This window comes from Rhodoblastus acidophilus (assembly GCF_025961575.1).
Taxonomy (GTDB): Bacteria; Pseudomonadota; Alphaproteobacteria; order Rhizobiales; family Beijerinckiaceae; genus Rhodoblastus; species Rhodoblastus acidophilus_C.
The window spans coordinates 1-57671 of sequence record NZ_JAOQNX010000014.1 but is presented as its reverse complement, the minus strand read 5'-3'; the positions used below and the strand labels follow the sequence as shown (position 1 = coordinate 57671).

The 57671-nt window shown below is 63.1% G+C and carries 49 protein-coding genes and 1 pseudogene (1 of these 50 running past the window's edge); 35 read left to right on the top strand and 15 right to left on the bottom strand.

The annotated features are described in order from the left end of the window. Together M2320_RS11605 and M2320_RS11600 are read left to right on the top strand one after the other, a co-directional pair. Nucleotides 1-2403 carry the 3' portion of an arylsulfatase gene (locus M2320_RS11605; protein WP_264597409.1) on the top strand. Its footprint begins 306 nt before the window's first position, so the window shows 2403 of its 2709 coding nt (coding positions 307-2709); the start codon falls outside the window, past its left edge; the stop codon is at nt 2401-2403. A gap of 90 nt (nt 2404-2493) precedes the next feature. Beyond that, on the top strand, nt 2494-3744 hold the full coding sequence (locus tag M2320_RS11600; protein ID WP_264597408.1) for an anaerobic sulfatase maturase: 1251 nt from the start codon (nt 2494-2496) through the stop codon (nt 3742-3744). A 42-nt stretch (nt 3745-3786) separates the two neighbouring features. On the opposite strand, the gene M2320_RS11595 is transcribed toward M2320_RS11600, so the two are convergent. The 3 genes from M2320_RS11595 to M2320_RS11585 all read right to left on the bottom strand — a co-directional run bounded on the left by M2320_RS11595 (nt 3787) and on the right by M2320_RS11585 (nt 5929). Further along, the gene (locus tag M2320_RS11595; RefSeq protein ID WP_264597407.1) at nt 3787-4140 is read right to left on the bottom strand and encodes an HdeA/HdeB family chaperone; all 354 of its coding nucleotides are present in this window, start codon (nt 4138-4140) and stop codon (nt 3787-3789) included. A gap of 31 nt (nt 4141-4171) precedes the next feature. Further along, on the bottom strand, nt 4172-5596 hold the full coding sequence (locus tag M2320_RS11590; protein ID WP_264597406.1) for a DUF1254 domain-containing protein: 1425 nt from the start codon (nt 5594-5596) through the stop codon (nt 4172-4174). 138 nt (nt 5597-5734) lie between these two features. Next, complete coding sequence (locus M2320_RS11585; RefSeq protein WP_264597405.1) at nt 5735-5929, bottom strand: hypothetical protein; 195 nt, start codon at nt 5927-5929, stop codon at nt 5735-5737. 278 nt (nt 5930-6207) lie between these two features. Between M2320_RS11585 and M2320_RS11580 the strand changes: the two genes are divergently transcribed. The 3 genes from M2320_RS11580 to M2320_RS11570 all read left to right on the top strand — a co-directional run bounded on the left by M2320_RS11580 (nt 6208) and on the right by M2320_RS11570 (nt 9815). Then, complete coding sequence (locus M2320_RS11580) at nt 6208-7257, top strand: helix-turn-helix transcriptional regulator (RefSeq protein WP_264597404.1); 1050 nt, start codon at nt 6208-6210, stop codon at nt 7255-7257. Nucleotides 7258-7680: 423 nt separating this feature from the next. Further along, a complete protein-coding gene (locus M2320_RS11575; protein ID WP_264597403.1) occupies nt 7681-8772 on the top strand; it encodes an acyltransferase family protein in 1092 nt (363 codons plus the stop codon). Nucleotides 8773-8804: 32 nt separating this feature from the next. Then, a complete protein-coding gene (locus tag M2320_RS11570) occupies nt 8805-9815 on the top strand; it encodes a glycoside hydrolase family 5 protein (protein WP_264597402.1) in 1011 nt (336 codons plus the stop codon). A gap of 261 nt (nt 9816-10076) precedes the next feature. Here the strand turns inward: M2320_RS11570 and phnE are convergent, their stop codons facing one another. Genes phnE through M2320_RS11555 form a run of 3 tightly spaced genes read right to left on the bottom strand, consistent with a single transcriptional unit; the run spans nt 10077 to nt 12584 of the window. Then, nucleotides 10077-10886: a phosphonate ABC transporter, permease protein PhnE gene (phnE, locus tag M2320_RS11565; protein WP_264597401.1), complete on the bottom strand. Its 810-nt coding sequence runs from the start codon at nt 10884-10886 to the stop codon at nt 10077-10079. After that, entirely contained in the window at nt 10883-11785 is a 903-nt protein-coding gene (gene phnD, locus M2320_RS11560; RefSeq protein ID WP_264597400.1) for a phosphate/phosphite/phosphonate ABC transporter substrate-binding protein, read from the bottom strand. The genes phnE and phnD overlap by 4 nt, the downstream gene beginning before the upstream one ends. Before the next feature lies 1 nt (nt 11786). Beyond that, on the bottom strand, nt 11787-12584 hold the full coding sequence (locus tag M2320_RS11555) for a phosphonate ABC transporter ATP-binding protein (RefSeq protein ID WP_264597399.1): 798 nt from the start codon (nt 12582-12584) through the stop codon (nt 11787-11789). 525 nt (nt 12585-13109) lie between these two features. Here M2320_RS11555 and M2320_RS11550 point away from each other — a divergent pair. From M2320_RS11550 to M2320_RS11525, 6 genes are all read left to right on the top strand, one after another. Continuing rightward, nucleotides 13110-14351 carry a Rossmann-like domain-containing protein gene (locus tag M2320_RS11550; RefSeq protein ID WP_264597398.1) on the top strand — a complete coding sequence of 414 codons (1242 nt, stop codon included), beginning with the start codon at nt 13110-13112 and terminating at the stop codon, nt 14349-14351. Nucleotides 14352-14617: 266 nt separating this feature from the next. After that, nucleotides 14618-15643, top strand: coding sequence for a hypothetical protein (locus M2320_RS11545; protein ID WP_264597397.1), 1026 nt, complete (start codon nt 14618-14620; stop codon nt 15641-15643). Then, complete coding sequence (locus M2320_RS11540; RefSeq protein ID WP_264597396.1) at nt 15631-16713, top strand: ABC transporter substrate-binding protein; 1083 nt, start codon at nt 15631-15633, stop codon at nt 16711-16713. Before M2320_RS11545 ends, M2320_RS11540 begins: the two co-directional genes overlap by 13 nt. After that, a complete protein-coding gene (locus M2320_RS11535) occupies nt 16704-17402 on the top strand; it encodes a GTP-binding protein (protein WP_264597395.1) in 699 nt (232 codons plus the stop codon). The genes M2320_RS11540 and M2320_RS11535 overlap by 10 nt, the downstream gene beginning before the upstream one ends. Beyond that, nucleotides 17399-18418 carry an ATP-binding cassette domain-containing protein gene (locus tag M2320_RS11530; RefSeq protein ID WP_264597394.1) on the top strand — a complete coding sequence of 340 codons (1020 nt, stop codon included), beginning with the start codon at nt 17399-17401 and terminating at the stop codon, nt 18416-18418. Before M2320_RS11535 ends, M2320_RS11530 begins: the two co-directional genes overlap by 4 nt. Continuing rightward, entirely contained in the window at nt 18415-18963 is a 549-nt protein-coding gene (locus tag M2320_RS11525) for an NAD(P)H nitroreductase (RefSeq protein WP_184427650.1), read from the top strand. The genes M2320_RS11530 and M2320_RS11525 overlap by 4 nt, the downstream gene beginning before the upstream one ends. Before the next feature lie 5 nt (nt 18964-18968). Here M2320_RS11525 and M2320_RS11520 read toward each other — a convergent pair whose 3' ends face one another. The 6 genes from M2320_RS11520 to vnfD all read right to left on the bottom strand — a co-directional run bounded on the left by M2320_RS11520 (nt 18969) and on the right by vnfD (nt 24465). Beyond that, nucleotides 18969-19460, bottom strand: a complete 492-nt coding sequence (locus tag M2320_RS11520; RefSeq protein ID WP_264597393.1) for a hypothetical protein — start codon at nt 19458-19460, stop codon at nt 18969-18971. A 59-nt stretch (nt 19461-19519) separates the two neighbouring features. Beyond that, entirely contained in the window at nt 19520-20002 is a 483-nt protein-coding gene (locus M2320_RS11515; protein ID WP_264597392.1) for a NifB/NifX family molybdenum-iron cluster-binding protein, read from the bottom strand. A gap of 120 nt (nt 20003-20122) precedes the next feature. After that, nucleotides 20123-21019, bottom strand: a complete 897-nt coding sequence (locus M2320_RS11510) for a hypothetical protein (protein ID WP_264597391.1) — start codon at nt 21017-21019, stop codon at nt 20123-20125. Nucleotides 21020-21173: 154 nt separating this feature from the next. Next, entirely contained in the window at nt 21174-22562 is a 1389-nt protein-coding gene (locus M2320_RS11505; RefSeq protein WP_264597390.1) for a nitrogenase component 1, read from the bottom strand. A gap of 149 nt (nt 22563-22711) precedes the next feature. Continuing rightward, a complete protein-coding gene (vnfG, locus tag M2320_RS11500; RefSeq protein ID WP_184427655.1) occupies nt 22712-23053 on the bottom strand; it encodes a V-containing nitrogenase subunit delta in 342 nt (113 codons plus the stop codon). Next, on the bottom strand, nt 23050-24465 hold the full coding sequence (vnfD, locus tag M2320_RS11495) for a nitrogenase vanadium-iron protein, alpha chain (protein ID WP_184427656.1): 1416 nt from the start codon (nt 24463-24465) through the stop codon (nt 23050-23052). The genes vnfG and vnfD overlap by 4 nt, the downstream gene beginning before the upstream one ends. Before the next feature lie 428 nt (nt 24466-24893). Between vnfD and gloA the strand changes: the two genes are divergently transcribed. The 3 genes from gloA to M2320_RS11480 all read left to right on the top strand — a co-directional run bounded on the left by gloA (nt 24894) and on the right by M2320_RS11480 (nt 27013). Then, nucleotides 24894-25748: a lactoylglutathione lyase gene (gloA, locus tag M2320_RS11490; protein ID WP_264597389.1), complete on the top strand. Its 855-nt coding sequence runs from the start codon at nt 24894-24896 to the stop codon at nt 25746-25748. Nucleotides 25749-25889: 141 nt separating this feature from the next. After that, nucleotides 25890-26762: a nitrogenase iron protein gene (gene nifH / locus M2320_RS11485; RefSeq protein WP_184427658.1), complete on the top strand. Its 873-nt coding sequence runs from the start codon at nt 25890-25892 to the stop codon at nt 26760-26762. Between the two features lie 53 nt (nt 26763-26815). Next, nucleotides 26816-27013 (top strand): Nif11-like leader peptide family natural product precursor, encoded by a 198-nt coding sequence (locus M2320_RS11480; protein WP_184427659.1) that lies wholly within the window; start codon nt 26816-26818, stop codon nt 27011-27013. A gap of 116 nt (nt 27014-27129) precedes the next feature. Here the strand turns inward: M2320_RS11480 and M2320_RS11475 are convergent, their stop codons facing one another. Next, the gene (locus M2320_RS11475) at nt 27130-27465 is read right to left on the bottom strand and encodes a hypothetical protein (protein WP_184427660.1); all 336 of its coding nucleotides are present in this window, start codon (nt 27463-27465) and stop codon (nt 27130-27132) included. A gap of 1 nt (nt 27466) precedes the next feature. After that, the gene (locus tag M2320_RS11470; protein WP_319801432.1) at nt 27467-29086 is read right to left on the bottom strand and encodes a sigma 54-interacting transcriptional regulator; all 1620 of its coding nucleotides are present in this window, start codon (nt 29084-29086) and stop codon (nt 27467-27469) included. Between the two features lie 394 nt (nt 29087-29480). Between M2320_RS11470 and nifE the strand changes: the two genes are divergently transcribed. The 15 genes from nifE (at nt 29481) to M2320_RS11395 (ending at nt 48012) form a co-directional block, all read left to right on the top strand. Next, complete coding sequence (nifE, locus tag M2320_RS11465) at nt 29481-30884, top strand: nitrogenase iron-molybdenum cofactor biosynthesis protein NifE (protein WP_264597388.1); 1404 nt, start codon at nt 29481-29483, stop codon at nt 30882-30884. A gap of 9 nt (nt 30885-30893) precedes the next feature. Further along, entirely contained in the window at nt 30894-32249 is a 1356-nt protein-coding gene (gene nifN, locus M2320_RS11460; RefSeq protein WP_264597387.1) for a nitrogenase iron-molybdenum cofactor biosynthesis protein NifN, read from the top strand. After that, nucleotides 32243-32719 (top strand): NifB/NifX family molybdenum-iron cluster-binding protein, encoded by a 477-nt coding sequence (locus tag M2320_RS11455; protein WP_264597386.1) that lies wholly within the window; start codon nt 32243-32245, stop codon nt 32717-32719. The genes nifN and M2320_RS11455 overlap by 7 nt, the downstream gene beginning before the upstream one ends. Before the next feature lie 4 nt (nt 32720-32723). After that, the gene (locus tag M2320_RS11450) at nt 32724-33569 is read left to right on the top strand and encodes a sugar phosphate isomerase/epimerase family protein (RefSeq protein WP_264597385.1); all 846 of its coding nucleotides are present in this window, start codon (nt 32724-32726) and stop codon (nt 33567-33569) included. Beyond that, a complete protein-coding gene (locus M2320_RS11445) occupies nt 33562-33798 on the top strand; it encodes a NifU family protein (RefSeq protein WP_184427666.1) in 237 nt (78 codons plus the stop codon). Before M2320_RS11450 ends, M2320_RS11445 begins: the two co-directional genes overlap by 8 nt. 4 nt (nt 33799-33802) lie before the next feature. Beyond that, complete coding sequence (locus M2320_RS11440; protein WP_264597384.1) at nt 33803-35077, top strand: sigma-54 interaction domain-containing protein; 1275 nt, start codon at nt 33803-33805, stop codon at nt 35075-35077. Between the two features lie 10 nt (nt 35078-35087). After that, a complete protein-coding gene (gene nifB / locus M2320_RS11435; RefSeq protein ID WP_264597383.1) occupies nt 35088-36509 on the top strand; it encodes a nitrogenase cofactor biosynthesis protein NifB in 1422 nt (473 codons plus the stop codon). Nucleotides 36510-36533: 24 nt separating this feature from the next. Beyond that, complete coding sequence (locus M2320_RS11430) at nt 36534-36722, top strand: 4Fe-4S dicluster domain-containing protein (protein WP_184427669.1); 189 nt, start codon at nt 36534-36536, stop codon at nt 36720-36722. Nucleotides 36723-36851: 129 nt separating this feature from the next. Next, complete coding sequence (locus tag M2320_RS11425; protein ID WP_264597382.1) at nt 36852-37202, top strand: HesB/IscA family protein; 351 nt, start codon at nt 36852-36854, stop codon at nt 37200-37202. A gap of 295 nt (nt 37203-37497) precedes the next feature. Further along, on the top strand, nt 37498-39780 hold the full coding sequence (locus M2320_RS11420) for a DUF3141 domain-containing protein (RefSeq protein ID WP_264597381.1): 2283 nt from the start codon (nt 37498-37500) through the stop codon (nt 39778-39780). A gap of 34 nt (nt 39781-39814) precedes the next feature. Beyond that, complete coding sequence (locus M2320_RS11415) at nt 39815-42409, top strand: plasma-membrane proton-efflux P-type ATPase (protein ID WP_264597380.1); 2595 nt, start codon at nt 39815-39817, stop codon at nt 42407-42409. A 12-nt stretch (nt 42410-42421) separates the two neighbouring features. Next, nucleotides 42422-43402, top strand: a complete 981-nt coding sequence (locus M2320_RS11410; RefSeq protein ID WP_264597379.1) for a bifunctional enoyl-CoA hydratase/phosphate acetyltransferase — start codon at nt 42422-42424, stop codon at nt 43400-43402. Between the two features lies 1 nt (nt 43403). After that, nucleotides 43404-44618 carry an acetate/propionate family kinase gene (locus tag M2320_RS11405; protein ID WP_264597378.1) on the top strand — a complete coding sequence of 405 codons (1215 nt, stop codon included), beginning with the start codon at nt 43404-43406 and terminating at the stop codon, nt 44616-44618. 107 nt (nt 44619-44725) lie between these two features. After that, nucleotides 44726-45589 carry a polyphosphate kinase 2 family protein gene (locus M2320_RS11400; RefSeq protein ID WP_264597377.1) on the top strand — a complete coding sequence of 288 codons (864 nt, stop codon included), beginning with the start codon at nt 44726-44728 and terminating at the stop codon, nt 45587-45589. Nucleotides 45590-45687: 98 nt separating this feature from the next. After that, nucleotides 45688-48012, top strand: a complete 2325-nt coding sequence (locus M2320_RS11395) for a fatty acid cis/trans isomerase (RefSeq protein WP_264597376.1) — start codon at nt 45688-45690, stop codon at nt 48010-48012. Nucleotides 48013-48286: 274 nt separating this feature from the next. On the opposite strand, the gene M2320_RS11390 is transcribed toward M2320_RS11395, so the two are convergent. Further along, the gene (locus M2320_RS11390) at nt 48287-48871 is read right to left on the bottom strand and encodes a hypothetical protein (RefSeq protein ID WP_264597375.1); all 585 of its coding nucleotides are present in this window, start codon (nt 48869-48871) and stop codon (nt 48287-48289) included. 101 nt (nt 48872-48972) lie between these two features. Here M2320_RS11390 and M2320_RS11385 point away from each other — a divergent pair, with 101 nt between their 5' ends. The 6 genes and pseudogenes from M2320_RS11385 to M2320_RS11360 all read left to right on the top strand — a co-directional run. Further along, a complete protein-coding gene (locus M2320_RS11385; RefSeq protein WP_264597374.1) occupies nt 48973-49236 on the top strand; it encodes a hypothetical protein in 264 nt (87 codons plus the stop codon). A 343-nt stretch (nt 49237-49579) separates the two neighbouring features. Beyond that, nucleotides 49580-53095 (top strand): glycosyltransferase, encoded by a 3516-nt coding sequence (locus M2320_RS11380; RefSeq protein WP_264597373.1) that lies wholly within the window; start codon nt 49580-49582, stop codon nt 53093-53095. A 60-nt stretch (nt 53096-53155) separates the two neighbouring features. Beyond that, nucleotides 53156-55372, top strand: coding sequence for a glycosyltransferase (locus M2320_RS11375; protein WP_264597372.1), 2217 nt, complete (start codon nt 53156-53158; stop codon nt 55370-55372). A 4-nt stretch (nt 55373-55376) separates the two neighbouring features. After that, nucleotides 55377-55922, top strand: coding sequence for an acyltransferase (locus M2320_RS23250; protein WP_319801431.1), 546 nt, complete (start codon nt 55377-55379; stop codon nt 55920-55922). 257 nt (nt 55923-56179) lie between these two features. Continuing rightward, nucleotides 56180-57031, top strand: coding sequence for a class I SAM-dependent methyltransferase (locus M2320_RS11365; RefSeq protein ID WP_264597371.1), 852 nt, complete (start codon nt 56180-56182; stop codon nt 57029-57031). Between the two features lie 72 nt (nt 57032-57103). Further along, nucleotides 57104-57462: pseudogene (locus tag M2320_RS11360) on the top strand (hypothetical protein); the annotation flags it as partial. Nucleotides 57463-57671: the final 209 nt, after the last annotated feature.

Here is a 57671-nt window from a genome sequence, read left to right as displayed (position 1 = left end):
CTGCTGGTCATCACGGACGACGCCGGTTTCGGCGTGCCCAGCACGTTCGGCGGCGTCATTCCGGCGCCGACCATGGACAAGGTCGCGCAGGAGGGCCTGCGCTACACCCGCATGTTCTCGACCGCGCTGTCCTCGCCGACCCGCGCGGCGCTGATCACCGGGCGCAACCACCATTCCGCCGGTTTCGGCGTCATTTCCGAACAGTCGACCGGCTTCCCCGGCTACAACAGCATTATCGGCAAGGATAAGGCGACGATCGGGCGCGTCCTGCTCGACAACGGCTATCACACCTCCTGGTTCGGCAAGGACCACAACACGCCCGCCTTTTCCGCGAGCGAAGCCGGTCCGTTCGACCAGTGGCCGACCGGGATGGGTTTTGAATATTTCTACGGTTTCGTCGGCGGCGACGCCAACCAGTGGCAACCCAATCTGTTCCGCAACACCACGCAAATCTACCCATTCCTGGGAAAACCGCCGGGAAGCTGGAACCTGATCACGGCGATGGCCGATGACGCCATCGACTGGATGACGCGGATGCGTCAGACCGATCCCGCCAAACCGCTGTTCGTCAAATATGCGCCGGGCGCGACCCATGCGCCGCATCATCCGACCCAGGAATGGGTCGACAAGATCCACGCCCTGCATCTGTTCGACGACGGCTATGAAAAGCTGCGCGAACGGATTTTTGCAAACCAGAAGAAGCTCGGCATCGTGCCCCAGGACGCCACGCTGACGCCCTGGCCGGCCGACAAGATCAAACCCTGGGACCAGCTGACGGATGTCGAGAAAAAACTGTTCATCCGGCAGGTCGAGGTGTTCGCAGCCTATGCCGCCTATAACGATTATGAGGTCGGCCGCGTCGTCGAGGCGATGAAGTCTTTCGATCCCGACAACACTTTGGTCATCTATATCAACGGCGACAATGGAACGAGCGCCGAAGGCGGGCCGCTGGGCACGCCCAACGAGGTCGCCTTCTTCAACGGCCTCAACGAAATCCCCGCTGAAGTGCAGATGAAATTCTATGACGTCTGGGGCACCGAGCAGACCTACAATCATATGTCGGCCGGCTGGTCCTGGGCCTTCGACACGCCGTTCGACTGGTTCAAGCAGAACGCCTCGCGGCTCGGCGGCATCAACCAGAACATGGTGGTGTCCTGGCCGACGCGGATCAAGGACAGGGGCGCGGTGCGCGAGCAATTCGCCCATGTCATCGATGTCATGCCGACCATCCTCGAAGTCGCGGGCGTCAAGGCGCCCGATTCCGTCGACGGCATCAAGCAGGCCCCCATCGAGGGGACGAGTTTCGCCTATACGTTCGACGCCGAGAACGCCAAGGCGCCCTCGCGCCACAAGCGCCAATATTTTGAAATGATGGGCCAGTGGGCGCTCTACAATGACGGCTGGCTGCTCAGCACCAAGGTCAATCGCGCCCCCTGGGAGGCGTTCGGACCCGCCAATCCCGATCCGCTCAACAATCAGGTGTTCCAGCTCTACGATTTGCGGAAGAACTGGAACCAGACCGACGATGTCGCCGCCCAGCACCCCGCCAGGGTCGCCGAGCTGCGCGAGCTGTTCGTCGAGGAGGCGAAGAAATATCAGGTGTTCCCGCTCGACGCCTCGGTCGCCTCCCGTCTGGTGCAGCCGCGCCCGAACATCACGGCGGGGCGGACGGACTTCGTCTACACGCGGCCGATGACCGGCCTGCCGCAAGGCGACTCGCCCTCGCTGTTGAACACCTCCTATACGATCACCGCCGAACTCGACGTGCCGCAGCAGGGCGCCGAAGGCATGATCCTCACCTCGGGCGGGCGCTTCGGCGGCTATGGCTTTTATCTGCTCAAGGGCAAGCCGGTGTTCCTGTGGAACCTCGTCGATCTCAAGCGCATCAAATGGGAGGGCGCGGACGCGCTGACGCCGGGCAAGCATACGGTCGCGTTCGATTTCAAATATGACGGGCTCGGCGCCGGCACGCTCGCCTTCAACAATTTCTCCGGCATTGGCCGTTCCGGCGTCGGCGAGCTGAAGGTCGACGGCCAGGTCGTGGCGACCGAAAAAATGGAGCGCACCCTTCCGCTGATCCTGCAATGGGACGAGAGTTTTGACATCGGCTCCGACACGCTGACCGGCGTCAACGACGCCGATTACCAGCCGCCGTTCCCGCTGACGGCGAAACTGGAAAAGCTGACGATCAAACTGGATCGGCCGCAATTGACCCCGGAGGACATCAAGAAACTCGAGGGCGCCAAGTCGGCCGCCGCCGACGGCCCGGTTTCGGATGAGCTGGACACGGTGCAGCGGCTGGAGCTGAAGGTGGACAAAATCAAGGAATGCCGCGAGAAGGCGATTGCCGAAAAGCTCGATGTCGTTGACCGCATCAAGTTCGTGCGCGACTGTGTGAAATAATCTCTGGTTCAGGCGGGCGAACCGCCCGTGACAGCGGGGGCTTGCGAGCCCCCGCATGCGTTAAAACCGTGTGCGCCGACCGAGCCTGCGATGATCGACAAATACAGCATTCCGCAACAGCTAGGCGCGGCGGGGCATCGCGCCTTTCACATCGTGGCGAAGCCCGCGGGCTCCACCTGCAATCTCGATTGCGCCTATTGTTTTTATCTCAGCAAGGAGCGCCTGGCCGGGGGACCCGGCGCGGGAGAGATGAGCGACGAGACGCTCGACCTCTTCGTCCGGCAGTACATCGAAGGGGTCACCGGTCCCGAGGTGGTGTTCACCTGGCAGGGTGGCGAGCCGACCTTGCGCGGCCTCGATTTCTTCCGCCGCGTCGTCGCCTTGCAGAAGAAATACGCCCGGCCCGGCCAGAGGATCGAGAACGACCTGCAAACCAATGGCGTGCTGATCGATGAGGACTGGGCGAAGTTCCTGCGCGAAAATCGTTTCCTCGTCGGCCTGAGCATCGATGGGCCGCGCGAGTTGCACGACCTTTATCGCGTCAACAAGGGCGGCGCCCCGACTTTTGACAAGGTGATGGCGGCGGTCGAAGTTTTGCGCGCGCAAAACGTGCGCTTCACCACGCTCACCTGCGTGCATCGCGGCAACGCCAAGCGCCCGCTCGACGTCTACCGTTTCCTGCGAAAGGACGTGGGGTCGACGACCATCCAGTTCATTCCCGTCGTCGAGCCGAAAAATTTTGAGGTCGCGGCGCCCCAGTCGCGCCGTCAGGCGGAATTGCCGATCCTCGGCACTCCGCAGGCGCGACCGGGTCACGAAAACTCCATCGTCACCGATTGGTCGGTCGATCCCGAGGACTACGGCTATTTCCTGTCGCGCGCCTTCGACGAATGGCTGCGCAAAGACGTGGGAAAAGTGCTGGTCACGCATTTCGAAACGCTGGTCGCGCAGCATCTCGAAATGCCCTCGCAAATGTGCGTTTACAGCGAGTACTGCGGCAAGAGTCTCGCACTGGAGCACGATGGCGGGCTCTACGCCTGCGACCATTACGTCTATCCGGAATATCGGCTGGGATCGCTGCGCGAGACGCCGCTCGACAAAATGGTGTTCTCGCCGGATCAGGTCAAATTCGGCTTCGCCAAATCGGAGACTTTGCCGCTTTATTGCCGCGAATGCCCGTTCAAGATCGACTGCTGGGGCGAGTGCCCGCGTAACCGCCTGATCCGCGCGCCGGACGGCGAGCCCGGCTTGAACTATCTGTGTTCGGGTCTGCGAAAATTCTTCAAGCACGCGCTGCCGGCGGTGGAGCGCCTCGCCGCCGAGATCCGGCGTTCAAAATGACGGAAATCCCGGCGGCGGCGACCGCCGCCGGGATCGAAAACCTTACTCGCGGATGCCGTTCTTCTCGCGCCATTCCTTGAAGACCACTTCCAGGCCCTGGATGATCTTCTTGTCCTGGTTCGCCTTGCAATACATGATCAGATTGTGTTCGAGCGCCTTGGCGCGGTCCGGCTTCATGAAATGCTTGTGGGCCAGGCCATTGTACCAGCCGCTGTACCAGACGGTCAGATAATCGGCGTCTTCCTGAAAGGTGTTGGCCAGTTGCGCGCAGGTCAGCTCCTGCACGTCGATCCATCCCTTGGCGTCGGTATAGGCCGTGAGTTCGACCGGATCGGCCTTGGCCGCGCCCATTGACGCAACTGCGGCGAAAATTCCGAGAGCCAGCGCATGTTTCATGAAAATCCCCCGCATTATGAAAAACCGGTTTTTAGCGCGCGCGCTTCACCGCCGGCGGCTCCCAGGAGCCGTTGAGAATCGATGGATCGTTCTCGCTGGGCCAGTAAAGACGCAGCATCAGGTGGAATTTGCCTTTTGGCGCGGGCAGCCAGTTGGCTTCCTTCTCCGCGCCGGGGCTTTCGTTCTGGATGTAGATCACCAGAGACCCGTCCGGCTCGTATTTCGGATTGGTGCGCACGCTCATGGAATAGCGGTTGATCGGATTGGCGACGAAGAACATCTCCTCGTCGTACATGGTCAGCGACCAGAACCCCTTGACCGGCGGAAGCTCGCCCTTTGCGAACCGAAGTTCGTAATTGTGCGCGCCCTCGTAGGCGTGGAGCAGCGAGGCGCGCTGCGACATCGGATAGACGGCGTCCTGCGGCAGGTTGGCGCCGAGGCCGATCGCCGTGATGAAGGCGCGTTGCAGATAGTCGGTCCCGTAGGAGCCGGTCTTGGTGGTGAACAGCCAGCCGTGCTCCCGCTTGAGCGAGGTCAGTTGCAGGAGGATGCGATCGTAGGCCAGCCGCGGCAGGCGCTCGTCATAGCGGTGGTCGAGGGCCTCCGAATTAAAACTCTTTCCGGCCTCCAATCCGATCTCTTTAAATCGCTCCAGCGCGGGAGCGTCCGCGGCGGCGGGTGGGTTCCGCTTCAGCAGCTCGGCGAGCAGAGTGAAATAGTCGCGTGCGGACAGCTTGTTGACCTGGTCGCGGACCGGCGTCTTCATGTCGACCGAGGGATCGACGGTTCCCGCCGGCGGCTTGTAATCCTTGCCCCACGTGCTGAGCGGCTGCACCTTGAACGCGTCCTGAAGCGCATGCACCGCCGCGTAATCCTCGGGCGTGCCGGTGCAATAGATGCGGCCGAGCATCCAGACGATCGCAGTGGGCGACTTGAGCTGGGTTGCGCCGGCGGGCACGGCCCCGCTCCAGCCTGGACCAGTGATGACAAAAGTTTGTGCGTCAGTTCCGGTCGTGCGGCTGCCGGGAGCGGCGAAGACATTGGTCCATCCGTCGAGGAACGGCAGCAGGAAGTAGCGGCCCTTCATGTCGGGAATGCTGACCACCCAGGGCTCGGCGCCGACGTCGAAGAATGACATGGTGTAGAGCGTGTCGGCATTGGGTGCGGTGACGTCGCGAAATTTGGCGGTCGGATATTCGCGCGCCTTGATCAGCTGTCCCATCGGCGCGCGGGTCCCGGCGGGCTCGGCCACATTGGTCATCACGCGCCGGGTCATCTCCATGGTGACCAGCGGATAGCCGAAAACATAGGCGTCGGAGGCGATATGAAAATCCTCGGCGCCTTCGACGAGGTCGGCGAGCGGATGGTCGAAGGCGAGCGCCGCGCGCGGCGCGACCGCGGCGCCAGTGAGCAGTCCGATGCCGCCGATCATGGCGGCGCGTCTGTCAAAATCCACGTAAGCCTCATAGGTTTGACGAGTGAAGTCACGGATCAGATAGGCCCCGGCCCCGGGAGGCGGCCGCGCCGTCGCGCGCAGAAAGGCAAGCCGCCCCCGCATTTCAGGCGGAGGCGGCCGCGCGCTGGTTGTTGCGGATCAATAGGCGTGGCGTCGATTGACCCGGCGGGCCGTGCGGCGCGACGAGCGATGCGCGACGCCGGCGCGGGTCACCGTCTGTTCCGGCTGGACGCCGACCACGGCGTCGGCCGGATTGGCGAGGATCACACCGGCGGCGGAAGCCGGTTCGACGAGGAGCGCGACCACGCCGAAAGCAAACAGAAATTTCTTCATTGCCCATCCCTCTGCTGCGACCGCCGTTTGGCGGCGGACCCGGTGAAAATCGTTGCGGCAGCCCCTGCGGAACGGCGCGCGCGCCCACGTCACGCGCCGGGATTGTTCACCCCGCGGCTCCCCGTTCATTTCAAAATGTCGCGAAAACAGCCCAAATTGCGTCCCGGTCCTTTCCGCTGCATGATGCGGATCGGGGCCGGTCAGTGACGCTTCGATCAAACGCTAAGGAAACCTGGGACGGGGGCCAAGGACAGATGCCGCCAGAAAAGGGGACAGTTTTGGCCGGAAAGTCGGAGCGCGGTCCGTTCGCCTCGGCGCATGACCGGGTGGTGCCGCTGCATGTCCTGTCGCCGCTGATCGCCCATGCCGTCGAGCGCGGCTGGAACGCGCGCGAGATCTTTCCTTTCCTCGAGTTCGAGGGGACGCATCCCGCCGACGACGGCCGGCGCTTCAGCTATATGGAGGCGCGGCAGGCTTACGTTCGCGCCCGGCGCATGCTCGGCCAGGAACTCGCCGTCGAACATGCGTTTCGCAAATCCATCGCCAATTACGGCATCGTCGGGCTCGGCGCCATGGTGCAAGCCTCCGCCGAAGCCGCGCTGCGCTTCGCGCTCGCCTATCAGACGCTCGCCGGCTCGGTGTTGCGGCTGGAGATGGAGACCTGCGGCGAGGAGACGGCGGTCGTCGCCCGCGACCTCTACGCAGACGACGAACTCGGGCAATTCTGGCGCCTCGATCACCTGCTCTCCGTCGTCCACCTGCTGCGCCAGCTGCCCGGCGCAACGCCCGAGCCCATCCGCTTCGAAATCGAGGGACGCCTGGAACGTGGTCTCAAGGCGATTTTGGCGCGGCGGCTCTCGGCGCGCATCCTCGATGACGCCGACCGCTCCTGCATCGTCTATCGCAGCCGCGACCTGTGCGCGCCCTTGCGTTTTCCCGATCCCGCCGCCGCGCACATGCTGCGCCGCACGGCCGACCGGGAGCTGGCCGCCCTCGGCCGGATCGACGCGCGCGGCCTGGTCGAGCGCATCGTCGCCCGGGATGGGACGCTGCGCGGACGACGGGAGGTTTCCGCAGAACTGGGCATTAGCGAGCGCTCGCTCGACAGGCTCTTGGCGCGCGAGGGCGTGCGCTTCTCCGAAATGGTCGCGCTGCAGCGCATCCGCAAGGCGAAAAGTTTTTTGCGTGACGGCGAAACCGTGGAGCGGACCGCGGAATTTTTGGGCTATTCCGACGCGCGCAGCTTTCGTCGGGCGTTTCAGAAGGCGACAGGATTGAGCCCTGTCGAATTCAAGTCGGGGTGGAAGGCGACGGAGGGCGGCGCCTGAGGTGGCGCTCAGCCTGGAGGGAACGTCAAGCCGCCGAAATCTCCGCTGGCCGCTCGCAAATTCCAGTCTGGGAGCGCCGTAGCGACAGGCGCCTGCGGATTTCATTTGTTCTTGAACGCAAGCGCCCTGCGGCCGAACCAATTTCCGAACATCGTTTATCGGCTGATGTGCAATCTCCTGGCGCTGCGCGCGCGGGCGCGATCTGCTTTGTCATGGGCGTGCGCCCTTGGCTTCGACGAGAGCCCGATGAAGTTTACCACTTTCCACGAACGCGCGCGCACGTCTCTTGCTGGCGGCAACCATCGGAGAGATAGTCTTCGGGCGTTCAAATTTGAATGTTTGAGATCCGAGGGGAAACCGCGCAATGGCGCGGCCGGGTTTTCTTTTCTGCGATATTTGCCGGTCTCGACGAGGATTATGCTCATGACCCGTGTTGATCCAGACGAGTCCGGGACGGCCCGGCCGCGCGCGGCCGATCACCGTCGCGGCGCGGCAAACAATTTCGAGGCGCTTCGCTGGATCGCTGCATCGGCCGTCATCGTTGCGCATGCCTGGGGCCTGCGCGGATTGGACGGGCTCTATGGCCGCGCAACCGGCCTCGATCTTGGTTGGTCGGCCGTCGTCATATTCTTCACGCTCAGCGGCTATCTGATCTGCGGGTCCGCGCAGCGCCGCAGCGCAGCCGATTTCTGGAAAGCGCGCGCGCTGCGCATTCTCCCTGGCCTGCTGGTTTGCACGACGCTGACAGCGCTGATCGTTTTTCCTTTTTCGGACGTCGATCTCAGGACCTATCTGTCGAGCGGTCAGACGCTGAAATTTGTGTTCGGCACGGGAACGCTTCTGGGGACTGAATATGCGCTGCCCGGCGTGTTTCAGCACAATGTCTCGACCCAGGTGAACGGTTCGTTGTGGACGTTGCGCTACGAGGTCGCCTGCTATCTGGCGGTCTTCCTGATCTATGTGGCGACGCGCGCGAGCCGGCTGAATTTCGCTCACGCGATACTGACGGCCGGCCTGGCCTGCGCAACGGCGCATGCGCTCATTGTGTTCAGCGGTCGCGCCACGCCGGTGCAGATCACCAACATTCTCTCGCTGTTTTTTCCGTTCGCGATCGGAGCCTGGTTCCAGGCGCGCGCCAAATCGACTCCGACACTCTTTGCATGCCTTGGCGCGGTGGCGCTGGCGGCCTGCTTTTCGGGAACCGCGCTTTACACCGTGCTGGCGGCGGCCACCATTTCGCTGTTCACGCTCTGGGTCGCCTTCCGCCGAAACAGGGCTTTGGCGGCGATCAGCTCCTTGCCCGACTATTCCTACGGCATCTACATCTATGCCTATCCCATTCAACAGATGATCATCTCGGCGACGCCGGGATGGCATCCGCTGCAGCAAGCGATCGCCGCCTTTGTTCTGACGCTCGTTCCCGCGAGTTTCTCGTGGCACTTCATCGAAAAACCCGCGATGGCGCTGAAATCACTTTCGCTCCTTCGTCGGCGGCCGAGCAGCGCGCTGACGTGAACGCCTCCTTTCGAAAAGGCCGCAGAAGCATCGTGGCGTTTGTCTTGCCGATCGCCTCGCTGGCGATGCTTGCGGTCGCTCCGGCCCTCGCCGAAGACCCCCGATCTCTAAACCGCTGGAAGACCGGCGTAAATTTGTCTGGCGCCGAGCTCAACCCAGGCCGCGATCGCATCAACTTCGACTACGTCGTTCCTACGATCGCAGAAATCCGGCATTTTCGCCGCCAAGGCCTTCGCGTCTTCCGCATTCCCGTGCTGATGGAGCGTCTGTTCGTCATCTCCGCCGATGGCGGACAGGCCATGCCGTCCGACGACTGGCGCGCGCTCGTGGCGCTCATCGACGATGCGGCCACGGCCGACGCCGAGATCATCGTCGACTTCCACCAATTCGGACGAACCAGGGAGGGCCTGATTGGGCGCGACGCCGCCGCGACCCGCAGCTTCGTCCTAGCCTGGGCGAGCGCCGCAATGGCCTTGCGCGACAAACCCAATGTCATCTTCGGCTTGATGAACGAACCGCACGAGCAGACCGCGGCCGAATGGCTTGGCGCGGCCAATGCGGCGATCGCCGCCATCCGAAAAGCCGGCGCGAAACAGCTTGTTCTTGCGCCCGGCTCCTACTGGAGCGGCGCCCATTCCTGGACCGTCACGGACAATGCCGCGGTGATGAAGAAGCTCGAGGATCCCGCCGACAATTTCGCTTACGAGGTCCATCAATATCTCGACGGCGACAGTTCTGGCGGCTCGCCGAATGTCACGCCCGGCGCTGGCGCCACCCGCCTTGCCGCCTTCACCGAATGGGCCCGGCGCGAGAAGGCGCGCGGCTTTCTCGGTGAGTTCGGGTTTTCCTCTTCGCCGCAGGCGCTCGCCGAAGCCCGCGCTCTGGTCGGCTATATGGCGCGTAACCGCGACGTTTGGCTCGGCTGGACCTATTGGGCTGCCGGCCCTTGGTGGGGCGACTATATGTTTTCGATTGAGCCGAAAGATGGGCGAGACAAGCCCCAACTCAATATTCTGCTGCGCTATGCGACCGCGCCGAACTGAAGACTGTCTTGGTTTTTGGCGCAGCGCCCGGACTATTTCGGCTGTGTCGCTCTCAGCCGCGCGCCGGCCTATCGATTGTTCGGGGTGGATGCGCGATGCCGAGGCGGCGGTGTCCCCGCTCAGCCATTAGAGCATTTTCGAGCGCGTGAAGAAAATGCGGTCAAACAAGAATTTAGAGCCCGTTCGGTGAACGAGATTTCACCGAACGGGCTCTAGCGGATGTCGCGATCAAACTTCTACGAAGGCGAGGTTTAGCCGGCGTCAATGCCCGCGCAACATGATCCGCCGCAAACGCGCGCCAAAAAAATTCACCGTGGTGATCAGGCCCAGCAGCACCAGGATCAGCGCCGAGGCCTCGCGATATTCGAACAGGTGGAAGGCGGTGACGATCTCCAGACCAAAGCCGCCTGCGCCGACAATGCCCAGCGTCGTCGCGGCGCGCAGATTGTGCTCCAACCGGTAGATCAGCGCGTCGGTCAGGCGCGGCAGCGCCTGCGGCAGCAGGGCGAAACGGAACACCCCGAGTCGTGACGCGCCTTGAGCCCGTAAAGCTGCGCCGGGGCCGGGCTCGACATGCTCAAGTGCTTCAAAAAACAGTTTTCCCAGCATCCCCGTGGAATGCACGCCGAGCGCCAGCACGCCCGGCAGCGGCCCAAACCCGACCGCCGCAACAAAAATCACGCCCCAGATCAGGCCGGGCAGCGAGCGCACCGCGCCAAGACCGAAACGCACGATCTCGTTGAGCCAGACCGGCGCCCCGGCGTTGCGGGCGGCGAGCGAGGCCAGCGGCAGCGCCAGAACCGCGCCCAGCGCCGTGCCGGCGACGCCGGTCGCCAGGGTTTCCAGCAGCGGCCGTCCCCATTCGCGCCAGCGCGAAAAATCCGGCGGAAAAGATTCGTTCGCCAATTGCGCGATGGTGGGCAGAGCGTCGGCATAGCGCGACAGATCGAGCGCGCCGGCATAGGCGAAGGCGGCGAGGATCGCCGCCGCCGCCAGAGCCAAGGCCGCTTGCCGGCGCGTCTGCCGGCGCCGCCATTCACCGGCGAGCGCGGCGTAAGCGGCTTCGGTCATTGCGCGGCCGGGGCTTCGCCGGGCTTCCACGCGGTCTGCGCGCTCACCGCCTGGATCGCGGCGATCCACTGGCGCACCCGGTCGACGTCGGCGTCCACGGCGGGAATAAAAGCTTCGGCGCGGAACACGGCCAGGGCGGCGGGGTCCTTGACCTCGATGAAAGCCTTGCGCACCTCTTCCTTGAAGGCGGGGTCGAGCCCGTCTCTAAACGTCCACATATATTCGGGGATCGGCGGGGAATCCTGCAGGATGCGCACTTTCGCCGCGTCGATCTTGCCTTCCTTGATCAGCCGATTGAACACCGGTTTCGACAGACCGCCGGCGGCGACTTTTCCGTTGGCGACGGCCAGCGCCACGGCGTCATGGGCGCCGAGCACGCGCAGCTTGTAATCCCGCTCGGAAATCAGCCCCTCGTGAAGCAGTTGCCAGCGCGGAACCCAGGTGCCCGAGGTCGAGGCGGGGTCGCCGAAGGCGATTTCGCCGCCCTTGAGATCGGTGAGCTTTTGCGCCTTGCTGTCGGCGGGGACGATGATGGTCGCCTGGAAGGTCGGGCCGACGCCGGGATGGCTCGGCCGCGCGAAGGGCTGCAAGCCCGCATGTTTGGATTGCAGGATATAGGTGACCGGGCCGAGATAGGCGATGTCGATGCGCCCGAAGCGCAGCGCCTCCGAAGTGGCGGCGTAATTGGCGCCGACCACCACTTCCACCGGCAGGTGCAGCGTCTCCTGGAGATAGGCGCGCAGCGGCTCGTTGAGCCGCATCACCGTCGGCGCGGATTCCGTCGGCAACAGGCCGATGACCAGCTTTTTCGGACGCGCGGGCGTGTCCTGCGCGAGCGCCGGTCCGGCGAGCGCAAAACCCAGCGCCGCGAGCGCCAGGCGACGGGACCATCTCATCATGTCAGCATCCTTTTCTATGGCTGGGGGAAAGCGTGAAAACCATCTGTTCCGCGGCCTCGTCGAACGTTTCGGCGGGACCGTCGAACACCACGCGGCCATCGTTGAGGGCGACGATGCGGTCGGCGAGCGCCCGGGCGAGCGCGATCTGGTGCAGGACCAGCACCAGCGTGACGCCCTTTCGCACGGCCAGCGTGCGGAGCTCGGCGCCGAGGCGGCGCGCCAGCGGCTGATCGAGCGAGGAAAACGGTTCGTCGCCGAGCAGCAGGCGCGGCCCCCGCGCCAGGGCGCGGGCGATGCCGATGCGCTGGCGCTCGCCGCCGGAAAAATTCTCGACCCGCTCGAAGGCGCGGTCGAGCAGGCCGACCTCCTCCAGCGCCTTGGCCGCCGCCTCCCGCGCGAAACGGGGCCAGGGCAACAGCGACAGCGGATGGCGGGATTCGGCGAAGGCGAGCAGCACATTTTCGAAAGCGCTCAGCCGGCCGATCAGGGCGTGATCCTGAAAAATGGTCGCGGTATGGGCGCGCAAAGCCGCCCAGGCGTCGGCGCCGCGCAGCGGCCCGAGTTCGGTCGCGAACAGCTCGCCGCTGCTGGGCTCGACCAGTCCGTTGAGCACATTGAGCAGCGTGGTCTTGCCGGCGCCGGAGGGGCCGACCACCACGGTCACCGCACCGGCGGCGAAAGAGGTGGAGACATTGCGCAGGATCGCTCGGCCGCCGCGCGCCACGCACAGGTCGTCCACGCTCAGCGCTGGCGCTGCGGGCGGGAAGGCGGGCGTCGGGACGAGATGCAGCATCGACATGAGGTCTCCACGACGAACCACCCCAAATTTTTCGGGGGGAATTCGCCAATTCGAGGACGGCTCATGCCGGGATCGGTCGCGCGATTTTTTGCACCCGCGACGGCGCTTCGGCCGGGGGGCCGAGCGTTTCGATGTTAGCAGGATCGGCGCCAGAACCGCCAGCCCCGGCGCGATCCCCGGAGGGGGTGAAATCCCTGGAGGAGGAAATGCCTGGACCGCCCTCGTCCCTAGACGCTTCGGCAAGCTCAGCGCTGCTGACGCAGGCTCCTCAGATGAGGGCTATTGAATCGTCGATAGAGAGATCCCCCTCATGGTGAGGAGGCGGCGCAGCCGCCGTCTCGAACCATGGCCATCACAACGGCCCGGGCGCTCCAAAACGTACATTTCCGTGAAACAGACGTTCGCGTGCGAACGCGTCGCCCCGGCGCCGACGCGCCGCCAACCCAACGCTTTCCGGCTTTTATTCAAGGCTCTCGACTCTGGCCCGGCTATTGCTGTAGTCAAATTACATATTCTGGATCGCCCATGCCCGAAAGCTCTCATCGCCCCCAAACGCCGCGAACGCCCCAAACGCCGCCAACGCCCCAAGCGGCCCCCGCCCAGGCGCCCAGCTGGCTGCGCCCCGGCGTCGTCGTTCACGACCCCTCCGTCACCGTCGATCGGCTGATCGTCGATTTCGCCGCCGAACTTTCCGCGCGAGGTTTTGGCGTCGGCGGCTATGCGCGAAAAGGCGCGGTGGTGATCGGCGAGGCGCCGCTCTCCATCGATCTCTCCACCGGCAAGACGTTTGTCGAAACCCCGCAATCCGCCGAAATCCATCTCGCCCGCGCAATCCGCGACGGCGCCGACCTGTTCGCCATCGGCCGCTTCCCCGGCTGCACCGATGCGGCGCGCGCGTCGAAACTGCCGGTCGGCGCCGGGGCGGGGCGCGGCCTGCCTTTGCTCACCACCATAGCCGGCGGCGCCATCCATCATTGGCACCAGTTCGTGCGCCATGAGGGCTCGATGATCGCGCCCAACCGCCGCGCGCTCTGGGAATGGTGGGGCGCCGAGCGGCTCTACGACGATCTCGCGCTCGGCGTCGACGAGGTCGAAGCCCGTCGCATCGTCTGCGGCCCGCGCTGGCTGATGGTCGAGGGGCCGCATGGGGCCGGCCTCGCCTATCTGCCGCGCCACCCGCGCGACCTGCTGCCGCGCTTGCCCGAGCTGTCGAAACTGTCGCTGCGGGCGCTGGCGCAATTGTCGCAATCATGGAACCCGCTCGAAGCGGCGCTGGGCGTCGCCGCGCTCAACGCCTTTTACAACCGCGCCGATCTCGAGGGCGCCAGCGGCAACGGGGTTCGTGGATTTCGCGGCGCGCCGGGGCCTGTGGTCGTGGTCGGCGCCTTTCCCGGCGTCGATTCGATCCTGCAGAATTGCGCCATTATCGAGACCGATCCGCGCCCCGGCGAATATCCGGTGGCGGCGATGGAATCGCTGCTGCCCGGCTGCGGCGGCGCCATCGTCAATTCTTCGGCGCTCATCAACCGCGGCCTCACGCGCATCCTGCGTCTCGCGCGCCATCGCCCCGTGGCGCTGATCGGCCCGTCGACGCCGCTGACGCCGCGCCTGCACGATTACGGCCTCGCCGTGCTCGGCGGCTTTGTCGCGCGCGACATCGACGGTCTGGCGCAGGCGGTGCGCGCCGGCGCCGCGCCAAAGGATTTTTCCAAATTCGGCCGTTATATTCATCTCAGCGACAAGGCTTCGGCGCTGTCAAAGCGCTGAGGCGACACCCCCCGACGCGAAACAAGCGTCCGACGCGGCATGAGCCGTTTCCCGCAACGCCGCCGGCGCCCTTCCGGCGGGAGGAGACCGACATGCGCCCAAAAATGCTCGTCAACACAAGTGTCGCCGCCATGCGCGCGCGCGCCTGATCCGATGCGAACGCCTTTTCGGCGTTTCGCACGTTTGGGTGCACAATCGCGCGGTTTTCGCGGCAAAATCGCTGGCCCGGCGCTTGCTCCCGTAAAGGCGCGCGGAAGGACATTCCGATGAACGATCTGAAGCAAAAAATCTTGCGGCCCGTGAACGCCCAGGCGACGCGCATTTTCTTTCTCGCGCGCTCGGCGCCGCTCGCGCCCGATTACGCCGTGGCCAGCTATCCGGGCGACGGCGGCTATCCCGCCTATTACCACCGCATCTATCACGCCCTGCGCGACATCGGCTATCGCGTCGCCACCTCGAACCAGTGCCGCGCGCTCTATACGGAAGCCCACGAGATCGATCTGGTGTTCTCGCTTTACAACCGCATGGCGATCGACAATCCGGAAGTCTTCGTCGCCGCGACCTGCGAGTTCCTGCATCTGCCGATGATCGGGGCCAAGCCGAACATCAGGGCGCTGGCCGAGGATAAGTGGATGACGAAGAATTTTGTGAAGTCCCTCGGCCTGCCGGTCAGCGAGGGCGCGATCTATTCGCGTCCCGAGGATTTGGCGCCGCCTCCCTTCGCCGGTCCCTATTTTGTAAAAAACCGCTTTGGCGCGGCCTCCGAAGGCATTTCGGAGGACTCGATCCAGGACGATTGGGAGGGCGCGAAAAAGGCGGCGGAAAAGCTCTTTTCACGCGGCATGGCGGTGCTGGTCGAGCGTTATGCGCCGGGCGTCGACGTCACCCTGCCGGTGATCGGCGCCGACGAGCCCATCATCCTCGATCTCGTTCAGCCGCGCTCCGACCGCGCCGGCGAGATCATCACCGAGGATCTGAAGCGCGACGATCCACTGGGCTATGCTTTGTTCGACGCCGGCCCGGCTTACGGCGCCTTCGCGGAGGACGCGAAAAAACTTTGGGCCGGGGCGGGGCCGATCGACTATCTGCGGCTCGATTATCGCTTCGACGAGAAGACGGGCCAGCGGGTCTTTCTCGAATTCAACATCTGCTGCCACATCGGCCGCAGCGGCGCCATCTGCCTCGCCGCGTCGCAAAAAGGTCTGAGCCAGGCCGACTTGCTCGGCCATATCGTCGAATATGCCTTGCGCCGGCACTGGCGCGCCGTGGAGACGCGCAAATGGGTGCGGTGACCTCGCTCCAGCTGGCGGTCGAGCCGCCGCCGCGCGCCTTCGGCGCCGCGCATGCGCCGCGCGCGACGGCGCGAGGCTGGGACTTTTTGGGGTCCTGTCCCGCGCCGCTTCGCATGCGCATGCGCGACGAACTCGCCGACCTCTTGCGCGACATCCATCGCCAGCGCGGTGAAAAGCTGAAGGGCTGCATGCCCATGGGCCAGGGCGGCCGCACCCCGTTCGAGCGGCTGCGCCACATCCGCGACTTGGACGATTTTCCCAAACTGCTTGTTTCCGCCGACCACGGCAACGCCTTCAACCGCGCCTTCCACGCCCGCCATGTCGAGACCGGCGCCTTTGCCGCGCCGCAGCCTTCGGGCGCCTCGCCCGCCTTTGCAGAGGCCGGGCTGATCGATCCGCGCGGCTGGATCGGCGTCTATGCCGTCGCCCCCTTCGTCATGCTGGTGGACCGCGCCCGATTGGGCGGGCGCAAAATCCCGCAAAACTGGGCCGATCTCGCCGACCCCGCCTATCGCGGCGAAATCGCGCTGTCCGGCTGGCGGCCGGAGGGCGCGCAGCAATGGCGGGCCTTCAACCAGTTCTTCCTCGTCGCCGTCGCGCGCCTGCTCGGCGACAAGATATTGCGCGAGGTGCTGGCCAATCTCGCGGGGCTCGCCCATTCCGCGCAAATGCCGCGCCTCGCCGGTACGCCGAATTCGCTCGCCGCCATCTACATCTTGCCCTGGGCGCTTGCCGACATGTGCCCGCGCCGCGATCGCACCGAAATCGTCTGGCCGGGCGAGGGCGCCTTGGCTTTTCCGCTGTGGATGACGGCGCAATCCGCGCATCGCGACCGCGTCGCCCCGCTCGCCGATTATTTCTTCGCGCCACGGACTGCGCGCTGGCTCGACCACAACCGCTATCCCTCGCTGGCGCCGACCGGCGCCGGATTGCCCGAAGGCGCAGGGTTGGCGTGGCCCGGCTGGGATTTTTTCCGCGCGCGCGCCACCGCCTCCGAGATCAAGCGGATCACGCGCCTGTTCCATGCCGCCACGGAAAAACTCGACAGGGGGGAAAGCCTATGCGCGTGATCACCGTCGCCGGCCCGCCCTCCGTGGGAAAAACCTCGCTGATCCTGAAGCTCGCAAAAACCCTGCGCGAGGAGGGTCAGAAACTCGCGGTGGTCAAATTCGACTGTCTCTCCACCGACGACGATCTGCTTTACCGCCGCGAAAAGATTCCGGTGGCGGCGGGGCTCGCCGGCTCGGTCTGCCCCGACCATTTTTTCGTCTCCAACATCGACGATTGCCTGCAATGGGCCCAAGACATCGGCGCGGACCTGTTGATCGCGGAAAGCGCCGGCCTGTGCAACCGCTGTTCGCCGCATGTGCAGGGCGCGCTCGCCGTCTGCGTGGTTGACAATCTGTCCGGCGTACACACGCCGAAGAAAATCGGCCCCATGCTGAAAATGGCCGATGTCGTCGCGATCACCAAGGGGGACATCGTCTCGCAGGCCGAGCGCGAAGTGTTTGCCCACAATGTCTGGCGCGCCAATCCGCAGGCGCAGATCGTCGCCTTCAACGGGCTGACGGGGCAGGGGGCCGGCGAACTCGCCTTTCACATGCGCGGCGCGCCCGACATCGAGACGCTGGAAGGGCGCCGGCTGCGCTTTCCCATGCCCTCGGCGATCTGCTCCTATTGCATCGGCGAAACCTGCATCGGCGAAAACCACCAGCGCGGCAATGTGCGCAAAATGCGTTTTCCCGAGGTCTTGGCATGAGCGCGCATATGAGCCCCGCCAATCTGTCCCTGCGTCTCGACGAGGCGCAAAGGCTCAACCCCGCCTTCGCCACGCTGATCGGCCCGACGCCGAAACCCGATCTGTCGCTGGCCGACTGGCTGGCGTCGCTCGATTCCGGCGATCTCGATCGCCTCAAATTTTCGCGCGTGGAGCTGGAGGCGCATCTGCTGGCGCTGATCCAGGACGCCCAAGGATTTCGAAATCCGGTCACGCGCATCAAATCGCTGCGCATTCTTGGCGGGCGCGACAAGACCGGGGCCGCCGAAAATCTCGATCTGGACCTGCGCCCCGGCGCGATCGTCAGCGTCGTCGGCCCGACCGGCTCCGGCAAAAGCCGGCTGCTCGGCGACATCGAATGCCTGGCGCAGGGGGATACGCCGTCGGGCCGGCGCATCCTCATCGACGGCGAGATTCCCGATCCGGCGCGGCGCTGGGCGGCGAGCGGCAAGCTGGTGGCGCAGCTGTCGCAGAACATGAATTTCGTCGTCGATCTCACCGTCGGCGATTTCGTCGAAATGCACGCGGAATGCCGCGCGGTGGACAATCCGGAACAGGCGGCCGCGGAAGTGATCGCCTGCGCCAACCAACTCGCGGGGGAAAAATTTTCCGCCGCCACCTCGCTCACCCAGCTCAGCGGCGGCCAAAGCCGCGCGCTGATGATCGCCGATGTGGCGCTGCTCTCGACCTCGCCCATCGTGCTGATCGACGAGATCGAGAACGCCGGCATCAACCGCCGCCAGGCGCTCGACCTGCTGGTCGCCAGCGACAAGATCGTCCTGATGTCCACGCATGATCCGATCCTGGCGCTGCACGCGCACAAGCGCATCGTCATTGCCGCCGGCGCCGTTCTGGAGGTGATCGAAACCAGCGACACCGAGCGCGCGCATCTCGCCACGCTGGAGCATTACGATCGGCTGATGAGCGAGTTGCGCGAAAATCTGCGCCATGGCGCGCGGCTCGAAACACTGCCCTTGCCCTTTGGAAGTCTGGAATGAACGCCCTCGATCTCTTGCTCACCCGTCAATCCGCGCATGCGCTCCAGGAGCCCGGTCCTGACGCCGCCCAACTGGACGTGATCTTGCGCGCGGCGTTGCGCGTGCCGGATTTCCAGAATTTGAAACCGTTCGAATTCCTGGTGGCCGAAGGCGAGGGCCGCGAGCGTCTCGGCGCGCTGATGCAGCGCGCGGCCATCGCCTCAAACCGCCCCGAGGAAAATATTTCGCGCGCGCCCAAAATGCCGCTGCGGGCGCCGCTGGTGATCGTGGTGGTGGCGCGCGCGAGGGAGAGCAAGGTCGTGCCGTTGTTCGACCAGCGGCTCGCCGCGGGCTGCGCGGTCATGGCCATGCAGATGGCCGCTTTTGCGCAAGGTTTCGCCGGCGTGTGGCGCTCGGGCTGGCCGATGCATGACGAGAATCTGGGCCGGCTGCTCGGCCTGCAGAAACACGACCGCATCGTCGGCTTTCTCTATCTCGGCAGCGCGACAAAACCCTATCCGCCGCTGCCCGCGCCCGATCCCGCTGGTTTCACCCGCTATTTGTGAGCCGCTCAGCGCGTCGAGGGCAGGATGACGATCGCGACCGACGCGTCCCGGGCGTTGGAAAGCTGAACAATGGTCGGTTTGGCGTCCAGCTCATATTTCAGGATTTTTCGAATGCCGGCGCAATCGCGGACGCCGCTGAACGCCGCCGGTTTGATGGGCGCCCCGTCTTGGAGCACGTCGATCCATCCCGGCGCCGATAGCGCGATCGTATAGACGCCGGCCGCCGGTTTGAGTTTGAGAATCGCGCCGAAGGAGTCTTCAGCCGGCGCGCGTTCGGGCGGGTTGTCGAAACGGATCGCGCCGACCGAAGCGAGATGGGCGACAACAGGCGTTCCCACTTCGACAGCGCCGCCCGTCTCAACCATTGCCCGCGCCTGCGCGAGCGCGGTCCGTTCGCGATCGACCGGCCATTTGAACTGACCGCAGCCGGAGGCCTCCTGCGCCAACGCCAGACCGGGCGTGAATCCAAAAATCGCCAGCCAGATGTTGCGTTTCATCGCCGCCTCTCATTCCGGCGAAAATTCTAACGCGCCTTCACCAGGGCGGCAAACGCGCGCTACGCATATTGCTCCGCCAATTCCTCGCCGGTGCGGCGTGCGATGGCGCGGCGCATCCATAGAGGTTGCACGCCCGCCATCATCGCCTGCACCTGGGCGATGACATCGTCGATCGCCCGATGCCGCGCCGATTTCACCGGAAACACTTTTAGGGCCTGCACCCGCACGGCGGCGAGGTCGGATAGCCCCATGGTGAACAGGATCGACACGCCCGCAAGCGAATCCACCCGCTCGGTCAGCGGATCGACGCCCGTGCCGTCGTCATTCTCCATGTCGTCCATCACGCAACGCCCGCCATTGGCCTCACGGCCGCCACCGGCCGCCTTGCCCTTGCCGCGCCGGGAAAATTGCAGGGCGTCGATGAATTCGGACTCGTCGGCCGAGACGTCATAGACGACGAAGTTTTTGGCCGCGACGAATTGCGCGTCGAGATCGGTCAAACTGTCGGTGGTGATGGCGATGCGCAGATGTGGGCCTTCCATGATGGGCTCCTTGATGCTGGTAAGGCGACCACCGTCATTGCGAGCGAAGCGAAGCAATCCACCCTGCGGCTTGCACGAAACGTGGATGGCTTCGTCGCCTTCGGCTCCTCGCAATGACGGTTAGGTCATCGGCTGGTTGATGTTGGGCTTCAGCCGCCCGAATTTTTGCTGGAACGCCGCCGGCAGAGACATTGGATCTTTTTTCGTACGCGCCTCCCATTCCGGCAGTTTTTCGCGGGCGATCTTGCCGTCCTTCAGCGCCTCAACCGGGATGATGTGCAGCACATCATGCAGCACGGCGTAGAAATCGATGGCGTAGCGCGCGCTGTCGCGATAGGGCGCGGGAATGTCGATCTCGACGAAATCGCCGGCGAACGTCGCTTTCGGATTGTCGCAGTCGAAGCGGAAATGGCGGTTGAACGGACCCTTGCGCTGGAACTGGTAGAGCGTGCGGCCCTCGTCCGAATAGCGCCGGATTTCGCCGCCGAGATCAAAAAACATTTCCGAAAACACCCAGGCGACGTAAGCTTGCGGATAGACGCTGTCGCGGGCGGAAAACCAGTAGGCGACCATGGTCTCGATCAGGTCGAGGCCAGCGCTGGTGATGTCGAAATAATAAACCTCCTTGCCGATCACGCCGCCCATGCAGATCACGCCATTGCGCATTTCGACCTGCCCGTGCGGATGAAAGGCGATCAGGCGGAGGATGCGGGTGACGCGGTGCAATTGCAGCGCGACTTTTTCCACCATTGTCGTCTTGGGCAGGTCTTTGGCGCGCGCCCAGGAGGTCAGGGGGAGGTCGGTGGGATAGAGGCCGGCGAGCGTCGCCTCGAACACAACGGCCGCGCGGGCCACCGCCGCAATGCGCTCCAGCGGCGCCTCTTCGGGGAGCGGCGGCTCATCAAAAGTGAGGATGCGCGGTTTTGTATAGAGTTCGATCTGGCGGTGCTCGGGCGGCCGCACTTTGTTCGACCAGCCGAAGTCAGGATTGGCGAAGAGTTTTGCTGTGAACCCCATGTCGAACCTCGATGCAGCGCGATACAAAACCCTCTCCCCGCGCAGGATGTCCGCAAGACGCGGGGAGAGGGGTTGGCGCGACGGTTGGAACGGCGACGCGCCATTTTTTCGCACGGGCTCGGAGGGCAATCACGCGCCCGTGCGAAAAAACACCTCACCAGGTGTTGAGCAGCCACTCGCGGTCGCGGGTGTATTCCATGTGCGTGAACATGGCGTTGGCGATCGCCTCGCCGAGCAGCATGGCGCCGCGATAGCCCATGGTCGGGTGACGGTAGAGACCCGCGCGATCAAAAGTGGGGAAGCCGACGCGCGCCATCGGAATGTTGGCGTCGATCGCGACATAGCGGCCCTTGGAATGGCCGAGGATCAGGTCGTACTTTTTCGAACCGTCCTTGACGCGCTTTTCAAGTTCCCAAAGGTCGGCATTACAAACCACTTCCACTTCGCTCGGGGTCTTGTCCTTCAGCGCGAGCAGGCGCGGGTCCTTCTTGTAGCGGGTGTTGTCGTCGCCGAGCAGCAGCAGGGTCGGCTCGAGCTCGACCTCGGTGCAGAATTCGGCGAGACCGATGACGAGATCGGGATGGCCGAAGATCGCCACTTTCTTGTTGGCGAAGAACATGTGCGCGAGATCCTGCAGCGCGTCGATGGCGACGCCGCGCTCATGGACCAGCGAATCCGGGATCGGCTTGCCGGTGATCTCGGAAATCTTTTGCAGCATCGCATCGGTGTTGGCGATGCCATAGGGCGCGGAGACCTGATGGCCGGGAACGCCATGCGTGTTCTTCAAAAAATCGACGGTGGAGGCCGCCTCATAGCGGGCGAGCGACAGCGAGGCCAGCGCGCCGGTCGAAGCCTTGATGTCCTCGACCGTGGTGCGGCCGTGGGTGTGGATCGACTTGTCCGGCAGCATGGGCGAGTCGAAATCCTCGGTGTCCATGAAGATGTCGCCCTGGACGCCGAATTCCTTCAGATAGTGCTTGAGCAGCACGACGTCGCCGGGGTTGACCCAGCCCGGGAAGACGTTGAGCTTGCCGGTCGCCGGGGCCTTTTCCTTGGCGATGTCCTTCCAGGTGGACAGCACGCATTCGGAATAGCCGCCGACCTGGCTCGACTTGAAGCTCGGCGTGTGCACGGCGTAGATGTGGACTTCGCGCCCCGGGAATTCCTTGGCGATCTGGTCCCTGGCGTATTTGATGTTGCCTTCGACGTCGTCGCCGATGACTTCCGTCGAGCAGGTGGTGATGACGGGAATGATGCGCAGGTTGGGATAGCGGCGCACCAGCGTCAAAATGCCTTCCTGGATGCGCATGTGGCCGCCGAACACGGCGGAATCCTCATGCAGCGAGGTCGAGGCGACGTCGAAGTTCTCCTTGAAATGCTGGGCGAACAGCAGGCGGACGAACATGCTGCAACCCTGGCCGCCATGGACCAGCGGAATGGAATCCTTGAGGCCGATGCCGGCATATTGCGCGCCAGCAGGCTGGCAATCGTACATGGGGTTGATGACGCCTGCGCGTTCGCGCGTCGTGATTTCGCAGCCCATCGGGGCGCTCCTTTGCGATTGGGTTGGGAGGGGGCCGCCGCGAGAAAAAAATCGCGGCGGCGTTCGCATCAATAGAGCGAGTGGTTCAGATCGTGGTTCAGCGATTTGGTGCGCAGGCCGCCGCCGTGGCGGCGGCCGTCCTCACCAACTCAATAGAGCGAGTGATTCAGCTCGTGGTTCAGCGATTTGGTGATGGTGTATTCGCGCAGCATCGCCTTCAGACCATCGAGCAGTTCGGTGATCTTGGTCGGCTCGAGCTGTTCGAGCCACGGGAAGTTTTCGCGGAAATCCTTCACCATCTCCTTGGCGTCGGCGTAGAACAGACGCTCCATCGGCGTATGCTTCTTGACGACGCGGCCGTGGAACATTTCGTTGGCGGCGTTGACGATGCCTTCGATGTTTTCCTCGCGGTCCCAGGACCGGGAGAAGAATTGCCACAGGTAACGCACCTGGCAATAATCGAAGAGTTCCTTGACCTGTTGCTCGCTCATTCCGCGGCCTCCTTCAGAGCAGACTTGGCGCCGCGAATGTCGGTCGCGGCCAGTTTCAGAAGCGGATTGGCCTTGGCGTTGTACATGTCGCGGGCGAGGTTCACGAAGCCCTCGAAGCCCATGTAGGGACCGTTGTGGTAGCCGTGGCCGTTCACATAGGGGATGTGCAGTTTCTTCACGAGTTCGCCGACGCGCGGGCCCGTGAAAATCACTTCCGGCTTGACGAGGTCGATGATCTCGAAGAATTCGAGTTCGTTGCCGTCATCGATGTAATAGGTGCCGGCGCCGCCGCGGGCGATCACCTTTTCGAAATCTTCCTGATGGCCGAATTTCGACGACATGGCCACGACCTGCACGCCGAGGTCGTCTTCCACCGACTTGGTCCAGTGCCACAGGCGCGGGCCGCCAGTCCAAATGGCCATTTTGGTGCCCTGCAGACGCTCCTTGTACCAGTCGAGCTGCGGCTTCCACTTGGCGTATTCCTCGGCGATCAGTTTTTCGCCGCGCTCTTCGATGCCGAAGAACGAGCAGATTTTTCTGATGCCTTCCGCCATATAGGAAAAGCCCCAGCTGTCGATGTCGAGGCGGGGAATGCCATATTGCTTCTTCAGCTCGTTGGCGATGTAGCCGGAGGAGCGGGCGCAGTTGACGACGTTGAGCTGCGCCTTGTGCATGGCGCGCAGATCGTCGTACGTGCCGTTGCCGGTGAAGTGGGCGACGACCTGGATGCCGAGGCGCTTCCAATATTGGTCGAGCAACTGCGTGTCGCCCTGGATGTTGAAGTCGCCAATAAAATTCATCGTATATTCGGAGGTGATCTCCGGCTCGACCGTCCCAACCTTTTCGTTGATCCAGTTGATGTTGAGGACGTGGTGGCCCTTCGACTGGGACACGCCGGCAAAGCCGGGGCATTCGCAGCAGAAGATGTCGACGTCGGGACGCTCGGACATCACCTTCTTCGCCACCGCCTTGATGTCGTCGCCGATCAGCGCGGTCGGGCAGGTGGTGTAGACGAACATGCGCTTGATGTCGGGCATTTCGTCAAAGGCTTCGTTGATCGACTTTTCCAGGCGTTTTTCGCCGCCGAAGACGATGTGGCTTTCCTTCATGTCCGTCGACCACACATACTTCATGTTGAAGTGGCCGTTGTCGGTCGGATAGCGCTTGGTGTGCCAGGTGTCGTAGGCGCAACCGATCGGCCCATGGATCATCTGGATCGTGTCCTTCAGCACGCCGCCGATGACGAGCTTGGCGCCGCAGAAGGCGCAGCCGCGTTCGGACAGCGTGCCGGGGATGGTCGCGGCGTTGGAGATCGGCAGGAAGTCGCGCTGATCCTCGCCTTCCACCTTGAGATAGATGTGTTTGGAACGTTCCGGAATGACCTTATCGCATTCCAGCAAAACCATAGGCATGAGTCGTCCTCCTCACGGAGTGTGAGTTGCAGTCGTCGCTCTCGCGGGTACCGGCGGCGGAAAAGGATTGGACTGGCTCCGGCGCCGTTGCGAAGGAGGATCGCAGGAAGCGTGCCAAGTTACATCCAATTTATTCCACTTACATATTGATGAGTGCAAAACCGGCGCTATCTCCTGATTTTTCTTAGAATTTTTTTTGAGCGCCACTTCAGGCCGTTCAAGAAAGGCGTGGGGAAAGTTCGCACATGTAAGAAGGAGGCGCGCGGCGTTCGTTTCGGACGCCGAGCGGATTGCACGCGAACGTGCGAAATTTTGCCTTTCTGTACGAGATACTGAAGAAAGCGGCGAAAACGTCAGGATTGATTGGCGATTTCTACTTGGCACGGCTGTTGCAATGACTTGGCGCGAGCAAACGCCGGGGATGCGCCATGCTGGATGAAGTGCTGGAAAAGACTGTTGACGCCGCTGAAGGCAAAACCGACGCGGGCTTGCGTCTGCGCGTCGCCGTCGCCACGCGCGATGGCGAGAAGGTCGATCTGCATTTCGGCCATGCCGCGGTCTTCTCTGTCTATGATGTCGACGCGAATGGCGTTCGCCCGGTGGCGGCGCGCGCGATCGCGGAACACGCCCTTGATGAAGAGGAAGACGTCCGCGCCACCATCTATCGCATGATCGCGGATTGCCAGGTGCTGCTGGTCGCCAAGGTCGGCGCCGCGCCGCAGGAGGCGCTGAGCAAGATCGGCATCGAGGCCACCAATCTTTACGCCGGCAAAGGGGTTGATGAGGCCCTGCGCGAACTTTTTGTCGCCAAGACAGCCGCCGCCGAGGACAGCTCGATCGACGCCAGCGAATTCGCGCTGCTGCACGCCATGCTGCGCGTCAGAAACCTCGACGAGTCCATCGCCTTCTACACGGAAAAGCTCGGCATGACTCTGCTGGAGCGCCGCGAGCACAAGAAGAACCAGTTCTCCCAGGCCTATCTCGGCTATGTCGCCGGCGCTGGAAGCGCCGGCTCAGCCGGCCCCGGCATGACCATCGAGCTCGTCCAGAACTGGCAGCGCGAGGAGGCTTATGTCGTCGGGGACGCCTTCGGCCACATCGCCATCGGCGTGAAAAACATCATGCGTCTTTGCGACCGTCTCGCGGCTCGGGGCGTGCCCATGCCGCGCCCGCCGCGCGCGCAACGACATGGTGAAAACATCGTCGCCTTCATCGTCGATCCCGATGGTTACCGGATCGAACTGGTTCAAGCGCCGACGCCCGAACAGGCGGTCACAGCTTAGCAAATTCGGTTTCCGCGCGGTCGCCTGGCGACGCGCGAAAACGGATCGCGCGCGGGTCTCGTCACGGGGTGGACTTGCGCGACAAAAAATATGACCGCCCTGCCGGACGGCCATATCAACCCCGCAAACCAGGAGCAAAAAATGTCTCTTCGTCAAGTCGCCTTCTACGGCAAGGGTGGTATCGGCAAGTCCACCACCTCGCAAAACACCCTCGGCGCCCTCTCCGAAATGGGCCAGAAAATCCTGATCGTCGGCTGCGATCCCAAGGCCGACTCCACCCGCCTGATCCTGCACGCCAAGGCGCAGGACACCATCCTGTCGCTCGCCGCGGAAGCTGGTTCGGTCGAGGACCTCGAACTCGAAGACGTGCTCAAGATCGGCTTCAACGGCATCAAGTGCGTGGAGTCGGGCGGCCCGGAGCCGGGCGTCGGCTGCGCCGGTCGCGGCGTCATCACCGCCATCAACTTTTTGGAGGAAAACGGCGCCTATGACGACGTCGACTACGTCTCCTATGACGTGCTCGGCGACGTGGTCTGCGGCGGTTTCGCCATGCCGATCCGCGAGAACAAGGCGCAGGAAATCTACATCGTCATGTCCGGCGAGATGATGGCCATGTATGCCGCCAACAACATCGCCAAGGGCATTCTAAAATATGCCAATTCCGGCGGCGTGCGCCTGGGCGGCCTGGTCTGCAACGAGCGCAAGACCGACAAGGAATATGAGCTGGCGGATTCGCTCGCGGGCAAGCTGGGCTGCAAGCTCATCCACTTCGTGCCCCGCGACAATATTGTGCAGCACGCCGAACTGCGCCGCATGACGGTCGTCGAATACGCGCCGGATTCCAAGCAGGCCGGCGAATATCGCACGCTCGCCACCAAGGTCCACGCCAATGCGGGCAATGGCATCATCCCGACCCCGATCAGCATGGACGAACTCGAAGACCTGCTGATGGCCCACGGCATCATGCCGACCATCGACGAATCCGAAGTCGGCAAGAAGGCCTCCGAGGGTTGATGCATGACGGCCCGGACTTTTTGTCCGGGCCGACCGTTTTGTGGAGGGCCGCGATGTCAGTTGAATCCGCTGTCGCCTATATCAAGCGCATGCGTTCGGACGAGGATTTTCGCAAGAAAATGAACGACCTCTCCGAGGACGAGGCCGCCAGTTGGGCCGCCATAAAAGAGTCCGGCTACGAATTCTCCATGAGCGAATTCAAGAAGGCGCAGGAAGCGATCTACGAGGAGCACGGCATTACGCCGATGTGATCACGTCGTTCGCGAATGGAAAAAGAGGGCGCGCGCTGTCGCGCCCTTTTTGTCGTCGAGGCGCAAAAAAAGCGGCGCTTGCGCGCCGCGAGTTGCTCGCGCCTCAAGAAGGACCTTTAGCTCCGGTAGCGGATCACCGCCTGGCGTTTGTCGGCGAAGAATTGCGTGATCTTTTCCGCGAGCCCGGCGTCGATCGGCACGCCATATTTGTCCGCGACCCGCACCAATTGTTCATCGTCGACGCCCTGGAGCGACGCCAACCCCGCATTGGCCAGCGCGAACACCCGGCGTTGCAGGACCTGGTCGCTGTGGGTCGCGATCCATTCGGTGCGGATTTTTCCCGGCTCGTAATCGTCCGGCGCGACGAACGCGCCCTGCACGGCCTGGATGGCGCCGGCCATGGCGATATCCGCCAGCAGGAGATTGAAAAACTGTTGGTTGGTCAGTTCCATGTCACTCTCCTTGCGCGGCGGCGCCGCGTCGATAGGTCTTGTAGTTGATGTTGTATTTTTCCATGCGCAGGCCGAGGATGCGGCGGGTCAGGCCCAGCTCCTTGGCGGCTTCCGTGGTGTTGCCGTTGTGGCTCTTCAGCGCTTCGACGATCATCTCATATTCGACCGCCTGGATCTTCGCCTCGAGTCCGCAGCCGAAACTCGTGCCGGTTTCGGCGGAGGTTTGCAGCGACGGCGGCAGATTGTAGCCGTGGATCACGCCGTCGTCGGCGAGGATCACCGCACGCTCGATGACGTTTTCGAGTTCGCGCACATTGCCCGGCCAATGATAGGTCATCAGCATGTTGAGCGCCGGCGTGGAGATGCGCTTGACCTCCTTGCTCATTTCCTGCGCGCTTTTGGTGACGAAATGATCCGCGAGCAGGATCACGTCGCTGGCGCGTTCGCGCAGCGGCGGAATGGTGATGGGGAAGACGTTGAGGCGATAGTAGAGGTCCTCGCGGAACAGGTTTTTCGAGATCATGTCGGGGAGGTCGCGATTGGTGGCGGCGATGATGCGCAAATCCACCCGCACCGGTTTTGAACCGCCCACGCGCTCAAAGGTTTTCTGCTGCAACACGCGCAGCAATTTGGCTTGCAGCGGCAGGCTCAGTTCGCCGACTTCGTCCAAAAAGATCGTGCCGCCGTCGGCCATTTCGAAGCGGCCTTTGCGCTGGGCGACGGCGCCGGTGAACGAGCCCTTTTCGTGGCCGAACAGCTCGCTTTCGACAATGCTTTCCGGAAGCGCGGCGCAGTTGAAGACGACGAAGGGGCCGTCGGCGCTCGGGCTGTTGTAGTGGATGGCGCTCGCCACCAGTTCCTTGCCGACGCCGCTTTCGCCGAGCACCAGCACGGTGGCCTTGGTCGCCGAGACCTTTTCGATGAGCTGGTAAATGTCCTGCATCGGCTTGGAATTGCCGATGATGTTTTCGGGCTTGTATTTCTTCTTCAGCTCGTTCTGCAGGCGGCGGTTCTCGTTTTCCAACCGCACCTTTTCCACGTTTTCGAGCATGTAGAGCTCGACGGCGGGCGCGATCATCGAGCCGAGCGTCGCGACCAGCTCCATATCCTGCTTCATCAGCGTGCGGTTGTGATAGACGCGCTCCGCCGAGATGGCGCCCAGCACCTTGCGCGCATGGGTGATCGGCACGCAGAAGAATGAGGCGTTCAGTCCGGCGCCGTCGCTATGCGCCTTGGTGCGATCCAGGAAACGCTGGTCGTCGCAAATGTGCGGGACCATGATGGCCTCGCCGGATTCCACGACCTCGCCGGTGATGCCTTCGCCGGGCGAATAGACGCCGCGCGACCGTTCGACGTCGCTGAGACCGAAACTGCGGTGAATGGAAATGGTCTCGGACTTGCGGTCATAGAGCGTGACCGCGCCGCGGGTGATTTTTAACCGCTTGCGCATGATCCCGAGGATGATGTCGAGCGAGTGTTCCAAATCTTCGCTCGCCGAAATAACCTGACTGACCTTGTAGAGCGTCGGCAAGACGTTGATGCGGCATTCGCCGGTAAAACAATGCGAGAAATCTTCCAAATCCTCATCCATGGCGGTGGATACGGACTCTCTCTTTCCCATGCAATGTCCAATCTCGTGATGGAGAGGCGCCGCCCGGGCGTCAACCCGCGCAGGGCGCTCGGGGCGTCGTCGGCTGGTGTCGTTCGTTTGGCTTGGCAGCAAGTTTGGCGCCACGGCGTAATCGACGCAACATATTGTGAGATCACATTTACGTTGCGAACTGCTCTGGAAATGCGGATAAAGCGCGCGGAAAAAGTTGTCAATGTAATCTTGTTACATAGCGGTACAAATGCCGACAGGGCTGCGGATTTTTGTACCGGCGTGTTGATTGGGAGAGGCCGCTTCTCCCCGCGTCGGCTGTGCAACAGGGTGAAATGACGACTGTTTTCCGGATTTCGTCAAACTGGCCCAGCGCTTGCTGAACCCTTTGCGAACGAATTTACCGGAGGATCGCATGAAGCCGGAAGAGATCGCGGCGCTGCTGAACGAGCCGGCCTGCGCCCATAACAACAAGAGCAAGTCCGGCTGCGCCAAGCCTGCGCCAGGGGCGACGCAAGGCGGCTGCTGTTTCGACGGCGCCCGCAACGCCCTGCTGCCGATCGCCGATGTCGCCCATATCGTCCACGGCCCGATCGGCTGCGCCGGTTCCTCCTGGGACAATCGCGGCACGCGCTCCTCCGGTCCCGATACCTTTCGAATTGGCATGACCACCGACCTCACCGACATGGACGTGATCATGGGGCGGGGCGAAAAGCGCCTGTACCAGTCGATCAAGCAGGCGGTGGAGACGCACAAGCCGGCCGCCGTGTTCGTCTACAACACCTGCGTCCCCGCCTTGCAGGGCGACGACATCGAAGCGGTCGCCAAGGCGGCGCAGGAAAAATTCGGCGTCGCGGTCATCCCCGTGGATTGCGCCGGTTTTTACGGCAACAAGAATCTCGGCAACCGCGTCGCCGGCGACGCCACCATCAAATACATCATCGGAACGCGCGAGCCTGAGGCGCCCGCCTACGAAATTCCCGGCGTGAAACGCCATGACGTCAATCTGGTCGGCGAGTGGAATGTCGGCGGCGAGTTTTGGAATGTCGCGCCGCTGTTCGATGAACTTGGCCTGCGCGTGCTCTGCAGCTTTTCCGGCGACAGCCGTTTCGCTGAAGTTCAGACCATGCATCGCGCGGAAGCCAATATGGTGGTCTGCTCCAAGGCCATGCTCGCCGTCGCGCGCAAGCTCGAAGACGCTTATCAAATCCCCTGGTTCGAGGGCTCGTTCTACGGCCTGCGCGACACCTCCGAAGCGTTTCGCGGTTTCGCGCGCCTGCTCAACGATTCCGATCTGAGTGCGCGCGTCGAAAACCTTGTCGCGCGCGAGGAGGCGCGGGTCGAGGCGGCTTTAAACCCCTTGCGGGAAAAATTGCGGGGCAAGCGCGTGCTGATCTTCACCGGCGGCTACAAGAGCTGGTCGGTGGTCTCGGCCATGCAGGATCTCGGCATGATCGTGGTCGCGACCGGCACGGAAAAATCCACCGAGGAAGACAAGGCGCGCATCAAGGCGCTGATGGGCGACGAGGCCCGCATGATTTCCGACAATGATCAACTCGCGCTGATCGACGTGTTCCACGAGACCAGGGCCGACATTCTCATCGCCGGCGACCGCTACATCTATCCGACGCTGAAATCGCGCATTCCCTTCCTCGACATCGATCACGTCCGCCGCATCGGCTATGCCGGCTATGACGGTCTGATCGAGCTCGCCAGAAACCTCGACCACGCCGTGCATTCGCCGGTTTGGGCGCAGGTGCGCTCAACGCCGTCATGGGCCGCCGCGCCAGCGCGCCCACGCCCGCGCGCGGCGGCGTGAGGGGCAAAAATGGCTGAAGTCCTCACCCCCACCAAACCGCTCAGCGTCAATCCGTTGAAGGCGAGCCAGCCGATCGGGGCGTCGCTGGCCTTTCTCGGCATCGCCGATTGCATGCCGCTCGAACATGGCGCGCGCGGCTGCACCTCGTTCAACAAGCTCTACTTCATGCGCCATTTCAATGAGCCTATCGCCTTGCAGACCACGGCGATGGACCAGACCACGACGGTGCTCGGCGCCGACGACAATGTGGTCGAGGCGCTGGCGACCATTTGCGCGAAGAACAAGCCGAAAGTGATCGGGCTGGTCACCACCGGCCTGTCGGAAATGCAGGGCGCCGACGTGCCGCGCACGGTGAAGGAATTCCGCACAAAACATCCGGAGTTCCGTCATGTCGCGGTCGTGCCGGTCAGCGCCAGCGACACGCTGGGCTGCCTGGAAACCGGCTTTGCCGCGGCGGTCGAGGCCATCGTCCGCACCCTGGTCCCGCACCGTCCCACAAGCCGGAAAAATCCGCGCCAAGTCAACGTGCTCGCCTCCTCCGCCTTGAGCCCCGGCGATTTGGAGGAATTGCGCGCCTGGATCGAGGCGTTTGGCCTCACGCCGATCCTGCTGCCCGACATCGGCGCGTCCCTCGACGGCCATCTCATCGACCAGGGGTTTTCGACCCTCACCTATGGCGGCGTCAGCCGCGAGGAGATCGAGAGCATGGCGGATTCAGCCGCCACGCTGGTGATCGGCCGCTCGATGAGCCGCGCCGCCGACGCGCTTCAGGCGCAGACGGGAACGCCGGATTTTCGCTTCGACCAGTTGATCGGCTTGCAGGCCTCCGACGCCTTCACCCAGGTGCTCTCGGAAATTTCCGGGCGCGCCGTGCCTGAAAAATTTGCGCGCAAGCGGGCGCAGCTCACCGACGCCATGGTCGACTGCCAGTTCCAGTTCGGCGGCGCGAAACTGGGCGTCGCCGGCGACAGCGATCTTCTCGCCGCTCTGGTCGATTTTTTCCACGGCATGGGCGCGAAAATCGTCGCCGCCGTCGCGTCGGCGCGCGCGTGCCGGCTCGCCGATCTGCCCATCGAGGATGTGGTGGTCGGCGATCTCGAGGATTTCGAGATTCTGGCGCGCGACCGCGAGGCCGACCTGATCGTCACCAACTCGCACGGCGCCGAAGTCGCGCGCCGCACCGGCGCGGCGTTCTTGCGCGCGGGATTTCCGATCTACGACAGCTACGGCGCCCATGCCGACGCCTGGATCGGCTATGGCGGGACGCGCCGGCTGATCTTTTGCGCCGCCAACCTCCTCGCCGCGCATTACCAGGAGCTGAGACCCTACGTGTCCCTCTACAAACGGACGGCGGCGTCATGCTGAAAATCGCCTTCGCCTCCACAGACCAGGAAAAGGTCGACATGCATTTTGGCGGGGCCGAGCGCCTCGTCATCTATGACGTGTCGCCGGGCCGCGCCGATCTGGTCGGCGTCATGGAATTCGTCAAGGCCGAGCAGGTCGGCGAGGCCGGGCGCGCCGGCATGACCGAGACCGTGCAGGACAAGGTCATTCCCAAGCTGGAATTCGTCGACGGCTGCGCGGCCGTCTATGCCGCCTCGATCGGCGCCAATTCGGTGCGCCGGCTGATGAAGGCCGGCATCCAGCCCATTGTCGTCGACGAGGGCCACGACATCGTCGATCTGCTCAACGAGGTGAGCCTGGCGCTGGTCTATGGCGGCCTGCCCTGGGTGGACAAGGCGAAGAAGAAGGCCGAGGCCTCCAGCGCGTCCGCGGCGCCCGAAAACAAAGCCGAGAGCCGCAAGCTCATCGCCTCCGTCGAAGAACTGGACTGACGCCATGCGCCTCGCCTTTTCCAACCTGACCCTTCCGGCCTTCGACCATCTGCATTTCCTGCCGGACCTCGCCGCCTTCGGCGTCCAGGGCATCGAGATCGCGCCCGACCACACGTTTCGCCGCCCGCATTTCGGCAAGGATTTTTGTGCGCGCGAGGTCGCGACCTATGGCCAGACGGCGCGGCTCGCCGGTCTCCAAGTGGTCGGTCTGCACGCGCTGCTCGGCGGGCGGCCCGAACTCGACATTTTTGGCGACGCCGACATTCGCCACCACACGATCAGCCATCTGGTCCATCTCTCGGAGGTGTGCCGCGACCTCGGCGGGCGCACGCTGATCCTCGACTCGCGCTGGGCGCGCGACATGACGCGCAAGGATGCGTTCTGGCAATGCCGCGCCTTCCTGGAAAAACTGCTGCCGCGCATTGAGGGCCACGGAACCGTGCTGTGCCTCGCGCCTTTGGCGCCGGAGCAGGGCGATTTCTGCCGGCTGGCGCCGGAGCTGTTCATGCTGGCCAATGCGCTGGACCACCAAAGTCTTGGACTGCACGTCGCCACCGCCGCCTTCGCCGCCAATGGCGAGACCGGCCACAAGAATTTTGCGGCGCGGCGCGGGCGGCTCGATCATGTCCATATCGACGAGCCCGGCCTTGTCGCGCTCGGGGCGTCCGGAAAAGTCGATCACGCCGACGTGCGCCGCCACCTCAGCGCGATCTCCTACACCGGCTGGTGCTCGGTGGTGCAGCGCCTGCGAAGCGGACTGTCGCCGACCGATCTCGTGTTCCGCTCGGTGCGCGGGTTCAAGGCGATCTACCGCCAGGATTTTCGCAACAGGAGGACGTTCCATGTCTGACGACGAGATTCTCTCCGTGATCGCACAATGCATCGACGAGGCGCGTCCCGGCATCCAGTCCGACGGCGGCGACATCGAATTTCTGGGGGTGAAGGGCCAGCGCGTCGAAGTCAAACTCACGGGCAAATGTCTCACCTGTGGATTGGCCGGCCAGACCCTCGGCGCAATCCGCAAAAAGATCATGCAGCGCATCGACCGTCCGTTGATGGTCGTTCCGGTCATGGCGTGATCCCATGAACGCGCACGCCCGCCTCGCCGTCAGCGATCTTTTCGATCCCGCTCTGGCGGTGATCGAAAAGATCGCCGCGACGCTGGCGGGGGCGGGCGGCGCGCTGGACTCGCTGCGGCGGGTGATGGCGCTGCTGGGCGAGATCGGCCTCAGAGACGCCGGAGTGGCCCGGGTCGAGGGAAGGCTGTTGCATGGCGTCGCCGGGCGCGCCGCCGACGCGCCGCCCAACGTGATGACCGCGCGGGTGAGGCAATTTTTGGCGCGCGGCGCGGCCGGCGTGTTGCGCAACGAAAAATCGCCGACGCTGGGCGCGCCCATTCGCATGGGCGAAGCCAATGTCGGGCTGCTGGTCGCGCGCGTCTGCGGGCGCCCCTTCAGCGAGGGCGATCTGATGCGCCTGGCCCTGGTCGCCAATCTGCTCGGCCCCGCGCTGATCGCCGCGCGCGACGGCGCCGGCCTCGCCGCCGCGCCTGATAGGAAGGCGATCATCGGCGACAGCCCCGCCTTTTGCGCCGCCCTCGAAGAGGCGCGCCGCGTGGCGCCGACCGACCTCCCGGTCTTGCTGCGCGGCGAGAGCGGCTCCGGCAAGGAGGTTGTCGCGCAATTCATCCACGACGCCTCGCCGCGAGAAAAAAGGCCCTTCATCAAGGTGAATTGCGCGGCCCTGCCGGAAGGCCTGCTGGAGAGCGAGCTGTTCGGCCATGAGCGCGGCGCCTTCACCGGCGCCGACAGCCGCCGCGAGGGCCGGTTCATGCTCGCCGATGGCGGCACCATTCTGCTCGACGAGATCGGCGACATTTCCCAAGCCTTTCAGGCGAAGCTGCTGCGCGTGATCGCGCAGGGCGCGTTCGAGCGCGTCGGCGGCGTCAGGACTTTGCAGGTGGACGTCCGCGTCATCGCCGCCACCCATCGCGACCTCGAAGCTCTGGTGCGCGCCAAAAGATTCCGGGCCGATCTCTATTATCGGCTGTGCGCCGCGCCCGTGCGCCTGCCGGCCTTGCGCGAAAGGCGCGAGGACATTCCGGCTTTGGCCGATCTGTTCCTGGCGCGGTTCAACGCCGAGAACGGCCGCGCTTTGCGCTTCAACCCGCGTTCGAAAACCATGATCGGCGCGTGCGGCTATCCCGGCAACATCCGTGAACTCGAAAATTGCGTGCGCGGCGCGGCGGCGCTGACCACCGGCGCCGAGATTTGCGAAAGCGATTTCGCCTGCCGCCAGGGCCGCTGCTTTTCCGCTCGCCTGCGTCGCGCCCGCCGGGCGCAGGGGACGGCTTCGTGAGGAGAGAACAATGATGTCGCCCAATCTGACCGCCTCGGGCGGATGCTCGGCCTCCGCCTGCGGGTCCGCCGCCGCGCCGGAAGATATGGCGCCGGAGGTCTGGGCCAAGGTCAAGAACCATCCGTGCTATTCGGAGGAGGCGCATCATTATTTCGCCCGCATGCATGTCGCGGTCGCGCCCGCCTGCAACATCCAGTGCAATTATTGCAACCGCAAATATGATTGCGCCAATGAGAGCCGGCCGGGCGTGGTGTCGGAGCGGCTGACCCCCGAGCAGGGCGTGCGAAAGGTTTTGGCGGTGGCGGCGAGCGTGCCGCAGCTTTCTGTGCTCGGCATAGCCGGGCCGGGCGATGCGCTCTACGACTGGAAGAAGACCAAGGCGACTTTTGACGCCGTGGTGAAGGAGCTGCCGGACATCAAACTGTGCCTCTCCACCAATGGCCTGGCGCTGCCCGACCATGTCGACGAAATCGTCGCCATGAACATCGATCATGTCACCATCACCATCAACATGATCGATCCCGAGATCGGCGCGAAAATCTATCCCTGGATTTTCCATCAGCACAAACGCTACGAGGGCCTAGAGGCGGCGCGCATTCTGCACGAGCGCCAGATGCTCGGCCTCGACATGCTGGTGGCGCGCGGCGTGCTGGTGAAGGTGAATTCGGTTCTCATCCCCGGCGTCAACGACGAACATCTGATTGAGGTCAACCGCGAGGTGAAAAAACGCGGCGCCTTCTTGCACAATGTCATGCCGCTGATTTCCGACGCCGCCCATGGCACGCATTTCGGCCTGACCGGCCAGCGCGGGCCGACCGCCGAAGAGCTTAAAAAAGTGCAGGACGCCTGCGAGGGCGGAACAAAACTGATGCGCCATTGCCGCCAGTGCCGCGCCGATGCGGTCGGCATGCTCGGCGAGGATCGCGGCCAGGAGTTCACGCTGGACAAGCTGCCGGAGACGATTGAAATCGACTTCGCCCGGCGCGAGGCCTATCGCCGGCAGATCGAGGCCAAGCGCGAACTCGCCGCCTTCGCCCGCATGGAGGTCAAGCCCATGGAGACCAAGCCCAGTCGCGTGCTGACCGTCGCCGTCGCCACCAAGGGCGACAATCTCATCAACCAGCATTTTGGTCATGCGAAGGAATTCCTGATCTATCGCGCCGACGCGCTCGGCGTGTCCTTTCTGGGCGCGCGGAAAATCGACGACCAGTATTGCCAGGGCGGGCTGGGCGAGGACTCCTCGCTGTCGCGCATCGTCGCCCTGATCCGCGATTGCGACGCCATGCTGTGCGCCAAGATCGGCGGCTGCCCGTGGGGCGAACTCGCGGCCGCCGGCATCGAGCCGATCGACGATTACGCCCACGAGTTCATCGAGCCCTCCATCGCCGCGCTTTACGCCAAGCGTTGCGCCGATGCGCCGGCCGATGCGTAAAGCTTAAAACCGAAGGAGAGAAAAATGGCCTACAAGATTGTCGCTTCCCAGTGCTCCGCCTGCGGCGCCTGTGAATTCGAATGCCCCAACGCCGCCATCGCCATGAAGGGCGACGGCTTCGCCATCGCCGCCGCCAAATGCACGGAATGCGAGGGCGAGGAGCCGCGCTGCATCGGCGTCTGCCCGGTCGAAAAGACCATCGTCAAGGCGTGAGGCCAGGGCCTAGGACGCCGCTCCTCGCGCATCGAGGCGCCCGCCGCGCGGGCGCCTCCGGGCGAGGGCTCCGGCGACGCAGACAACCGGGCGCCTTGCACAGGGCGCCCTCCCGACAGGAGAGAGACCATGCTGATCCTCACCCGCCCCGCCATTTCGGCGATCGAGGCCTCGCTGCTCGCCAATGGCAGGCAGGGGCAGGGCGTGCGCATCACGGCGGAAGCCGGATGCTCCGGCCCGAAATATTCCATGCATATCGAGCCGGACCCGGCGCCCAACGACACCGTGGTCGAAATTCGCGACGTCCGCGTCTTCATCGACCAGGAGTCGGCGACCATTCTGGCTGGCGCCACCGTGGATTATTCCGACGACCCGGACAATCTCGGCTTCAATTTCGCGCTGACGCTGCCGACCGAAGAGCAGGCCGCCGGTTGCGCGTCAAAACCGGCGGGCTCCTGCTCCTGCGCCAAACCGTCCTGATCGGGCGTTTCGGCGCGTCATCCCTGATGGCGCCACACACATCGACGCGCCGGCGCACGTCGACGCGTTAAAAGAACAGGCGGACGCGCTCCCCCGCCGGAACCCTCAAAAACGCGACTCACTGTCGGCGCGCAAGGCCGCCACAGCGCTCGGACCGCGCTACGCATCCATGCGCGGCCCCGCCCAGATTGAGCATGTTCCGCAGCGTAATTGCCGCAATCCTCATTGTCGCCTTTTTCCGCGCGCCGTATCGTCAGCCCAACCTTAAGGTTCTTGAGCGCCTCGGAGTTGCGCCATGACAGATTCATCTCAAGCCGCGCCGTCCGACAAGGCGGCGGACCCGTTTTCCGCCTTCACATTCGCGCCCAAATTCGAGGATCCCACGCGGTTCTTTTCGTCGCTGCAACCCTATGTCGTCGACGCGCTGCAGCGCTCGGCGCTGTTGATGGATGTGCTGCGCCAAAGAGGCGACGAGCAGGCGCAAATGACCAGCCGTCCCCTGGCGACGGTGCTGACCTTCGACCATGAAATCCTGATGAGCGGCGCCGCATTGCGCAAGCCGATCAATTACGCGCTGTCGCGGGTGATCCCGCCGGCGGACGCGAAAATCGATCCCGCCAAGCGTCCCGTCGTCATCGTCGATCCGCGCGCGGGGCAGGGGCCCGGCATCGGCGGCTTTCACGCCGCCAGCGAGATCGGCGACGCCTTCGCCGCCGGACACCCCGTCTATTTCATCGGCTTTTCCGCCGAGCCCGAACCGGACCAGACGTTTTTCGACGTGGTCGAGGGCCAGGTGGCGTTTTTCGAGCGCATCGCCGAGCTACATCCCAACAGCCCGCGTCCGCTCGCCGTCGGCAATTGCCAGGCCGGCTACCAGACGCTGATGGTGGCCATGCTGCGGCCCGACCTGTTCGGTCCCGTCCTGATGCCGGGTTCGCCGATCTCCTATTGGCAGGGCGTGCATGGCAAGAATCCGATGCGCTACGCCGGCGGCCTGTTCGGCGGCTCCTGGCTCACCGAATTGACCAGCGATTTGGGACACGGCAAGTTCGACGGCGCCTATCTGATCTCGAATTTCGACAATCTCAATCCCGCCAACACGTTGTTCGGCAAGCTCTACAACGTCTACAAGAATGTCGACACGGAGGGCCCGCGCTTTCTCGGCTTCGAGAAATGGTGGGGCGATTTCATCCTGATGAACGGCGCCGAGATTCAATATCTCGTCGACAAGCATTTTATCGGCGACAAGCTGGCGCGCGGCGAAATCGCCACCGAGGACGGCCGGCGTTTCGACATTCGCAACGTCACCTCGCCGATCATCGTCTTCACCTCGCTCGGCGACAACATCAGCCCGCCGCAGCAGACTTTGGGCTGGATTCTCGACATCTACGAGTCCGTGGACGACATCCGCGCGCAGGGCAAGGTGATCGTTTATTGCATTGATCCCAAAGTCGGCCATCTCGCCATTTTCGTCTCGCCCAAAGTGGCGCTGCGCGAGCATCAGGCGTTCATGCAGACCATGGACATCATCGACGTGCTGCCGCCCGGTCTCTATGAAATGGTGGTCACGCCCAAGCAGGAGGGGGAGGCGGGCGCCGATCTGGTGGACAGCGAATTCCTGGCCCGCTTCGAGACGCGCACGCTCGACGACATACGCGCCTTCGGCCGCAACAGCGCCGAGGATGACCGCGCCTTCGCCGCGGTGGAGCGGGTGTCTGAAATCAATCGCGCCATGTACAAGGCGGTGTTGCAGCCGCTGATCCGCTCCCTGGCGAGCGAGCAGGCGGCCGCGGCCATGCGCGCCATGAATCCGGTGCGCGCGCAATATACGCTGTTCGCCTCGGACAAGCCGTGGATGGCGCAAGTCGCTGGCGCGGCCGAACGCGTGCGCGCGGCGCGCGCGCCCGCGGCGCCCGACAATCCCTTCCTGCTCATGCAGGAGCAGGCGGCGCAGGCGATCACCGCCTTTTGGGACGGGTTTCGCGACACGCGCGACCAGTTCGAGGAGAAATTGTTCTACGCCATCTATGGCTCGCCGCTGGTGCAGGCCATGGTCGGCGTCTCCGACGACAATGTTCGCCCGCAACGCGCGAAAACCCCTGGGGAGCGCGAGGCGATCGCGCAGACCATGGCGCGCTATCGCGCCGACATCGACAAGGGCGGCCCGTTCGAGGCCATGCTGCGCGCGGTGATGTTCGTGCTGGCGGCGGAGCGCAGCCTGGACGAGCGCTCCGCATTCGCCCTGGGCCGGATCGCGTCCAAACGCGCCGACATGACCGAGGCGGATTTGAAAGCCAAGGTGCGCCACCAGTTCTTTGCGCTGCAGCTCGATCCCGAGCATGCGCTGCGCAGCCTTCTGGTCATGGCGCCCGACGCCGCCAGCCGCAAGACCGTGCTCGGCGAAGTCCGGGCGGTCGTCGCCGCGGCGGGGGTGCCGCATCCGGAGACGGCGCGTCGCATCGGCGTGCTCGAGCAGATTCTCGCAACGCCGGCGCCGCGCGCGGTCGAGGCGAGCGCCGCGCCAGTGATCGAGGCGCCGGCGAAAAAGCTCGGCGCGCCCGTCTCGCCGAAGGACTGACATGTAGACGCAGAGCGATTTGTGGAGACCGGCCATGGCGACCCTGACAGCTGAGATCGCGCAACCCGACACACCCTCCGCCGGCCAGGAGGACGCGGGGGCCGAGCAGAAGCCGGGACGGCTGGGGCCGGCCGCCATCACCGCCAAACTGGCCGAACTCGACACGAGTCCCAAGGGGCTCAGCGCGGCGGAAGCCGCGGCGCGGCTGGAAAAGAACGGCCCCAACGCCATTGTCGCGCATGAGGAGCCGCTGTGGCGCAAGCTGCTCGGCTATTTCTGGGGCCCGATCGCCTGGATGATCGAGGCGGCGGCGATCATCTCGCTGCTGCGCCGGGACTGGCCGGATTTCATCGTCGTGACCACGCTGCTGCTCTACAATGCGGGCGTCGGTTTTTGGCAGGACGCCAAGGCGGCGAGCGCGCTCGCGGCGCTGAAAAAAGGTCTCGCCCTGAAGGCGCGGGTGCTGCGCGACGGCAAGTGGATCAATGTGGACGCCGCCGATCTCGTGGTCGGCGACATCACCGATGTCGTCGCCGGGGAGATCGTGCCCGCCGACCTGCTGCTGATCGGCGGCTCGTATCTGTCCATCGACCAGGCGGCGCTCACCGGCGAGTCGCTGCCGGTCAGCAAGGCGGTCGGCGACACCGCCTATTCCGGCAGCGTCGCCAAGCAGGGCGACATGCAGGGCGTCGTCACCGCCATCGGCAACGCCACTTTCTTCGGCCGCACCGCCAAACTCGTCGCCTCCGCCGGCGCCATGTCCCATTCGCAAAAAGCCGTCGTCCAGATCGGTGACTTTTTGATCCTGCTGGCGGCGGCGCTCGCCGTGCTGCTGGTCGGCGTCCAAGTCTATCGCACCATGGTCGAGCCGGGCGCCTGGAGTCTTTCTGCGGCGGGCGACATCGCGCAGTTTGTCCTCGTCCTCCTCGTCGCCTCCGTGCCCGTTGCGCTTCCGGCGGTGATGTCGGTCACGCTGGCGCTCGGCGCGCTGGCATTGTCAAAACAAAAAGCCATCGTCTCCCGGCTGTCGGCCATCGACGAACTCGCCGGCGTCGACATTTTGTGCAGCGACAAGACCGGCACGCTGACGATGAACAAGCTGACCTTGTCGGACCCCATTCCCTTCGGCGGCGCCAAGTCCGACGACATCGTCTTCGCCGCGGCGCTGGCGACCAAGCGCGACAGCGAGGACGCCATCGACCTCGCCGTGCTCGGCGCGGTGAAACATCCCGAAGCGCTCGACAAATTCGCGCTGCAAAAACTCGTCCCGTTCGATCCCGTCAGCAAGCGCACGCTCACCGTGGTCAAGGACACGCAAGGCGAACTGTGGTCCTACGCCAAGGGCGCGCCGCAGGCGATTTCGGCGCTTTGCCATCTCGACCCCGCCACCGAAGGCGCCTATGACGGCAAGGTGCATGAACTGGCGATGCGCGGCTATCGCGCGCTGGGCGTGGCGAGTTCCAAGGACGACGGCCAGACCTGGACCCTGCTCGGCCTGCTGCCGCTGCTCGATCCGCCGCGCCCCGACGCCAAGCAAACCATCGCCAGCGCCAAGCGTCTCGGCCTGAGCGTCAAAATGGTGACCGGCGATGATGTCGCCATCGGCGGCGAGATCGCCGGCCAACTCGGCATTGGCGCGCATCTGCTGGTCGCCGGCGATGTGTTTCCCAAAAACACCGATCCGAAAAACATCTCCATCGAGGCCGCCCATGCGGTGGAGCGCGCCGACGGCTTTGGTCGCGTCTTCCCCGAGCACAAGTTCGAGATCGTCAAGAGCCTGCAGAGCCTCGGCCATATCGTCGCCATGACCGGCGATGGCGTGAACGACGCGCCGGCGCTGAAACAGGCGGATTGCGGCGTCGCCGTCAGCGGCGCCACCGACGCCGCCCGAAGCGCTGCGGCGCTGATCCTCACCGCGCCGGGCCTGTCGACCATTGTCAACGCCATCATCGAAGCGCGATGCATCTTCGAGCGCATCCAGAGCTATGTCTATTACCGCATCGCCATGACCATCGCGATCATGCTGGTGGTCGTGCTCTCCAGTGTGATCTTCAAGATCCAGCCGTTGACCGCGATCATGATCGTCGTGCTCGCTTTGCTCGACGACATTCCGATCATGACCATCGCCTATGACAATGTGAAGGCGGCGCCGCGTCCGGTGCGCTGGAACATGCATCACATCCTGGTCTTCTCCGGACTGATGGGCCTGATGGCGACGGCGCAGAGTTTTGGCCTGGTGCTGCTCGGCATCGAGTGGATGCGTGATCCCATCATGATGAACTGGATCCATGTCGATCCCGCGCATCTGCAAACCATGCTGTTCCTGCAGCTCGCCGCCGGCGGCCACATGCTGCTGTTCGTGGTGCGGTCGCGCCGGATGATGCTGTCCAAACCCTATCCGTCTGCGCCGCTGTTTCTGGCGATCGTCGCGACGCAATTGATCGCGGTCTTGATGTGCGGGTTCGGCATCCTGGTGCCGAAACTGCCCTGGAGCCTGATCGGCGTGGTCTGGGCCTATGTCATCGCCTGGACCGTGCTCACCGACCTCGTAAAAATGGTCTACGACCGGGTGACGCGGCCGCCGAAAAATCCGACGCCGCTGACGGCCAACGCCATGCCTTTGGCCTGAACGGAGGGAGCCATGGCGAACACGCCCATTCCCAGCCATATCGCCGAACACCCGCAACGGCTCGACGATCTGATCGCGCGCGGGCGGCAAACAAAACCGCTGCCGACCGGCGTCGTCTATCCGCTCAGCGCCGACGCCCTGCTCGGCGCGGTGGAGGCGGCACAGGACGGGCTGATCGAGCCGGTTCTGGTCGGCCCCGCCGACGCGATCCGCGCGCTGGCCGATAAGGAAAAGGCCGATCTGACGACATGCCGGATCGTCGATGCGCCGGACGCCGAGGACGCGGCGGCGATTGCCTGCCGCATGGCGGGGAAGGGGGAAGTGCAGACGCTGATGAAGGGCAGCCTGCACACGGACGCGCTTTTGCACGCGGTGGTTCAGAAGGAGGCGGGCCTGCGCACTGGGCGGCTGCTGAGCCATTGCGCGCTGATTTTTTCGCCCGCCTATGGCCGCCGCATCATCCTGTCGGACCCCGCCATCAATATCGCGCCCGATCTCGACCAGAAGCGCGACATTTGCCAGAACGCCATCGTCCTCGGCCGCGCTATCGGCATTGAGACGCCGAAGGTCGCGATCATTTCCGCCGTCGAACTGGTGCGCTCCAAAATGCCGTCGACCGTCGACGGCGCCGCGCTGGCCAAAATGGCGGACCGGCGCCAGATCGTCGGCGGCATTGTCGACGGACCGCTCGATCTCGACGGCGCCGTCGATCCCGAGGCGGCGCGGGTCAAAAAAATCGACTCGCCGGTCGCCGGCTGCGCCGATGTGTTGATCGCCTCGAACATCGACGCGGCCAACGCCATGTACAAGGAATTCTTGTTCATGGCCGGCGCGCAGGCGGCCTGCTGCGTGATGGGCGCCCGCGTGCCGATCATCCTCACCAGCCGGGCCGACAGTGCGGAAACCCGCACGCTTTCGGCGGCGCTCGCCGTCATCGTCGCCGAGGCGCTGCGCCGCGACAAGACCCTGCTCGACTCGCCCTCGGGAGAGTGACATGGACAAGGGGATTTTGGTGCTGAACGCGGGCTCATCGAGCCTGAAATTCGCGCTGTACCAGCACGGCGGCGGCGAAAAACTCGACGTGTCCTGCCATGGCGAGATCGAGGCGATGATGACCGCGCCGCGATTCGTCGTGCGCGACAAAACCGGCGCGGAGATCGGCGCGCAAAGCTGGCCCAAGCCCATCGACGCCGAAACCGGCCTGCGCGTCCTGCTCGACTGGCTCAATAAAAATCGCGGCGCGGTTCCGCTCGCGGCCTGCGGCCATCGCCTCGTCCAGGGCGGCGAGCGCTATCATGGGCCGGCGCTGGTCGACGCCGAGGCGCTCGATTATCTCGACGGGCTCGCCATGCTCGAACCGCAGCACCAGCCCTCCGAGGTCGAGGGCATGCGGGCGATTGCGCGCATCCATCCCGAACTGCCGCAGGTCGCCGTGTTCGACACCTCGTTCCATCGCGCCATGCCGGAGGTGTCGCAGATTTACGCGGTCCCCAAAACCGTCCACGACGCCGGCGTAAAACATTGGGGCTATCACGGCACGTCCTACGACTACATCAACCGCACGCTGCCGCATTACGACGCCGGCGCGAAAAAGGTGATCGTGGCGCATCTAGGCTCGGGCGCCAGCATGTGCGCCATCCTCGACGGCAAGAGCATCGCGACGACCATGGGGTTCAGCGGCATCGAGGGCCTGCCGATGGGCACGCGCAGCGGCGCCATTGACGCGGGCGCGCTGCTCTATCTGCTGCGACGCGGTTTTTACGACGACAAGAGCCTGCAGCACATGCTGTATGAGGAAGCCGGGCTGAAGGGGCTTTCCGGGATCAGTAACGACGTGCGGACCTTGCTGGCGAGCAACTCTCCAGCCGCCAAACTGGCGATCGATTATTTCGTCCATCGCATCGTCTATTTCGCCGGCGCCTATGCGGCGCTGCTTGGCGGGCTCGACGCCTTCGTGTTCACCGCCGGGATCGGCGAAAACGCCGCGCCGATCCGCGCCGCCGTCTGCGCGCGCCTGAAATGGCTGGGCCTCGATTTCGACGCGGCGGCGAACGCCAACAACGGCCCGCGACTTTCGACGGAAAGCAGCACAGTCCGCGCCTGGGTGATTCCGACCGACGAGGAAATCATGATCGCGCGGCACACGCTGGCGCTCATTGAGGGCGCCGCGGCCGATGCGCATGCTCAATTCGGGCAGCAGGCGCCTTGACCGGCGCGCAGACAGGTCTGAGTTTCATGACATTGGCGTGACAGGCCGGTGCGCGCCTCGCGCTTTGTCCGTCCGCGCCGCCGGCCGGTCGCCTGGAGGAGCGTTCCATGAACCTGAGGAAACGGCTGATCGTCGACCCGGGCGCCAAGGTCAAGCTTGCGGAGATCGATCCCGGTTTTCACGGCGACTGGAAATCCGAGGAGGAGGCGAAGAGCGAACTCGCCGGCAATCTCGCCCGGATCACCAAGCTTCAGCGCAAGCTCTACGCCAGCCGGAGCCATAGCCTGCTGATCGTGCTGCAGGGCATTGACGGCGCCGGCAAGGACGGCGCCTGTTGGCACGTGATCAGCGCCATGGACCCGCAAGGCGTCAATGTCGCCGGCTTCAAACAGCCGACCCCGGAGGAAAGAGACCATGATTTCCTCTGGCGCGTGCATCCGCACGCGCCGGCGCGCGGCCGCGTCGCCATCTTCAACCGCTCGCATTACGAAGACGTGCTGGTGACGCGCGTCCACAAGCTCGCGCCCAAAAACGTCTGGAAGGCGCGTTACGCTTTCATCAACGAATGGGAAAAGTTGATCGCCGCCGAAAACAACACGACGATCCTGAAATTCTTCCTCTATATCTCGCCCGAGGAACAGCTGGCCCGCTTCGAGCAGCGCCTCGACGACCCGGCGCGGCAGTGGAAGATCAGCGCCAGCGATTACAGCGAACGCGACCTCTGGGACGATTATATCGAGGCTTTCGAGGCGGCGCTGTCCAATTGCGCGACCAAACATGCGCCCTGGTTCGTGATCCCGTCGAACCACAAATGGTTCCGCAATCTCGCGCTGTCGCAAATCATCGCGGACGCGCTCGACGACATGGAGCTGAAGACGCCGAAGCCGACGGTCGACCTCCAGAAAATCCGGCGCCTCTACCACAGCCAGGTCGAGAAAGAGGGCAAGACCGGATTGGCGTCGGCGACATAGTCCAAAAAGGCGATTGCATGCGTGACCCTTGCCCTGTTCCCCCGAAGCCGCTGCGGCGTTTCATCGATCAGGCGAGACCGTCTTGGATTTTCAGGGTCTTGGCGGCTTTCGTCGTGGGACTTGTCGTCCTGTCGGGAGCGGACGGGACCGGCGCGCTCGCGCAGACGCCCGCCGCCGCGCCCAATTACCTCAACGACATCCAGCCGATCTTCAACCGCCGCTGCATCGCCTGTCACGGCTGTCTGGGTTCGCCGTGCAACGTCAAGCTCGACTCGTTCCGCGGCGTCGACCGGGGCGGATTTGGCGTCAATCCCTATAGCAGTCGCCTCGATGCGAGCCCGCGCGTCGGCATGGATGTGGTCGAGACCACTGCGCAATGGCGCCAGCGCGGCTTCTATCCCGTTCTCGACCGCGAGGGGACGGCGGCGGACCGTCTGAACCGGTCGCTGCTGCACAAGATGGTGACCGCCGGCGCCCGGCATAACCAGCCCGGCTTTTCCCGCGAGGCGGTGATGTCGCTTTACGCGAAGCGCTATGACCACGCCTGCCCGGCGGACCCCAAAAGCCTCGACGCCTTCCTGGACGCCAATCCCGCCGCGGGCATGCCGTTCGGCTTGCCGGCCCTCGACGCCGCCGACCTGCAAAAACTCGAGGCCTGGGTGGCCGAGGGGTCGCCGGGCCCGACGCCGGAGGAGCTGCGCCAGGCCGGCGCGGTGGCCCAAGAGGCAGCGGTCGCCCCATGGGAGGATTTTCTCAACGATCCCGATCCGCGCAACCGGCTGGTCGCCCGCTACATTTTCGACCACGTCTATCAGGCGAGCATCGTCTTGGAGGAAAGCCCCGGCGATTTCTTCCGCCTGGTCCGCTCCGAGACTCCGCCGGCCCGCGCGGCGAGCGGCGGCGCCGGCGATCCCGGGATCAAGGTGATCGACACGCCGCTCCCCTACGACGACCCCTACGCCTATGCGAAGGCCGACAGATTCTGGTATCGCCTGCAGAAAGTCACCGCGCCCAGGATGCAGAAAAACCATTTCGTCTGGCGCCTGAACCAAAAATCGCTCGCCCATCTCAAAGAGCTTTTTCTCGGACGCGCCTGGGATGCGAGCCAGGACATGGACCCGCCCTGGGGCGTCGGCAATCCGTTCCTGATCTATCGGGCCATTCCGGCGGAGGCCCGCGCGCTGTTCCTGCTGGAGAATTCAGAGGTGATCGTCGGCGGCATCACCTATGGCCCGGTGTGCCTGGGCCAGATCGCGACCTATGCGGTCAAGGACCAGTTCTGGGTCTATTTCCTCGACCCGCGTTACGACCCCTCGGTGCAGGACCCGAAATTGGGATTGGAGACCTGGGCGACGATGATGGACCGCTCGCCGTTCGGCAATGCCGAATATGCGGTCGCCTATGCCCAGGCGCAGAAGAAACTGACGCCCGAGGGGCTGAGTATCGACGCCGTGTGGAACGGCGGGCGCAGCAATCCGAACGCCTGGCTCACGGTCCTGCGCCACGAGACCAATGTCTCCGTGATGAAGGGCCGGCAGGGCGGCGTCCCCCCGAGCCAATGGCTGATCAGCTACAGCGGCTTCGAGCGGCTCTACTATGACACGGTCGCGAGCTACAAATATTGGCAGGGCGATCTAGGCAAGATCGAGACGGTGGTGTTCTTCAATTTCCTTCGCCAGGAGATGGAGGACAATTTCTTGCTGCTGCTGCCCCGGCAGGACCGCGAACCGATCCGCCAGCGCTTGTCACAGGGCGTCATTGGCGCGCTTGGACGTTCCGTGGTCCCCTTCGCCGACCGCAACCTGCCCGGTGGAGTCGCGACGGGCGACCGCCCCTTGCTCGAGCTGGTCGAGCGTCTCCAGGCGCATATGGGCCCGGAGGTCAGCGGACCCGTCGACCGGCTGAACCCCTGGATCAAGCCGAAGATCGCGCTGGATGCGCCGATTCGCAGCTTCGCCCAATGGGACGAGGCGGTCTCGCTGCTGACCCAGACCACAGCCTATAAATTCCCGCGCTTTCTCCCGAGCGTCGTGCTGCTGCGGCTGAACAATGGTTCGGAGTCCAGGGTCTATTCGCTGATCGCCAATCGTATCTACAAGACGCAGTTCGATCTGTTCTTCCAGAACGGCGAGGCGCTGCCCGGCGAGGACACGATGAGCGTCTATCCCACCCTGGTCGGCGGTTTCCCCAACCTGTTCATGGAGCTCGATCTTGCCGACGCGCCGGCCTTCCTGAAGGAATTGCGCGCGGTCCAGAGCCTCGAGGACTGGACGGCGTTGCGCAACCGCTATGGCGTGCTGCGCAACAGCGCGCGCTTCTGGCCCGCGCTCGACTGGTTCAACGCATGGAATTTCAGGCGCCGCGGCGAGGAGGCGGGTTTCCTCGACCTCTCCTATTACGATCTGCTCGATTCCGTTTACTGACGAGGAATGGTTTGGCGAGATTGCCGGCTCGCCCGCGATCGTCACGCTGTTGTCGATCGTGAGCTTGCTCGAAAGCTGAACTTCGCAGCGAAACTGAGGTCCCGGGCGCTCGCAAGACGGCTGTGAGGTCGGGCAAGGCGGGCGGCGATCCCTTCGGCGACGACGACTTTTTATGGATCGTCGACATCGAATGTTTGAGCGGTCTTCTTTTTGTCTCGCCATAGACAGGCGCAGGGCGGTCGCTCGCGTCCTCGGGCGCGGGGCTGCCGTCGTGCTAGATGCTCGCCTTCAAGCGCCAAATTTTCTGGATGTCGTCTACCAATCTTTCATCCTCGACATGCCAGCCCGCCTGAATGAAAAGGTCCTTTATTTCAATCTCGCTGAAGTCATTGACCCAGGCATGCTCGCGCCGGTTCGAGAGCGGGTTTGGAGCGTCCGTTATGCAATAGCTCGTCACCAGCAGCTTGTAGCGCCGTTGCAAGTGTTTCAAGACCAAGAGCGGCTCGTGGAGATATTCCAGAACGCCGAGAAGCGCGGCGGCGGTCGCTCCCGTGTCTGGCGGGAGTTGCGTATTCAAGTCGCAGACCAGGGTTCGGCTGTCGCGCGCGACGACATCCACGGGGATGTAACGCTGCTGTGGCAGCAAATGATGAGCCAGATCCATGGTCCCGCAGCCGAAATCTGCTACGCAGGCATGATCTTTGAGAAATTCCGCCGCCAGAGCCGCGCGAGCGCTCCAGTGTTGCGCCTCCGGCTTGTCCAGAGCTTTCCAGCGCTCCAGCAACGTCCGCTTTTCGCGAATGGCCGTTTCGGTGAGGGCTTGGCGCTCTTCCGAGCTAAGCTCGTAGAAGGGAATCATTTGCATTTTTCCATGCCCTCCGGAGCTCGGTTGACGCTGCTGTCTCTCAGAACATTTTGGATAGGACATCGACGCCGGAAAGGCCAGTCCTGGAACGCGGGATGCTTCGACCATCTCGCTGTTCGATTGCCAGGGATGCGGTCTCAGAATTTGTGACTTTATTCAAGATTTTCAATTTTGAACACTTTGAATCGGAATCCGCAATGCCAAAGCCGGCCTTTCAGCCGGGCATGATCGTGTTGTCGATGCCGCTTGAGTTTGCCACGCCATCGGAATCGCCGCCCTTGAGAGGCTGCGACTTTTTCAATTTTGGCGCTTTTCGGCTGCGCCGGCTTCGCGCCGGGCGCGCGGCGTCTTGGACATGAAAGGCCTAAATGATTCGACGCCCTCTATGAATCGCAGCAAATCCTAAGCCGGGCTCCCCGCAGCATTCGAGCGATTGCCCCGGGGGCGAGGCGAACGCATTGCGTTCACGATCAAGGATGCTTATACGTGTGGCGGTTCAAGTTCCTGTCTTCCTGCTTCATCCCGGCGTCCCCTTGAGAATAGCGTCGAAACGGATATGCTGATGTCAAAATTCTCGGATGAAATAGGTTTTGAATTTACTCGGTCGAGCACGCCGTAGATTGGTTTGATAATTTCATTCGGTGGCGCCGTTGCGTTCAAGTTGGCGCCTTGACCAAAAGACCGTCGAGAAAAACATGGGCGATGGAAAAGATGATGTTTGAAGGTCCACGTTATTCAAATGACATCAAATTCTGGAGCTCTGATCTGAGCGAGTGGAACTTCGGCGATGCGTTAACGCTCGTCTTGCTCGACGAGTTGTTCTATGATTTCTCGGCTGGTGATGTTGATATACGCCTTGTGGGCAGCACGATCGCCGACGGCCTCGTTTCTGTAAATGGCCCAATTGAGCGCGATGGCTTCAGCCGCTGGCGCGCCAACGAATCGACCAAGATCGTTTACTGGGGTTGCGGCGTCAGGGAGCCGGGGAGCCTGAGCGAGGCAGCCAGGTCGGTGGCCGACATTCGCGCCGTGCGTGGCCCGCGATCGGCCTCCGATCTGAATCTTGGCGCCGCCACGCCGATGGGCGAACCTGGGCTGCTGTTGCCGGCTCTATACACGCCCCGAGAAAATGCTCGCTTTGTCGGACGTACTGTTTGTATTCCGCACTACAATGACAAGCGCTCTGACCAGTTCTTTCTTTCGCAATCCGGGTGCGATCTTGTGCTGCGGCCGAATTTGCGAAAGGAAAAAGCGGCAATTCTCGAATTTATCGACGCCGTCTATTCGGCCGATTTCGTTCTTTGTGGGGCGCTGCACGGCGCCGTGACCGCGGCTGCTTATGAAAAGCCTTTCGCCTACTGGTCGAACGGCCATCTGGATCTGCCGTTTAAATGGGAGGATTTTTCGGCTCTCCTCAAAATACCTTGCTGTTTTGCTGATGACATCAGTCATGCGCGCGACATTTTCGCGCGTGACATTCGCGATGCGATCGAAATCCCATCTCTGTGGCCGATGCTGCTGCGTTCTCCCCTTCTCCTGCGCGAAAAGGGGCTTATGGCGGTTCTGAAGCGGGAAATCGAGAAAGTCGGGACCGAGCAAAAGCAGGCCCGTCTCGACCAGATGCTTCAGGAGGTTCGCGCCGCGAGTCCTGGCTTCGAGAAAATCAGGGAACGCACCCGCGACTTTTCGCCCGATCGCTTCGACGCTCTGCAGCGCGCGCTCGAGGACTGCAGGGGACGGCTTGATGGCGCGCTCTCGGAGGCGCAGGCCGCCCTGGCGGCCTGCGCCGGGGCGGAACAGGCGTTGCGGCTGGAAGCTGAAAGCCACAAGGCCGCGATCTCGAGGTTTGAGGACGAGGCGAGCGTTCGCGCCCAGGAACTCGCATCGTCCAGGAGCGAGCTTTCACAGACGCGCACGGCCTTGCAGGCGGCCGCGTCTGCCGAAGACGCGCTCCAGCAGGAGATCGAACGTCTCGACGATGCGGTGAGCGCCCTCACGCGTAAACTCGGCTCGTCTCAGGAAGAGGGCCGGTCCGCCAAATCGACGATGCTGGCGGCTTCTATGGAGGCGGCGGCGCTGAGGGCGGACCTGTCGCGGACCCACGGCTTGCAGGAGAAGCAGTTCGAGCGGATGAAGCGGAAGATCCGCAAGTCGCGGACGCTGGGCGGGAAGATCCTCCGGGCCGTCGGACTTCACAACCGATGGGCGAGGAAGCTTTATCGGGACTCCAAGGTGATCGAGCAGTTCCTTGACGAGTTCGATCCGTCGCTGGTGGGCGTGTCTCGCGATGGCCGGCAGGACCGCATCCTGAAATATCTGATGGGTCATACCGACCACCTCGCCGATTTTCCTTTCCTGAGGAATAACGAATACATAGCCATGTATCCGGATGTGGCGGGATCGGGCCTGTCGCCGCTGGCGCATTTCGTTCGCATCGGCCGATATGAGGAGAAGAACGTTCATCCGCTCCTCGACACACGCTATTACCTGGACCATCATCCCGAAGCTCGGCACTTGGCGTCCTGCCCGGCGCTCCATTACCTGCAATGGGGGGCGCAGAAGGGCTTCGATCCCCATCCCCTGTTCAGCACCAACAAATATCGCGAACGCTACGCGGACGTCCGCCTCAGCGGACGCAATCCGCTGCTGCATTGGCTGGACAATATCTTCTGCAGCGCCAACACGCTTTTCGATTCAGCTTATTACCTTCAGAACAATCCCGAGATTGTCGCTTGCGGCCGCAACCCGCTGGCTCACTATATCATGGCGGGATGGCGTGAGGGACGCGATCCTCACCCGATGTTCAACACCAACTACTACTTCCGCGCCAATCCGGACGTGAAGGCTGCGGGGATGAATCCGCTGATCCATTATGTCGAGGCCGGCTACCGCGAAGCGCGGCGCGCGAGCGAGGCGTTCGATCCGCACTTCTATCTCAAGGCTTACAAGGATATTGCGGAAGATGGCGTCGATCCGCTCGCCCATTACATCGAAAGTGGCGAACGGGAAGGCAGGGTTCCGCGCGACACGGTCGCGACACCTACGACAGCAGCGCGCTTCGAAGCGTCCGCCGGGCCGATCGTGGTGATGATCGACGCCATGTTCCCGCGGCCGGACCAGGATTCCGGATCACTCGACCAGATCAGCTTCGTCAGGATTTTCCAGTCGCTCGGGTACGAGGTCCACTTCATCTCGGTGGTGGAGTTCGCCAATCTGGCGCCGAGCAACTACACCTACGTCCGGAACTTGAACAAGCTGGGCGTCAAGTGCATCCGATCGAACGAGTTCGACTTCATCGAGGATTACTTGTTCCTTTACAACGAGCGGATCAGGCTTGTGTTCGCCTCGCGCGTGGACTTTGGCGGCGCTCAGATGGATGCCGCGCGGCGGCTGTGCCCGAACGCCCAGCTCGTCTTCAATACGGTGGATCTCCATTTCATTCGCGAAGAGCGGCAAGCCCTGATCAACGATGATCCCGGTCTGTTGGAGCGGGCGCGAGGCACGCGCGAAAGGGAGCTGGCGCTCGCCGCGCGCGCGGATGCCGTCGTCGTGGTTTCGGAAGTCGAGAAGGATCTGCTGGCCGAGATTGCCCCGACCGCGCATGTTGTCGTCATTCCGCTGATCCGGGACTTCTCGGGGGGCGAAATCCCGCCCTTCGAGCAGCGCCGCGACGTGGCTTTCGTGGGAGGGTTCTCGCACCTGCCCAACGTCGACGCCGTCAACAATTTCCTCGAGACGATCTGGCCGCGCGTCACCGCGCTCCGCCCTGGCGTCCGTTTCAGGGTGATCGGCTCCAACATGCCGGACGAAATGAAGGCGCGCGACATTCCCGGTGTCGATTTCGTCGGCTATGTCGCCGATCTCGAACGGGAACTCAGCCAAATCCGCCTCACCGTCGCGCCGCTTCGCTACGGCGCGGGCGCCAAGGGCAAGGTGGTTTCGAGCCTAGGTCACGGCGTTCCCTGCGTCGTTTCGACGATCGCGGCGGAAGGCATGGGGCTGACGGACGGGCGCGAGGTTCTGGTATCGGATCTTAGCGAAAGCTTTGCCGATCGAATCGTCGAATTGTATGATGATCCCGTTCTCTGGCGCGGTCTTTCCGACAAGGGGCGCGCGTTCATCGCCGATGCGTACTCGCTCGACTCCGGGCGGCGCATTGTCGAGGACATGATGGCTCAAATCGACGGCCGCAAGGCGGCCTCCCCAACGCACGCATGACCTCGCCGTTTGGCGGCCGGCCGGCCGCCTCCCGGAGATTTCATTCCTGAAGAGCAATCTATGGCCAGCGTCGATTTTACTGTCGTCATTCCCCTCTACAATCACGAGGCCTATGTCGGGTCGGCGTTGGACAGCGTGCTTGCGCAGACATTGCCTGCCCGGGAAATCATCATCATCGATGACGGGTCGCGCGATGACGGCGCCGTCGTCGCGCGCAAGCTGCTTAAAGATCACCCCTGCGCGACCGTCTTGCAGCAGCCGAACGCGGGCGCGCATACGACAATCAACCGTTGTATCGATCTTGCGACCTCCCGCTTCGTCGCCGTCCTGAACTCGGACGACGAATTCCGACCGGGCAAGCTGCAGCGCTGCGCCGAGCTGTTCGACGCCAATCCGGACGTCGACATGATTTTCGGCCGCGTCGCGCTCATCGACCATGCCGGCGACGCGATCGTCGAAGGGGGAGCCGTCGACTGGCTCGAGCGCGCGCATCGCTTTCTCGGCGCGGCCGGGCAGCTCGATGTCGCGCTCGTCAACGAAAACTTTGCGGTCACGACGTCGAACATGGTGTTCGACAAGTCGCTGTGGGCGCGCAACGGCGGATTCCAGCCGCTCCGCTATTGTCACGATCTGGACTTCTGCTTCGCTTCCATGCGCAACGGCGTGGTCTTGTACGACCATGAGTTCGAACATGTGAATTACCGCATTCACCAGACCAACACGATCAAGGAAAATATTCTCAAGGTCAGGGTGGAAATCGCCTGCGTGCTGGCTGAGGCGCTCGCCAACTGCCTGCTGAGGCGCAACAGTCTCGACCCAAGGATCCTTGGCTTGCTGGACGTCGCCCTCACCGACAAGGGCTTCGGCAACCTGCTTCCCTTCCTGATGGCCAAACGCAATTGTTTTTCGACGCGGGAAGAGTTTTTCGGCTGGGCGCTCGGCGACGCACAAGTCAACGTCCTGCTCATGGACCATCTGGAGCGTCCCGAGGACAGGGCCGTCTTGCTGTACGGCGCCGAGCCCGAGGGATGCTATCATTCGAACCGCGCGTCCGAAGCCGCGGCGGCCCGTCCGGCCGCTCCGAAAACGCCGCCGCTCAAGGGCGGCCCGATCGTGGTGGAATTATCGGCATTCGATCGCGGCGGTCTCGAAAAAGTCGTCCTCGACACATCGATCCTGATGAAGAAGCGCGGGCTTGAGTCCATCATCGTCTCGTGCGGCCGGGTCGGCGCTCTGGGCGAAGTCGCGCGCAGTCACGGCATTACCGTCTATCAGTTGCCCGAGCAGAAGCCGCTGGAGTTTTACGCGGACATCTTGCGGAAACACGCCGTGAAGCTGGCGATTTCGCATTTCTCGCGAGTCGGGTATCCCGTTTTCGCTGACGCTGGCGTTCCGAATATCACCTTCATTCACAATGTCTACGCATTCCTAAGCGGCGATGCGCTCAAAAACTTTGGGAATGACGACGCGCTGGTCAATAAGTATATTTCAGTCTCGTCGCGGGCGAAAGATTACGCGGTGGCGCGACTGAACGTGGCCCCGGAGAAGATCGTGACAATTCCGAACGGCCTGATCGTCGGCGAGCACGTCGCGCGCGCGCGCGCCGCAACTCCGCTGACGCGAGAGCAGTTCGGACTGAACGCGGATGACTACGTCTTCCTCAACGTGGCTTCGTACAACCTCCACAAGAACCACTACCTGATGGCCGCGGCGATGAAGCTGGTCCTCGCCAAGACCAGGCGCATCAAGATCCTCTGCGTTGGCAACACGATTTTTCCTCCGCATATCGATGCCCTCAAAGCTTATCTGGTTGAAAACGGACTGGAGTCCCACATCCTGATGCCGGGTCATTTCCCGGAAGTGGCGCCGCTCCATGCGATCAGCGACGCGTTCCTGCTGCCTTCGCTGATCGAGGGGTGGAGCATCGCGATGAACGAGGCGATGTTCTTCGGCAAGCCGCTTCTGATGACCGACACCGGAGGCGCCGCAGATGTCATCGAGGGCGGCGACATCGGCATTCTGCTGCCGAACGAATACGGCGAAACAGGAGCTCTCTATTCCGAATTACTCGACGACATTGCTTACAATCGACGCAGTTTTCGCACGGCCGCTCATCTGGCGCAGGGCATGATGTCCTTTTTCAAGAATGCCGAACACTGGAAGCGGGCGGGAAAGCGAGGACACGAAAAGATATTGAAAAAATACGACTTCTCTCAGGTGGTCGACTCCTATTTCCCGATTTTCGAGGCTGTCGCCTCGGAACGGACTCGGAAGTGAACCGATGAACATGTCGTCGTTCATTTTGGCGCTCAAATGGCTGATAGCCAACAACGTCATGCTGAAGTTCGCGCCCTATTCGGTCAGGCACTGGTATCTGCGACGTCTCGGTCTTCAGATCGGAAGGGACACCAGCATCGCCACGCATTGTTTCATCACAGGCTCGCGGATCAAAATCGGAAACAACACCGCGATCAACAGATTTGCCTATCTGGATGGGCGCGTGCCTCTGTATATCGGTAACAATGTCAATATTTCGCACTACAGCATCATTCAGACACTGACGCATGATCCGCAGCACCCAGATTTCATATGCCTGGAGCGGCCGGTGGCGATCATGGACCATGCGTGGATCGGCGCGCGCGTGGTGATCCTGCCGGGGGTCACCATCGGGGAGGGGGCGGTCGTCGCGGCGGGCGCGATCGTGACCAAGGATGTGGCGCCCTATACGATCGTGGGCGGCAACCCCGCGCGGAAGATCGGCGAGAGATCGCGCGACTTGCGCTACAAGACGAAGTACTTTCCTTATTTCGACACGGACGTCCAATAGAGCAACGCCACCGGGCGCTGCGCGCATTTTGCACGACGTCGCCCGTCGCAAGCCGGTTCGGGCTTTGAACTCCCCCGAAAATAAGTTATCAGATAGTCAAGGGGCGGACGCTGTCAAATGCAGGACGTCAACAATTCCCCTATATTGACGGTTCCGCACTGATATGGAAACGTTCGTTTGCAGTGACAATGGCGTGGACGGCGACGTTTACGCTTTTTGTTGCGATTTTGCGGTGCAAAAGTTCAAAGGAATTACGAATGGAACTTGCACGAAAAAAGCATACCGGCGCCGACATTAAGGAATTTCTCAAAACGGTGACGCTGCCATTTTCTGACCAAGAAAACGCAATGCGTTACCACGATGTCCACAGCCAAAGATATGCGATAACCCTGAATGCCTTGGGGAATATACCGTTTAACGACAAAATGAAAGTTCTTGAACTCGCAGCAAGTCCCTATGGAATGTCTGCTTTTTTTTGTCAAGAATTTGGAGAGAACCTGACGTTGGCGACATACGCCAACCCAGAGAGTCGGCGGGATGTGACTATCGGCGTCAACGGCAAGTGTTACACCGTAGAGGAATACGGCTTTAATGTTGAAAAAGACATTTGGCCTCTTCCCGAAGAGTCGTATGATGTCGTTATAGCCTGTGAGGTTGTCGAGCATTTGGCAATGGACCCGATGGCTTTGTTTGCTGGCGCAAATCGAATTCTCAAGCCGGGAGGGTATTTGTTTATTTCCACGCCAAATTCAGCCTCAATTCAAAACTTCCTCAAGCTTGGACGACTTCAGCCGGCTGGAATTGCTCAGCATTTCCGCCGACCTTTCGGTATCGAGCGATTGTATGAGCGCCACAATCGCGAGTATACGCCTTTCACGCTTGGGGAGATGATGTCGGCCGCTGGATTCGAAATTACGCTGATGGCGACGGACAGTTCATATCCCGTCAACGACTATGGTTTTTCACAAGAAGATATCGGAAAGATTATTCAGATTATAGGCGCTCCCGAGCTTCGATGCGATACGGCTAATGTGATCGGCAGGAAGGTCAGTGGCGTAGTGAATCGGTTCCCGACATCCCACGAACTCTATATCGCCGAAGATGGCTGAGATGCATGTGTGATCAGAGGTCATTTCGATCTCGGCAACGAAACCGGCGGCATTGCGGCGCTGGTCAATCTCGGCAGCCGTTATGGGCTGACATTGAGCGGCTGGCGGCGGCTGGCGGCGGCCGGCATCGATCCGTCAGTCGGCAGAGTTGGCGATTCCTACGACAATGCGATCGCCAAAACGCTCAACGGGCTTTACAAGGCCGAGGTGATTTAACGGCGTGGGCCGTGGCGGAGTTTTGAGGCTGTCGAGTTCGGGTCGACTGGTTCGATCACCGAAGGCTGCTGGAGCCGATTGGCAAGATCCCGCCAGCCGAGTGGGAGGCGCGTTATGACGCCTCCTTCAATCAGACCGCTATCGCGCCTGATGTGAACAAAACGGCCCGGCGCGGTTCAAAACCAATGAGAGGCGGACCGAAGAAACTCGGCTGAATGAAGCGCCAGGGCCCCGCTTTGGCGAAAATGAATTCGGGTAGGATGACAGCGCCGAGCGGCTATGGCCCAAACGAAGCTTGATGAAACCATCGCGCCACTAGCCATCCGACATTAGAGCGGATTCGACTTAATCCGGATCATATCCTGCTGCGGCGAAGAAATTGGCGCACTCTTGCGGCGTGAAAGCTGACAGGAGCGCGCCTATC

Coding starts and splice junctions, on each gene's coding strand:
- M2320_RS11585 (WP_264597405.1), bottom strand. CDS start 5,929: ATGAAGAAATTTCTGTTTGCTTTCGGCGTGGTCGCGCTCCTCGTCGAA.
- phnD (WP_264597400.1), bottom strand. CDS start 11,785: ATGATGAGATGGTCCCGTCGCCTGGCGCTCGCGGCGCTGGGTTTTGCG.
- M2320_RS11555 (WP_264597399.1), bottom strand. CDS start 12,584: ATGTCGATGCTGCATCTCGTCCCGACGCCCGCCTTCCCGCCCGCAGCG.
- M2320_RS11425 (WP_264597382.1), top strand. CDS start 36,852: ATGCTGATCCTCACCCGCCCCGCCATTTCGGCGATCGAGGCCTCGCTG.
- M2320_RS11525 (WP_184427650.1), top strand. CDS start 18,415: ATGAACGCCCTCGATCTCTTGCTCACCCGTCAATCCGCGCATGCGCTC.
- M2320_RS11505 (WP_264597390.1), bottom strand. CDS start 22,562: ATGGGCTGCGAAATCACGACGCGCGAACGCGCAGGCGTCATCAACCCC.
- M2320_RS11535 (WP_264597395.1), top strand. CDS start 16,704: ATGCGCGTGATCACCGTCGCCGGCCCGCCCTCCGTGGGAAAAACCTCG.
- M2320_RS11400 (WP_264597377.1), top strand. CDS start 44,726: ATGAACCTGAGGAAACGGCTGATCGTCGACCCGGGCGCCAAGGTCAAG.
- M2320_RS11575 (WP_264597403.1), top strand. CDS start 7,681: ATGACCCGTGTTGATCCAGACGAGTCCGGGACGGCCCGGCCGCGCGCG.
- M2320_RS11415 (WP_264597380.1), top strand. CDS start 39,815: ATGGCGACCCTGACAGCTGAGATCGCGCAACCCGACACACCCTCCGCC.
- M2320_RS11510 (WP_264597391.1), bottom strand. CDS start 21,019: ATGGGGTTCACAGCAAAACTCTTCGCCAATCCTGACTTCGGCTGGTCG.
- M2320_RS11530 (WP_264597394.1), top strand. CDS start 17,399: ATGAGCGCGCATATGAGCCCCGCCAATCTGTCCCTGCGTCTCGACGAG.
- M2320_RS11385 (WP_264597374.1), top strand. CDS start 48,973: ATGCTTCGACCATCTCGCTGTTCGATTGCCAGGGATGCGGTCTCAGAA.
- M2320_RS11595 (WP_264597407.1), bottom strand. CDS start 4,140: ATGAAACATGCGCTGGCTCTCGGAATTTTCGCCGCAGTTGCGTCAATG.
- M2320_RS11520 (WP_264597393.1), bottom strand. CDS start 19,460: ATGAAACGCAACATCTGGCTGGCGATTTTTGGATTCACGCCCGGTCTG.
- M2320_RS11390 (WP_264597375.1), bottom strand. CDS start 48,871: ATGATTCCCTTCTACGAGCTTAGCTCGGAAGAGCGCCAAGCCCTCACC.
- M2320_RS11440 (WP_264597384.1), top strand. CDS start 33,803: ATGAACGCGCACGCCCGCCTCGCCGTCAGCGATCTTTTCGATCCCGCT.
- M2320_RS11450 (WP_264597385.1), top strand. CDS start 32,724: ATGCGCCTCGCCTTTTCCAACCTGACCCTTCCGGCCTTCGACCATCTG.
- nifN (WP_264597387.1), top strand. CDS start 30,894: ATGGCTGAAGTCCTCACCCCCACCAAACCGCTCAGCGTCAATCCGTTG.
- M2320_RS11430 (WP_184427669.1), top strand. CDS start 36,534: ATGGCCTACAAGATTGTCGCTTCCCAGTGCTCCGCCTGCGGCGCCTGT.
- M2320_RS11545 (WP_264597397.1), top strand. CDS start 14,618: ATGAACGATCTGAAGCAAAAAATCTTGCGGCCCGTGAACGCCCAGGCG.
- vnfG (WP_184427655.1), bottom strand. CDS start 23,053: ATGAGCGAGCAACAGGTCAAGGAACTCTTCGATTATTGCCAGGTGCGT.
- M2320_RS11375 (WP_264597372.1), top strand. CDS start 53,156: ATGGCCAGCGTCGATTTTACTGTCGTCATTCCCCTCTACAATCACGAG.
- M2320_RS11405 (WP_264597378.1), top strand. CDS start 43,404: ATGGACAAGGGGATTTTGGTGCTGAACGCGGGCTCATCGAGCCTGAAA.
- nifB (WP_264597383.1), top strand. CDS start 35,088: ATGATGTCGCCCAATCTGACCGCCTCGGGCGGATGCTCGGCCTCCGCC.
- nifH (WP_184427658.1), top strand. CDS start 25,890: ATGTCTCTTCGTCAAGTCGCCTTCTACGGCAAGGGTGGTATCGGCAAG.
- M2320_RS11455 (WP_264597386.1), top strand. CDS start 32,243: ATGCTGAAAATCGCCTTCGCCTCCACAGACCAGGAAAAGGTCGACATG.
- M2320_RS11540 (WP_264597396.1), top strand. CDS start 15,631: ATGGGTGCGGTGACCTCGCTCCAGCTGGCGGTCGAGCCGCCGCCGCGC.
- M2320_RS11365 (WP_264597371.1), top strand. CDS start 56,180: ATGGAACTTGCACGAAAAAAGCATACCGGCGCCGACATTAAGGAATTT.
- M2320_RS11550 (WP_264597398.1), top strand. CDS start 13,110: ATGCCCGAAAGCTCTCATCGCCCCCAAACGCCGCGAACGCCCCAAACG.
- M2320_RS11600 (WP_264597408.1), top strand. CDS start 2,494: ATGATCGACAAATACAGCATTCCGCAACAGCTAGGCGCGGCGGGGCAT.
- M2320_RS11420 (WP_264597381.1), top strand. CDS start 37,498: ATGACAGATTCATCTCAAGCCGCGCCGTCCGACAAGGCGGCGGACCCG.
- vnfD (WP_184427656.1), bottom strand. CDS start 24,465: ATGCCTATGGTTTTGCTGGAATGCGATAAGGTCATTCCGGAACGTTCC.
- M2320_RS23250 (WP_319801431.1), top strand. CDS start 55,377: ATGAACATGTCGTCGTTCATTTTGGCGCTCAAATGGCTGATAGCCAAC.
- M2320_RS11470 (WP_319801432.1), bottom strand. CDS start 29,086: ATGGGAAAGAGAGAGTCCGTATCCACCGCCATGGATGAGGATTTGGAA.
- M2320_RS11445 (WP_184427666.1), top strand. CDS start 33,562: ATGTCTGACGACGAGATTCTCTCCGTGATCGCACAATGCATCGACGAG.
- gloA (WP_264597389.1), top strand. CDS start 24,894: ATGCTGGATGAAGTGCTGGAAAAGACTGTTGACGCCGCTGAAGGCAAA.
- M2320_RS11480 (WP_184427659.1), top strand. CDS start 26,816: ATGTCAGTTGAATCCGCTGTCGCCTATATCAAGCGCATGCGTTCGGAC.
- M2320_RS11410 (WP_264597379.1), top strand. CDS start 42,422: ATGGCGAACACGCCCATTCCCAGCCATATCGCCGAACACCCGCAACGG.
- phnE (WP_264597401.1), bottom strand. CDS start 10,886: ATGACCGAAGCCGCTTACGCCGCGCTCGCCGGTGAATGGCGGCGCCGG.
- M2320_RS11380 (WP_264597373.1), top strand. CDS start 49,580: ATGGAAAAGATGATGTTTGAAGGTCCACGTTATTCAAATGACATCAAA.
- nifE (WP_264597388.1), top strand. CDS start 29,481: ATGAAGCCGGAAGAGATCGCGGCGCTGCTGAACGAGCCGGCCTGCGCC.
- M2320_RS11515 (WP_264597392.1), bottom strand. CDS start 20,002: ATGGAAGGCCCACATCTGCGCATCGCCATCACCACCGACAGTTTGACC.
- M2320_RS11475 (WP_184427660.1), bottom strand. CDS start 27,465: ATGGAACTGACCAACCAACAGTTTTTCAATCTCCTGCTGGCGGATATC.